The 43,828-nt window shown below is 73.7% G+C and carries 40 protein-coding genes and 1 pseudogene; 16 read left to right on the forward strand and 25 right to left on the reverse strand.

Translation table 11 applies throughout. The features are described from left to right. Positions 1 to 414: 414 nt before the first annotated feature. Together ABZ920_RS28240 and ABZ920_RS28245 are read right to left on the reverse strand one after the other, a co-directional pair. Positions 415 to 666 (reverse strand): WhiB family transcriptional regulator, encoded by a 252-nt coding sequence (locus ABZ920_RS28240; protein WP_361510861.1) that lies wholly within the window; start codon positions 664 to 666, stop codon positions 415 to 417. 131 nt (positions 667 to 797) lie between these two features. Beyond that, complete coding sequence (locus ABZ920_RS28245) at positions 798 to 2,015, reverse strand: saccharopine dehydrogenase C-terminal domain-containing protein (protein ID WP_361510864.1); 1,218 nt, start codon at positions 2,013 to 2,015, stop codon at positions 798 to 800. A gap of 172 nt (positions 2,016 to 2,187) precedes the next feature. Between ABZ920_RS28245 and ABZ920_RS28250 the strand changes: the two genes are divergently transcribed. From ABZ920_RS28250 to ABZ920_RS28260, 3 genes and pseudogenes are all read left to right on the forward strand, one after another. Continuing rightward, on the forward strand, positions 2,188 to 2,925 hold the full coding sequence (locus ABZ920_RS28250) for a TetR/AcrR family transcriptional regulator (RefSeq protein WP_361510867.1): 738 nt from the start codon (positions 2,188 to 2,190) through the stop codon (positions 2,923 to 2,925). 152 nt (positions 2,926 to 3,077) lie between these two features. After that, a pseudogene (locus tag ABZ920_RS28255) lies at positions 3,078 to 3,248 on the forward strand (amino acid transporter); the annotation flags it as partial. Between the two features lie 586 nt (positions 3,249 to 3,834). Continuing rightward, positions 3,835 to 5,166 carry an MFS transporter gene (locus ABZ920_RS28260; RefSeq protein WP_361510870.1) on the forward strand — a complete coding sequence of 444 codons (1,332 nt, stop codon included), beginning with the start codon at positions 3,835 to 3,837 and terminating at the stop codon, positions 5,164 to 5,166. Between the two features lie 46 nt (positions 5,167 to 5,212). On the opposite strand, the gene ABZ920_RS28265 is transcribed toward ABZ920_RS28260, so the two are convergent. Together ABZ920_RS28265 and ABZ920_RS28270 are read right to left on the reverse strand one after the other, a co-directional pair. Then, positions 5,213 to 5,671, reverse strand: a complete 459-nt coding sequence (locus ABZ920_RS28265) for a cyclic nucleotide-binding domain-containing protein (RefSeq protein ID WP_361510873.1) — start codon at positions 5,669 to 5,671, stop codon at positions 5,213 to 5,215. Positions 5,672 to 5,995: 324 nt separating this feature from the next. Beyond that, on the reverse strand, positions 5,996 to 6,241 hold the full coding sequence (locus ABZ920_RS28270) for a hypothetical protein (RefSeq protein WP_361510876.1): 246 nt from the start codon (positions 6,239 to 6,241) through the stop codon (positions 5,996 to 5,998). A 282-nt stretch (positions 6,242 to 6,523) separates the two neighbouring features. On the opposite strand from ABZ920_RS28270, the gene ABZ920_RS28275 reads away from it, so the two are divergent. The 5 genes from ABZ920_RS28275 (at position 6,524) to ABZ920_RS28295 (ending at position 10,355) form a co-directional block, all read left to right on the forward strand. Beyond that, the gene (locus ABZ920_RS28275; RefSeq protein ID WP_361510878.1) at positions 6,524 to 6,970 is read left to right on the forward strand and encodes an ATP-binding protein; all 447 of its coding nucleotides are present in this window, start codon (positions 6,524 to 6,526) and stop codon (positions 6,968 to 6,970) included. A gap of 229 nt (positions 6,971 to 7,199) precedes the next feature. Then, complete coding sequence (locus ABZ920_RS28280) at positions 7,200 to 8,066, forward strand: SigB/SigF/SigG family RNA polymerase sigma factor (protein ID WP_361510881.1); 867 nt, start codon at positions 7,200 to 7,202, stop codon at positions 8,064 to 8,066. Positions 8,067 to 8,116: 50 nt separating this feature from the next. Further along, positions 8,117 to 8,494, forward strand: coding sequence for a DUF5133 domain-containing protein (locus tag ABZ920_RS28285; protein ID WP_361510884.1), 378 nt, complete (start codon positions 8,117 to 8,119; stop codon positions 8,492 to 8,494). Between the two features lie 515 nt (positions 8,495 to 9,009). After that, positions 9,010 to 9,846 carry a DUF1206 domain-containing protein gene (locus tag ABZ920_RS28290; protein ID WP_361510887.1) on the forward strand — a complete coding sequence of 279 codons (837 nt, stop codon included), beginning with the start codon at positions 9,010 to 9,012 and terminating at the stop codon, positions 9,844 to 9,846. Positions 9,847 to 9,923: 77 nt separating this feature from the next. After that, a complete protein-coding gene (locus tag ABZ920_RS28295; protein WP_361510890.1) occupies positions 9,924 to 10,355 on the forward strand; it encodes a hypothetical protein in 432 nt (143 codons plus the stop codon). 46 nt (positions 10,356 to 10,401) lie between these two features. Here ABZ920_RS28295 and ABZ920_RS28300 read toward each other — a convergent pair whose 3' ends face one another. Continuing rightward, positions 10,402 to 12,567 (reverse strand): FUSC family protein, encoded by a 2,166-nt coding sequence (locus tag ABZ920_RS28300; RefSeq protein WP_361510973.1) that lies wholly within the window; start codon positions 12,565 to 12,567, stop codon positions 10,402 to 10,404. A gap of 202 nt (positions 12,568 to 12,769) precedes the next feature. Next, a complete protein-coding gene (locus tag ABZ920_RS28305; protein ID WP_361510893.1) occupies positions 12,770 to 14,143 on the reverse strand; it encodes an NAD(P)/FAD-dependent oxidoreductase in 1,374 nt (457 codons plus the stop codon). A gap of 415 nt (positions 14,144 to 14,558) precedes the next feature. Here ABZ920_RS28305 and ABZ920_RS28310 point away from each other — a divergent pair, with 415 nt between their 5' ends. Then, on the forward strand, positions 14,559 to 15,044 hold the full coding sequence (locus ABZ920_RS28310) for a MarR family transcriptional regulator (protein WP_361510896.1): 486 nt from the start codon (positions 14,559 to 14,561) through the stop codon (positions 15,042 to 15,044). A 289-nt stretch (positions 15,045 to 15,333) separates the two neighbouring features. Here ABZ920_RS28310 and ABZ920_RS28315 read toward each other — a convergent pair whose 3' ends face one another. The 6 genes from ABZ920_RS28315 to ABZ920_RS28340 all read right to left on the reverse strand — a co-directional run bounded on the left by ABZ920_RS28315 (position 15,334) and on the right by ABZ920_RS28340 (position 21,313). After that, on the reverse strand, positions 15,334 to 17,088 hold the full coding sequence (locus ABZ920_RS28315) for a SpoIIE family protein phosphatase (protein ID WP_361510899.1): 1,755 nt from the start codon (positions 17,086 to 17,088) through the stop codon (positions 15,334 to 15,336). Next, entirely contained in the window at positions 17,085 to 18,149 is a 1,065-nt protein-coding gene (locus ABZ920_RS28320) for an ATP-binding SpoIIE family protein phosphatase (protein ID WP_361510902.1), read from the reverse strand. Before ABZ920_RS28320 ends, ABZ920_RS28315 begins: the two co-directional genes overlap by 4 nt. Continuing rightward, positions 18,149 to 18,589, reverse strand: a complete 441-nt coding sequence (locus tag ABZ920_RS28325) for an anti-sigma regulatory factor (RefSeq protein ID WP_361510905.1) — start codon at positions 18,587 to 18,589, stop codon at positions 18,149 to 18,151. Before ABZ920_RS28325 ends, ABZ920_RS28320 begins: the two co-directional genes overlap by 1 nt. Next, complete coding sequence (locus ABZ920_RS28330) at positions 18,589 to 19,005, reverse strand: STAS domain-containing protein (RefSeq protein WP_361510908.1); 417 nt, start codon at positions 19,003 to 19,005, stop codon at positions 18,589 to 18,591. The genes ABZ920_RS28325 and ABZ920_RS28330 overlap by 1 nt, the downstream gene beginning before the upstream one ends. Then, positions 19,005 to 19,904, reverse strand: a complete 900-nt coding sequence (locus ABZ920_RS28335) for an STAS domain-containing protein (protein ID WP_361510911.1) — start codon at positions 19,902 to 19,904, stop codon at positions 19,005 to 19,007. Before ABZ920_RS28335 ends, ABZ920_RS28330 begins: the two co-directional genes overlap by 1 nt. A gap of 239 nt (positions 19,905 to 20,143) precedes the next feature. Further along, positions 20,144 to 21,313: a PP2C family protein-serine/threonine phosphatase gene (locus ABZ920_RS28340; protein WP_361510914.1), complete on the reverse strand. Its 1,170-nt coding sequence runs from the start codon at positions 21,311 to 21,313 to the stop codon at positions 20,144 to 20,146. Positions 21,314 to 21,456: 143 nt separating this feature from the next. On the opposite strand from ABZ920_RS28340, the gene ABZ920_RS28345 reads away from it, so the two are divergent. Then, positions 21,457 to 21,942: a MarR family transcriptional regulator gene (locus ABZ920_RS28345; RefSeq protein WP_361510917.1), complete on the forward strand. Its 486-nt coding sequence runs from the start codon at positions 21,457 to 21,459 to the stop codon at positions 21,940 to 21,942. A 227-nt stretch (positions 21,943 to 22,169) separates the two neighbouring features. On the opposite strand, the gene ABZ920_RS28350 is transcribed toward ABZ920_RS28345, so the two are convergent. Next, positions 22,170 to 22,574: an STAS domain-containing protein gene (locus ABZ920_RS28350; protein WP_361510920.1), complete on the reverse strand. Its 405-nt coding sequence runs from the start codon at positions 22,572 to 22,574 to the stop codon at positions 22,170 to 22,172. A gap of 347 nt (positions 22,575 to 22,921) precedes the next feature. On the opposite strand from ABZ920_RS28350, the gene ABZ920_RS28355 reads away from it, so the two are divergent. After that, a complete protein-coding gene (locus tag ABZ920_RS28355; RefSeq protein WP_361510923.1) occupies positions 22,922 to 23,251 on the forward strand; it encodes an STAS domain-containing protein in 330 nt (109 codons plus the stop codon). Between the two features lie 138 nt (positions 23,252 to 23,389). On the opposite strand, the gene ABZ920_RS28360 is transcribed toward ABZ920_RS28355, so the two are convergent. The 3 genes from ABZ920_RS28360 to ABZ920_RS28370 form a co-directional block, all read right to left on the reverse strand. After that, on the reverse strand, positions 23,390 to 24,274 hold the full coding sequence (locus ABZ920_RS28360) for an SDR family oxidoreductase (protein ID WP_361510925.1): 885 nt from the start codon (positions 24,272 to 24,274) through the stop codon (positions 23,390 to 23,392). A 249-nt stretch (positions 24,275 to 24,523) separates the two neighbouring features. Beyond that, positions 24,524 to 26,911, reverse strand: coding sequence for a SpoIIE family protein phosphatase (locus ABZ920_RS28365; protein ID WP_361510976.1), 2,388 nt, complete (start codon positions 26,909 to 26,911; stop codon positions 24,524 to 24,526). 214 nt (positions 26,912 to 27,125) lie between these two features. After that, entirely contained in the window at positions 27,126 to 31,397 is a 4,272-nt protein-coding gene (locus ABZ920_RS28370; protein WP_361510928.1) for a HAMP domain-containing protein, read from the reverse strand. Positions 31,398 to 31,780: 383 nt separating this feature from the next. On the opposite strand from ABZ920_RS28370, the gene ABZ920_RS28375 reads away from it, so the two are divergent. From ABZ920_RS28375 to ABZ920_RS28385, 3 genes are all read left to right on the forward strand, one after another. Next, on the forward strand, positions 31,781 to 32,149 hold the full coding sequence (locus ABZ920_RS28375; RefSeq protein ID WP_361510931.1) for an STAS domain-containing protein: 369 nt from the start codon (positions 31,781 to 31,783) through the stop codon (positions 32,147 to 32,149). Between the two features lie 133 nt (positions 32,150 to 32,282). Then, entirely contained in the window at positions 32,283 to 32,654 is a 372-nt protein-coding gene (locus ABZ920_RS28380; RefSeq protein WP_361510934.1) for a PRC-barrel domain-containing protein, read from the forward strand. 624 nt (positions 32,655 to 33,278) lie between these two features. After that, entirely contained in the window at positions 33,279 to 33,707 is a 429-nt protein-coding gene (locus ABZ920_RS28385; protein ID WP_361510979.1) for an ATP-binding protein, read from the forward strand. Positions 33,708 to 34,007: 300 nt separating this feature from the next. Here the strand turns inward: ABZ920_RS28385 and ABZ920_RS28390 are convergent, their stop codons facing one another. The 4 genes from ABZ920_RS28390 to ABZ920_RS28405 all read right to left on the reverse strand — a co-directional run bounded on the left by ABZ920_RS28390 (position 34,008) and on the right by ABZ920_RS28405 (position 35,690). Continuing rightward, positions 34,008 to 34,442: an ATP-binding protein gene (locus ABZ920_RS28390; protein ID WP_361510937.1), complete on the reverse strand. Its 435-nt coding sequence runs from the start codon at positions 34,440 to 34,442 to the stop codon at positions 34,008 to 34,010. A gap of 131 nt (positions 34,443 to 34,573) precedes the next feature. Beyond that, positions 34,574 to 35,008 (reverse strand): hypothetical protein, encoded by a 435-nt coding sequence (locus ABZ920_RS28395; protein WP_361510940.1) that lies wholly within the window; start codon positions 35,006 to 35,008, stop codon positions 34,574 to 34,576. A gap of 241 nt (positions 35,009 to 35,249) precedes the next feature. Further along, positions 35,250 to 35,522: a DUF4190 domain-containing protein gene (locus tag ABZ920_RS28400; protein ID WP_361510943.1), complete on the reverse strand. Its 273-nt coding sequence runs from the start codon at positions 35,520 to 35,522 to the stop codon at positions 35,250 to 35,252. A gap of 3 nt (positions 35,523 to 35,525) precedes the next feature. Next, a complete protein-coding gene (locus tag ABZ920_RS28405; protein WP_361510946.1) occupies positions 35,526 to 35,690 on the reverse strand; it encodes a hypothetical protein in 165 nt (54 codons plus the stop codon). A 213-nt stretch (positions 35,691 to 35,903) separates the two neighbouring features. On the opposite strand from ABZ920_RS28405, the gene ABZ920_RS28410 reads away from it, so the two are divergent. Further along, a complete protein-coding gene (locus ABZ920_RS28410; protein ID WP_361510949.1) occupies positions 35,904 to 36,191 on the forward strand; it encodes a DUF4190 domain-containing protein in 288 nt (95 codons plus the stop codon). Between the two features lie 19 nt (positions 36,192 to 36,210). Here the strand turns inward: ABZ920_RS28410 and ABZ920_RS28415 are convergent, their stop codons facing one another. Continuing rightward, positions 36,211 to 38,115, reverse strand: a complete 1,905-nt coding sequence (locus ABZ920_RS28415; RefSeq protein ID WP_361510952.1) for an AMP-dependent synthetase/ligase — start codon at positions 38,113 to 38,115, stop codon at positions 36,211 to 36,213. Positions 38,116 to 38,267: 152 nt separating this feature from the next. Between ABZ920_RS28415 and ABZ920_RS28420 the strand changes: the two genes are divergently transcribed. Then, entirely contained in the window at positions 38,268 to 38,495 is a 228-nt protein-coding gene (locus ABZ920_RS28420; RefSeq protein WP_361510955.1) for a DUF6480 family protein, read from the forward strand. A gap of 103 nt (positions 38,496 to 38,598) precedes the next feature. Here the strand turns inward: ABZ920_RS28420 and ABZ920_RS28425 are convergent, their stop codons facing one another. The 4 genes from ABZ920_RS28425 to ABZ920_RS28440 all read right to left on the reverse strand — a co-directional run. Continuing rightward, positions 38,599 to 39,687 (reverse strand): glutamate--cysteine ligase, encoded by a 1,089-nt coding sequence (locus tag ABZ920_RS28425; RefSeq protein WP_361510958.1) that lies wholly within the window; start codon positions 39,685 to 39,687, stop codon positions 38,599 to 38,601. Between the two features lie 220 nt (positions 39,688 to 39,907). Beyond that, a complete protein-coding gene (gene glgB / locus ABZ920_RS28430; RefSeq protein WP_361510961.1) occupies positions 39,908 to 42,139 on the reverse strand; it encodes a 1,4-alpha-glucan branching protein GlgB in 2,232 nt (743 codons plus the stop codon). Between the two features lie 4 nt (positions 42,140 to 42,143). Further along, positions 42,144 to 43,538, reverse strand: coding sequence for a maltokinase (locus ABZ920_RS28435; protein ID WP_361510964.1), 1,395 nt, complete (start codon positions 43,536 to 43,538; stop codon positions 42,144 to 42,146). Positions 43,539 to 43,567: 29 nt separating this feature from the next. Then, the coding region (locus ABZ920_RS28440; protein WP_361510968.1) for an alpha-glucosidase C-terminal domain-containing protein at positions 43,568 to 43,828 on the reverse strand (261 nt) is incomplete at its 5' end.

The following is a 43,828-nucleotide window of genomic DNA, read 5'->3' on the forward strand; positions in this document are numbered from 1 at the left end:
CGCATCAGCGTCCTGTTCGCCATGCTCCGCGACGGAACCTTCTACGAACCCAGAACCCCACAGCCTGCTTGACGAAAGACATAGAGGCACCCCCCGTCCGAGCCGTGCGAAGCCGGTTCGAGGATGGGGCGCGTGCCGGGCGTCGCGCGGCAGACGCGAATGGTCAGAGAGGGCCTAGTTTCCAGGCCGTGTCGTTCGGCGCCCCGGTCCTCGCCCAGGCCCCCGGCCGCTGCCCGGACGACGCCCGGCAGCGGCCGTGAGCGCCTGCCGCCGTCCGCGCCCAGGCAGGACCGGGAGTGCCACCGGTCGGTGAGCGGTCCCCTCGGTGAAGCGAAACGAAGCGCGCCGCGGACACGGGGTGTCAGGCACCCTCGTGTCCGCGGCGCGCTCCGGACAGGAACGCCGGGGCCGGCCTCACCCGGCGCGGCGACGGGCACCCGCGCGCCGCTTCAGCGCGCGCCGTTCGTTCTCGTTCGTGCCGCCCCAGACGCCGATGGTCTGGTTGGTGTCCAGCGCCCACTGCAGACACTGCTCCTCTACGGGGCAGCGCCGGCAGACCGCCTTGGCCTGCTCCGCCTGCATCAGGGCCGGACCGGTGGTGCCGATCGGGAAGAAGAGGTCGGGGTCCTCGTGGCGGCACGCCGCGTGCTCTCGCCAGTTGTCCATGAAAAGTCACCTGCGCATCGTCGAGTGTCCGTGCCTTGGAAAACGTCTGCTCGTCTTCGGGTGACCTGTCGTTTGGCGGATAAAACCACGCAGTCCCATGCAATCAGGAACTTCGCAGAATCCCCACACCGTCACTGCTCCCGCAGACCCCACGGAGTGCCGTACGCCGTCAGCAGGTCCAGGAACGGGCGGGCGGGGAACGCCTCGGGGCCGAGCACACCGGTACCGCTCCACGTTCCGCCGGCCAGGAGCTCCAGGGCGACGACGGGGTTGACCGCCGTCTGCCAGACCACGGCCTGACAGCCGTACTCCGCCATGGACCACTGGTTGTCGACCACGTGGTACAGGTACACCTCGCGCGGCGCGCCGTCCCGGGTGCCGCGCACCCACGTGCCCGCGCAGGTCTTCCCGTGCATGCGCTCGCCCAGCGTGGCCGGGTCGGGCAGGCACGCGGCGACGACGTCCCGTGGCGACACGGTGGCCGGACCCGCCGCACCGGGCACCTCGACCGGCTCGGTCCGGTCCAGGCCCAGCCGGTGCAGCGTCCGAAGCGTCTCGACGAACTCCGCGCCCAGCCCGTACTTGAAGGTCACGCGCCGCGCGTCGATCCAGCGCGGGACGAGCAGGACCTCCTCGTGCTCCACGTTCACGCACTCCACCGGGCCGATGCCCTCGGGGAAGTCGAAGACCTCCGGCTCGCTGAACGGTTCCGTGGTGAACCAGCCGCGGCCCGCCTCGTAGACGACCGGAGGATTCAGGCACTCCTCGATGGTCGTCCAGATGCTGAAGGAGGGCGCGAAGTCCAGGCCGTCGACGGTGAGGTTCGCGCCGTCGCGGACACCGATCTCCTCGATCTCGTCGAACAGCTCGTCGGCCGCGTACCGGGCGAACACGTCCGACAGCCCGGGCTCCACCCCCATGCCGACGAGCGCCAGCGCACCTGCCCGCTCCCAGTCGGCCGCCGCGGCGAACTGCTCGTCGCCGAGCCGGACCCCGCACTCCTCGTAGGGCCGCTCGGGGTGCGGCCGGGACAGGGACATCGCCATGTCGAGGTAGGTCGCGCCGGCCGCGCGGGCCGCCCGGAACAGCGGCATGACGAAGCGCGGATCGGTCGCGTTGAGGAGGACGTCGCAGCGGTGCCGGACCAGCAGGTCCCGCACCGCCGCCTCGTCCGCGGCGTCCACGCGCTCGGCGAGGAAGCGGGCGTCCTCACCGAGGGCGGCGACGGCGGCGCCGGCCCGGGCGGGATCGTGGTCGGCGACGACCATGGCGTCGAAGAACGGGCGGCGGGCGGCGATCCGGGTGATGGCGGTGCCCACACCACCGGCGCCCACGAGCAGTACACGCATGGCAGGAACTCCCTGACGGTCTCTGTGGTTCTCGGATCCCGTGCGGGCCGCCGAACGGCCGGCACGGGATCCCTCGGTTCGGGACGGGGCGCGCTCCCCGCCGCCGATCCAACGCCCGCCGGTCGCGTAAGGTCAATGGCGTTGGCATAAGCGTGCGCAGGGAGGCCCCGTCGTGCCGAAACCGGTGGTGCCCGAGGACAGGAGGCGCCGGCGCCGGCCCACCAGGAGCGGAACCGTGCTGTCCGAGCGGCTGATCGTCGACACCGCGCTGCGGCTGCTGCGGGAGCACGGCAGCGCCGGACTGACCGCCCGCCGGCTGGGCCACGCCCTCGACTGCGACCCGAGCACCCTGTACCGCTACTTCCGCGGCATGGACGACCTGGTCCTCGCCATCGGCGACGCGCTCGTCGGGCAGGCGCTGCGGGGCTGGCGGGCCACCGGGGACTGGCGGGCCGACCTGCGCGCCCTCGGGCTGCGGATCCACGCGGCGTACGTCGCCCACCCGCAGGCCGCGCAGGTGACCGCGGGCCGGGTCACCGGGCGCGCCAACGAGCTGGCCGGCGACGAGGCCGTCCTCGGCATTCTGCGCACGGCCGGCTTCCCCCTGCCCGAGACGGTGCGGATCTACCACGCCTTCGTCGACCAGACGCTGGCCTTCGCCGCGCTCGACGCCGCCTCACTGGCCCTGCCCAGCGCGGCGCTGCGGGCCGACGAGGACATGTGGCGCTCGACGTACGCCCGGCTGCCGGCCGAGACGCACCCCCGGATCGCCGAGGCGGCGCCCCTGCTGGCCGCCCGGATGGTCACCAGCGCCTATCCGACGGCCCTGGAGATGCTCCTGGACAGCGCCGAGGCACGGCTGCGGGCGGTACGGGAGCCCGCCGGGGGAGAGGGCCGGGACGGGCGGTAGGGCAACCCGCGGGGCTCCGGGTCCGCGCGGCTCCGGGTCCACGCGGCTTCGGAGCCGGGTGGGTCGACCGCCCGGCTCCAAGGTGCCGCCGGGTGGGTCACCGGCGCCGACGCCTCGGCGGCCGCCGCGCCCCCCGGCGCCTGCGGAGGAGCTGGACCTTAGGGCTCGGCGCCGCGCTCGCCGGCCTGTGCCGGTTCGCCGCCCTCGGCTCCGGCGCCCGTCTGCTCGGCCGCGTCCTCACCCGGCCGAGCGCGTGGCGGATCCTGGACGGGCTGATCGCCGGCACGATGATCACACTGATCGCCGGAGCGCGGACACCGTAAACCCCGGCGGCGCCCCGTCAGGACCGCGTCCGAGGGTCGCGCGCCCGCCGGTCCGACCGTCGGCTCCAGGGTCCGCTGGCCGCGGGCTGTGCGGTGCGCCTGCGGCGGGTTGTCCGGTCCGCGGCGGCGGCGGGCTCCCGGGTCCGATCGCCGTCGGCTCGGGTCCGCTCGCCGCGGGCTGTGCGGTGCGCCTGCGGCGGGTTGTCCGGTCCGCGCCGGCAGCGGGCTCCCGGGTCCGATCGCCGTCGGCTCCAGGGTCCGCTCGCCGCGGGCTGTGCGGTGCGCCCGCCGCGGACTCCCGGGTCCACCCACCATTGGCTCCCCGGTCCGCCCGCCGCGGGCTCTCCGGTTCGCGCCGGACGCGCCCGCCCCTGGCTGCCCAAAGCGCCCCGGTCCACCCGGCGTCCGTGCAGCGGCCTCCACCACCCGCCCCGGCCCGTACGGTCCTCCCCGGCCAGGGCCGTGAGCCCCGGTCGGCAGCCCGGGCGCGCCCCGGGCCCCGGTCGCGGTCGGCCCGCGAAGGACCCGGCCCGTGCTGCGATAGTGATGGCCGGACTGAAGGATGTAACGAGCAACCAGGATGCGCGTGGACACCAGCGAGAGCACCGACAGCGGCACCGAGGCCCGGAGCGAGGCCCGGGCCGGGGACCGGCCGGGGGAGCCGGACGCCGCCAGACCCGACCGGCGCGGCTGGCGCGGCTGGGCGATGGACACCCGCCCCCTGCGCCGGCCCGCCTACCGACGGCTGTGGTCGTCGACCATCGTCACCTCAGTCGGCAGCCAGCTCACCGCCGTCGCCGTGCCGAAGCAGATCTACGACATCACCGGCTCGTCGGCGTGGGTGGGGTACGCGAGCCTCGCCGGCCTGCTGCCGATGGTGGTCTTCGCGCTGTGGGGCGGAGCGGTCGCGGACACGATGGACCGCCGCAAGCTGCTGCTGATCACCAACATCGGCATCGCCGTCACCTCGCTGCTGTTCTGGCTGCAGGCCGTCGCCCGGCTGGACTCGGTCGTGACGCTGATGGTGCTGCTCGCGCTGCAGCAGGCCTTCTTCGGACTCAACTCACCGGCCCGCAACGCCTCCGTCGCCCGTCTGGTGCCCCCGGAGGAACTGCCCGCGGCCAACGCCCTCGGCTCCACGGTCATGCAGACGGGACTGGTGGCCGGACCGCTGCTCGCCGGTGCCCTCATACCCGTCATCGGGCTGCCCGAGCTGTACCTCATCGACGCCCTGGCGCTCTGCGTCACGGTGTGGGCCGTGGTGCGCCTGCCGTCGCTGCCGCCCCTGACCGGCACCGAGACCCGGCGCGCCGGCTGGCGCCAGGTCGCGGAGGGGTTCCACTACATCTCCCGGCACAAGGTGCTGCTGCTGTCCTTCCTCGCCGACATCATCGCCATGGTCTTCGGCATGCCCCGCGCCCTGTTCCCGCAGCTTGCCGCCCAGACCTACGCCTCCTTCGGCGAGGGGGTCGCGCTGGGCGTCCTCTTCGCGGCGATCCCCGTGGGCGCGGTGATCGGCGGACTGTTCAGCGGGACGTTCTCGCGGGCCCGCCGGCACGGCTGGATGGTCATCGGCGCCGTCGTCGCCTGGGGCGCGGCCGTCGCCGGGTGCGGGCTGAGCCGCAACCTCTGGGTCGCCGTGGTGTTCCTGGCCGCCGCCGGGATCGCCGACATGGTGTCCATGGTCTTCCGGGGCGCGATCCTGCTGTCCGCCGCCACCGACGAGATGCGCGGCCGCATGCAGGGCGTCTTCACGGTGGTCGTCGCGGGCGGTCCGCGCCTGGCCGACGTGCTGCACGGCACCGCGGGCTCCGCCTTCGGCCCCCGAGCGGCCGTCACGGCAGGCGGTCTCCTGGTCGTCGTCCTGATGCTGGGCCTGGCGGCCGCGGTGCCGGCGCTGCGCCGCTACCGCGTCTGATCCCGGCGCGGGCGGCGGACGGCCCGCCCGCCGCCGGCGAGCGGTTCTACACGGTCCTGCGGCGGGGGTGGAGCGTGTACTGCTCCATCAGCTTCACCCGGGTGGCCTCCAGGCGGTGGGCGAGGATCTCGGCGACGATCCGCATGAGCGAGAGACCGAGTGCGGGATCCTCCTCGCACAGGTCGAGCACCGACCGCGCGTCGAACTCGTAGGCGCGCACGGGACTGAAGGCCTCGGCGCCGAAGTCCCACTGGTACGGCGGGAAGAGCCACGACCAGCCGAGCAGGTCCCCGGAGCCGAGACTGGCGACGGTGACCCGGCGCAGGGGCGTCACCTGCAGGTCGAGGGAGACGGCACCGGAGCGGATGACCCAGAAGCGATCAGCTGTCCGGCCGGCCTCGAAGATCCTCGCGTCCTCGGGGAAGGACACCTCACGGGCCAGCGTCATCAGGCGCTGTCGCTGCGGCTGGGGGAGTGCGGTCAGCAGTTTCGTGGCTCTGGTCATGTCGCAGGGCTCCTCGCCGGCGATGGTTCAGCGCACTTGCCTACGCCCATTCCAGCCGCTGCGGGCGCGCCGGGCACCTCGGCGGGGGCGGCTTTGCGCGGGCGAATGTCCACGCTCCCGGGCCGGGTTGGGCGGTCGCGCGGTGGCCGGTGCGGCAAGGGGGCCTGGGCATGAAAAAGCCCTGGCTGGACGGGGGAAGCCAGCCAGGGCCGTGTGCGGCGGCGTACGGAGGACGGTTCCGGTCGACCCCGTCGCCGCTTATGGATGAACGATAAACCATCTTGGGCGGTGTTCTGTCACCGGAACCGGGTCACGTGACCCGATTCACGTCACGGCGGACGCCTCGGGGCCGGCCTCCTCGCAGTGCCGGCCCGGGGTGAGGATCTCGTCCAGCACTCTGAGGACGGTCTCGTAGGCCATCACGCGCACGGCGGCCTCCTGCCGGCCGTCGGCGTCGGCCGGGCCGGAGGAGTCCCGGCGCGAGCGCCACGCCCGCTCCTCCTCCGCGGCACAGGTCCTGGCGCGCTGCATGCGCCGCAACAACTCGTCTGAGTCCACGACATCGGTCATGACCAACGGATACCCGCAACCCGGCGTCCCGATGGCAGCCACGTGGACCGGGAGAGGTTTGCCGGGTTTGACCGGGCCCAGAAGGGTCAGCCGGACCAGTGAGACCCGCGGTGCCCGTGCGGCACACGGATCGGACGGACCGTGCCGGGCGACCACCGGCGACGGACCGTGCCGCGTGACCACCGGCATGCGCCGGCCGCCGCAGGGCTCGGCCGCGGGTCCGCGGGCCGCGGACCTTCCGGCCGGGTCCGGCTTCCTTCCATCATCAACGGGGAGCGAGGAATGTGCGAACGGCACACGACCACATCCACCCTTGACGAGACCCGGGGCGCCGGCCGCCCCGGGCCGTTCCGGCCGTGCGAACCGGCCGAGGTGCGGCGGGCGGTGGAGCAGGCGATCGCGGAGCGGTGCCGGTCGACCGGCACGCCCTGCGACCGGGACGCCCTCTCCGACGCCCAGCTCGTCGCCTCGGAGCTGACGACCAACGCGATACTCCACGGCGGCGGGGTCACCGACTTCCACGTCGACCTCGTCGGGCGCGGTGTGCGGGTCTGCGTCAGCGACCGCAGCGACCGCCCGCCGGTCACCCGCCCGCCCGTCGACCGGCACGGCAGGCGCCGGGTCGGAGGCCGTGGATGGCCGATCGTGTGCCGGCTCGCCCGGGACGTCCAGGTGTCCGGCCTGCCGTCCGGTGGCAAGTGCGTCAGCGCCGTGGTGCCCCTGCCTTGACCGCCGTTTTCGCCGTGCTTGAGGCATGATGCTGGGGAGAGTTGCCGCCTGCAAAGAAATCCCGAAGAAGCGGAGTTTGCCGCTTCGGGTCAAGGGCAGACGGAGTTTCGTGCTTCGGACCGGAGGCGCGCCAGTGGGAGCGGTATGGCTGCTCCGGCCCCCCGGGTGATCCGGACCAGCATCCCTCCCGCGGTACATCCCTGAGACCACCGTTCAGGAGCTATCCCGCATGCTCATCGATATGTCGACAAGCCGTCCCGGTACGCCCGACGACCAGGCCGCCGCCCGTGCGCGGCGGCCCCACGACGACGCCCCCGACACCGCGACCCTCTTCGATCGGCTGGCCGCACTGGAGCCCGGCCCCGAACGGGATGCCGTCCGCGACGAGCTCGTGACCGCGTGGCTGCCCATGGCCCACCGCATCGCCGGCCGCTTCCGCGACCGGGGGGAGTCGATCGAGGATCTGCGCCAGGTCGCCGCGCTGGGACTGGTGAAGGCCATCGACCGGTTCGACCCGGCGCGCGGAGCCTTCGAGAGCTACGCCGTGCCGACCATCACCGGCGAGGTCAAGCGGCACTTCCGGGACCGGATGTGGGCCCTGCGGGTGCCGCGCCGCGTCCAGGAGCTGCGCAACAAGGTGCGCGTGGCCCGCCGCGAACTGACCCAGAACCCCGGCAGCCCGGAACCCTCGGTCGCCGACATCGCCGCCCACACCGGGCTGACCGAGGACGAGGTCAGCACGGGGATGGAGGCACTCGACAGCTTCAGCACCCTGTCCCTGGACGCCGAACTGTCGGCCGCGGGCGACGGGTACAGCCTCGCCGACACGCTCGGCACGTCGGACTCCTCCTACGACGTCGTCGTCGACCGCGAGTCCGCCAAGGAAGGCCTGCGCAGGCTTCCCGAACGCGAACGGGCCATCCTCTACATGCGCTTTTTCGAGGACATGACACAAAGTCGTATCGCCGACCGGCTGGGAATCTCCCAGATGCACGTCTCCCGGCTCATCAGCCGCAGCTGCGCCCGCGTCCGCGACGAGGTGCTGACGGAACGCGGCAACCGACGCGGTCCGGGTCCGCGACCGGCGGCCATCTGATCCTTTCGAGCCGGCCCCACCGGCTCCGGCCGAACGATGCTCGACGAGCCATGGAGCGTGACCGAGTGCTGATGCCCCACCCCGACGTCCTGCGCAAGCTCGTCGCCGAGTACCACGCGGCGCTCACCGAGGAGCCCGCGAGCGCGGCCGGTGTTCCCGGCCGGCGCGCGCAGGACCTGGCGTACACCCTGTGCGTCTCCACCGGAACCCGCGAGGTCGGCGCGGCTCTGCGGGAGGCCCGGCGCATGCTGTCGGCCGCCGCCCCCGCCCGCGCTTCCGGTCCGGGGCAGAGCAAGGCGTCTGTCTCCGCCACCGTCCCCGCCCGTATGACCGCGGTGTCCCCCCTCACGCCGGCCGCCGCAGGCGCAACGGCCGCACCGCTGGCCGCCATGCCCGCGCCGGTCGCGGCACAGCCCGTCGCCGACTGAGTCACCGCACGGCCGCCGCCCGGCCGCCCACGCGGTCCGCGACGCCGTCACCGGCACGCAGCCGCCCGTATGCGACACCCGCATGCGGGCGGCTCGGCGTACCGGCCCCGCGACGCGGCCACGCCCTCGCCGGGTCTCCCGCTCCAGCGCCCGGTCCCGGGCAACGGCGACACGGCCTTGCACCCGGTTCCGGCCTGGCGGCGGCGCTCCCACCCCTGGGCGCGCCGGCGTCGCTCCGCTGCGGTTCCACTGACGCCGTGGAGCGCGCGACGGCGGGGGGCGACGCCTCGGCCACCGCGCACCGTCCCGCTTCGGCCAGGGCCGCGCGGCCGGGGCGCGCTCCGGATCCGCTCCGGCGGCCGCCGCCCGTGCGACAGACTGCCGGCCGACCCAGGCCGTCCGCGGCTGCGGGTCCTCGCGGCACAACCTGCCCGGGCTGGAGTGCTCCCGCCCGGGCGCCCGGCTCCGGCGTATGTCCGTGTCCCGCCGGGGCATCCGGAGTGCTGGAGGTGGACATGGACACGAGTGTCATGGCGGGGACGGGCCGCACACGGGCCCGGCGGGCGGCGAAGGGCTCGGTGACGCGGGGAGCGGCCAGGGCGGGACTGGCCGCCCGAGGAGTGATCTACCTGCTGGTCGGCGTCATCGCGCTGCGGATCGCGTTCGGGGACGGCAGCAGGGAGGCCGATCGCAACGGGGCCCTCGCGGCCATCGCCGGGGAGCCGTTCGGGGCGGTCCTGCTGTGGGCCCTCGGCATCGGCCTGGCCTGCATGGCCCTGTGGCGGCTGTCCGAGGTGGTCTTCGGTTCCGTCGGGCCCAAGGGCCGGTCGGCGAAGAAGCGCCTGCTGGCCCTGGGTCGGTGCGTGTTCTACGTGTTCGTCGCCTATTCCGTGCTGGCCTTCGCGGCGGGCTCCGGCGGCGGCACCGGGTCCAGCGACGAGCAGTCGCGCGACGTCACGGCCAAGGTGCTGGACATGCCCGGCGGCCAGTGGATCGTCGGCGTCGTCGGCGCCGGGATAGTGGTGGCGGGCATCTGGATCGGAGTGCAGGCGGTGCGCCGCAAGTACCACGACAAGCTCAGGCTGGGCGAGATGTCCGCGAGGACGCGCAAGCTCGTCGACGTGGCCGGAGTGGGCGGCGGCGCCGCCCGCGGGCTGGTCTTCGCCGCGGCGGGCGCCTTCGCGATCCGCGCGGCCGTCGACTACCGGCCCGAGCGGGCCAAGGGCCTGGACGACACCCTGCGCTCGTTCGCCGACACGCCCCTCGGCCCGTGGCTGCTCGTGCTGGTCGCCGCCGGTCTCGTCCTGTTCGGCCTGTTCTCCTTCGCGCTGGCCCGCTGGCGCCGGGTCTGACCCGCGCCGGCACGGCCCCCTGAGGCCCATGTCGTCCCGCCGGGTCTGAGCGGCCCGGTGCGGGGAACACGGAGCGGATGAACGATGACGAGCTTCCCCCCGACGAGCGGGCCGTGGAGGTGTACCTCGACCTGCTGCGTGTCCGGCTGCCCGAAGAGGACTACGAACTCCTGCTCGACCTGGTCGACCCGGTCCTGCGCGCGATCGACGAGCGCGGTCTGTCGACCGTCGACTTCCCGCTGAACGACGCCCGCGCGCAGGGGCTGCCGCAGGAGATACGGGACGAGGCCGCACTGGTCATCGCCACCGCGGTCACCGGCCGGATGGACAACGAGCTGGTCGTCCTGGACATCGAGGAGACCGGCCCGGTCCGCGTGGTCACCGACGCCGAGACCGCGGCCGACCCCGGCCGGCTCACCGAGATCGCCGACTTCATCCGCGAGCGGCACCGTGAGACCGAGACGCTGCGCGGCATCGCAGAGGTGAGCGACCTGCCGACGGACTTCTGACGGGCCGGTCACGACCGTGACCGGCCCGCCGACCTGAGCGGGCCGGTCACCGCTCAGGCGTCGCCACCGGCACGCCCAGGGGGCGGGCCAGCCCCAGCACGGCCTCGTCCAGCCGCTGCAGATGCCGCAGCACCCGGTCGGTGACCCGGCCGTAGCGGGGGGTGCCGGCCGTTCCCGGCTCCAGCAGCGAGGCGATGCTCGGAGCGGACTCGACCTCGGCGGCGGCGCGCTCGTCGGTCACGTGCGCGGTGATCGCCCCGATGTTCCGGCTCATCCGTCGGCAGGCCTCGCGCAGCCGCGGCTCCGCCGCGATGGAGGGATGGGTCGGCAGCAGCTCGGCGGTCGCCGCCAGGGAGCGCGCGTGGTAGGCACCGGTCTCCAGCAGCGCGACGACGTACTCGGCCGTGTTGCGCCGGGCCCGCAAGGGCGTAATGGGATGGGTCAGCGGCTGTGTGGCCGACCGCAGGTCGCCGAGCGCCCGGTCCAGCTCGCGCGCCCTGTCCAGCAGGTCCGTCGCGGAGCCGCCGCTGAGCTGTTCGACGGCGGCCTCGGTGACGTCGGTGAGCCGCTCCAGCACCGTCACGAGCAGTTCGTTGGTACGGCGGTCCGTGTGCACCGGCAGGACCAGCGCCGCCGCGATGACCCCGCAGGCCGCGCCCAGCGCCGTCTCCTCCACGCGCAGCACCAGCACCGACATGCTGTACGCGTGCAGCAGGGTGTACAGCAGCCCGAGCGCCGCGGTGACGAAGAAGGACATCACCGTGTACGACACCGGCGCCGTGTAGAACATCAGGAAGACGAACACCAACACGAGTCCGAGCGCCGTCCAGGTGTGGTGACCGACCAGACCGGCCAGCACGATACCGGCCACCACGCCCAGCACCGTGCCCACCAGACGGCGGTACCCCTTGACCACGATCTCGCCGGTGGACGAGGTGTTGAGGAACACGATCCAGCAGGTCAGCACCGCCCAGTACCACCGCTGCGCGGACAGGAACTCGCCCCCCACGATCGCCAGCGCCGAGCCCACCGCGACCTGGAGCGCGGCCCGCGTGGTCGGCCTGCGCAGCCCGCCCGGCTGCTCCTGCTGGGCGCGCTCGTTCTCCTCGGCGCCCTCGATGGCGGCGTCCTCGGCGTCCAGCTCCTCCCGGGAGCGGGCCGCCGCCGGGGTGTCGTCGGCGTCGTCCTGCGGCGCGCCCAGCGCGGTCCTGAGCCCCAGCACCGCCCGCGCGGCCTCGCCGATGCCGCGGAAGACGTCCTGCGCGGCGGCCGGCGCCGGCGGCAGGTTCTCCTCGTCGCGGTAACCGAGGAGCCGGTTGCGCACGTGCGACAACGCCGTGCCCCCGCCCTCCCCGACGGGCCGCAGCACCAGCATCCGCAGGGCGCCCAGGTCCCGGCGCATCGTGTCGGTCACGTCGTCCCGCACCGGCAGCAGGCGACCCTGGGGAACCGGCGCGCCGGGCAGGTGCAGGGTGAGCGTGTCGGCCCGCTCGGCGCTGCGCGCGTTGAGCAGCAGCAGGCCCAGCCGCTCGGCGGCGACCTCGGCGTCCGCGATGCGGCGCTGGACCAGCCGCGCCACGGTTTCGTCCGAGGAGCCCTCCTCCAGACCGCCCTGGATCATCATGGCCGTGTCGTGCAGGCGCAGGGTGTTCTCCCGGACCTCCTGCAGCGCCCGGTCCATGTCGCCGGGACCGGTGTCCAGCAGGGTGAGCTGCGCGGACACCAACTGCGCGAGGCGCACCCGGAACGCCTCGCGCAGCCGCTCCAGGATGCCCGCGGGTGTCTCGTGCACGACGACGAACCGCACGAAGGCGCTGCTGGCGAAGGCGATCACGAGCACGCCGTACAGTCCCGGCAGGGCGCTGGGGGTGGCGCCGACGAACAGGGACAGGAAGTAGATCTGGAAGCCGATCAGGCCGAGCGCGGTGCCCCGGTCGCCGAAGCGGCGTCCGTAGACGGCGCAGAAGATCAGGGCGACGAAGAAGAGGTCCCCGAGCACGACGTGGGAACTGAGCAGCGCGCCCAGCGACACGGAGGCCAGCGCCGTCGCCAGCCCGAGGACGAGCGTCACGGCCTGCTTCCCGCGCTGCTTCTCGCGGATGGCGAAGGTGGCCACCATCGAGGCGATCGCCCCGGCCACCAGATGGGTCAGGGGCGCCCGCAGCACGCCGAGGACGGCCAGGGTCAGGGCGATCGCCCCGACCGTGCGCATCCCGGTGGCCAGCCGCAGCAGGCCGGGATCGGACGCCGCCAGGTGGTCCCGCAGCCGTGCCCCGAACGACTGTCCCGCTGCCCTCACGCCGCCGTACTCTCTCCCGCTCCAGCCGATGATCGGCAACCTCAAGGATGGCACGCCGCGGCCGGACCGCTCCCGCGGCCCGGCCGCACCCCGCCGGGCCGTCCCGGCGCCGGGGTCACAACTCCACGCGCCGGGACCGGTCGACGTGCTGCCGCACCTGCTCCGGCGTGAGGTAGGAGTCGGTGTACTCGAAGTCCTTGAGCTTGGCCGGTTTGCGGGCCTGGAAGCCGGTGCGCACGAAGTCGTCGCCGGCCACCGCGTTGAGTATCCAGTTCGTCAGGACCCGGGTCCTGGCGACGTTCGTGCGCAGCGCCGCCAGGTGGTAGCCGCGGGCGACCACCTGGGCGGGCAGGCCGTGCAGTTCCACACCGAGCGGCTTGGAGACGGCGTCGCTGCCGCCGAGGTCGACGACGAGGCCGAGGTCCTTGTGCTCGTACGGGCGCATCGGCTGGTTCCGCAGCGTCGCGATGACGTTGTCGGCGACGCGAGTGCCCTGGCGCATGGCGTGCTGCGCGGTCGGCGGGCAGACCGCCCCGTCGCCCTTGGCGAGGTCGGGCACGGCGGCGGAGTCGCCGAGCGCGAACACCCCGTCGTGGCCGGGCAGGCACATCTCGGCGGTGACCGCGAGCCGGCCCTTGACCGTCTCCGCACCCAGCGTGGCGATCAGCGGGCTGGCCACCACCCCCGCCGTCCAGATCAGGGTCCGGGTCGGCACCACCCGGCCGTCGGTGAAGGTGACCTCGGTCGGCCCCGCCTTGGCGATGGAGACCCCCAGCGAGACCTCGATGCCACGCCGGCGCAGCACCTCCAGCGCGCTCCGGCCCAGCTTCTCGCCCAGCTCCGGCATCAGCTTCGGCGCGATGTCGATCAGATGCCACTTGATCAGGGACGGGTCCAGCCGGGGGTAGCGCTGGACGGCGGCGTGCGTCAGGCGCTGCAGGTACGCGGCCGTCTCGGTGCCTGCGTAGCCGCCGCCGACCACCACGAACTGCAGCCGGGACTCGCGCTCGGCCGGGTCCTGGCTGGCGTCCGCGAGGTCCAGCTGGGAGATGACGTGGTCGCGGATGTAGGCGGCTTCGGCGAGCGTCTTCATCCCGAAGGCGTGGTCCGTCAGGCCCGGGATGTCGAACGTGCGGGTGACGCTGCCCGGCGCCAGCACGATGTAGTCGTACGGCTCGTCGATGAGCTCGTCGGTGATGGTGCGGATGACGCAGACCTTCGCCTTCGGGTCCACACCGATGGCCCCGCCGGGGATGATGCGGGTGCGGTACCTGCTGCTGCGGCGCAGCGAGACCGCGATCGACTGGGGCGTCAGTACGCCCGAGGCGACCTGGGGGAGCAACGGCAGGTAGAGCTGGTAGGCGAACGGCGTCACCAGGGTGATGTCGGCCTCGCCGGGGGTGAGTTTGCGCTCCAGACGGCGCACGCACTCCACTCCCGCGAAGCCTGCGCCAACCACCAGGATCCTGGGTCGTGTCACGGTGTTCATCCCTTCTGCGGCTCCAGGCGGTCTGCCTCGACGTCCATGCGCCTGCCCCTGGATCGCTGCTTCGCACCTCATCGGTCCCACCGCGTCACCACACGCTCCGCCGGCCGGGCAGGGCGGGCGTGCGCCTCGGACGAGGTTCCCTGGGCCCACCCTGCCCGCCGGCGGCCGGACGCGCACCACCGCGGGCGCGGCGGCCGTGTCGGGCGCGGTCGGTCACGGTCCGCCTCCGCGAGTTCCCGGGACGGACGGGCCTACGTATCTCACCTCTCACCCGATGTGACGGCGGCGGCAGCGGGTCCCCGCGCCGTCGTCCGACGCCGGACGGGGGCCGATGAAATCCGATCGTGTCGTGTAGGCCCCGGTCTTCCGGGTAGCCCGACCGACATGACGAGTGCGGTCGCCGGGGGAAACTGAGGTGGGATGCGAGCAGGGCCCCGACCAGTGGGACGGAGTCGCCCGGCAGGTGGTGGACGCGGTCGAGGGCCTGGTGGCCCTCTGGATCGCCACCGCCGCGGAGATCACACCCGGGCTGCCCGCACGTCAGCTGATCGCCCTGAAGACCGTGCGGCGCCGGCCCGACCTCAACCTCACCGCGCTGGCCGAGCAGCTGGGCGTCGGCCTGCCCACCGCCAGCCGGCTGTGCGACCGGCTGGAGGCCGCCGGGCTGCTGGAGCGGACCGTGCAGCCGTGCAACCGGCGGGAGGTCCAGCTGGCCGTCACCCCTCACGGGCGGCGGCTGCTGGCGGAGGTGACGGAGGGGCGCGTGCGGCGTCTGGCCGCCGTGTTCGCGGAGATGACGCCGGCGCAGCGCGCCGCTCTGCACCAGGGCCTGCTGGCCTTCCACCAGGCCCGCACGGGCCCGCGGAGGCCGCCGCCCCCGCGCAGGGCTCCGGAGGAGTGAGGCGGGACGGGCGCGTCCCGCCGGGCGGCCCGCGGCCGGGGAGAAACCGCGGGGCCGGAGGTACTGCCCGGCGGCGGACCGACCCACAGGGCGGGCGCCGAGCCGCCCATCGGCCGGACCCGCCCGGCTGCTCAACCGGACCGGAAGGATTCGCGGCCGCCTCCGCCTGCGCGCGGTCGCGCGGGACGCCCACGGGGGACGAACCGGCGCCGTCCGCACGGTCCGGTCGACACCCAGGGCCGCGGCGGGGCGGAGCCGCCCGCAGCCGCGTGCCCGCAGCGCCCTCGGATCAGGGACGTCGCTCCGTCGCCCGCGGCCGCGGGCGGGACTGCGCCGGCACGGCGGCACCGTCGGTGTGGCACAGCAGCAGGCAGACGTCGTCGTCGCGTTCGGAGTCGCTCAGCATCGGGCCCAGGATCCGGTCCGTCGCACCGTCCAGGTCGGCGTCCAGCTCCGCCGAGTCGCATGCGCCCAGCGTCGCCGCCAGACGCTCGATGCCCGCGTCTATCCCCCGCGCGCGCCGCTCCACCAGCCCGTCGGTGTAGAGCGCCAGCGTGGAGCCGGGGGAGAGGGGGACGGTGTGGTCGGCGATCTCCTGCCGCAGCGGGATGCCCAGCATCGCGCCCGGCTTGGCGTCGAGCGTGCGCACCCGGCCGTCGGGCGTCCGCAGCACCGGCGGCGGATGGCCCGCGGCGGCCCAGGTGAGCGTCGGGTCGCCGGGACGGAAGCGCGCGATCACCGCGGTGGCGTACAGGTCGGGCTGCAGGTGGTGCAGGAACGTGTGCAGCCGGGTCAGCAGCTGCCCGGGGCTCCCGCCGTCGACGGCGTACGCGCGCAGCGCCGTGCGCAGCTGGCTCATCATCACCGCCGCGCGCAGCCCGTGACCCGTCACGTCGCCGATGACGGCGATCAGGCTGCCGTCGGGCTGCCGGAAGGCGTCGTACCAGTCGCCGCCGATGTTGAGGCCGCGGGTGGCCGGCAGGTAGCGCGCGGCCAGGCCCAGCCCCGGCGTGGTGGGCAGGTCCGTGAGCAGGGCCCGCTGGAGGGTCTCGGCGATGTCCCGGTTGTGCTCGAAGCGCCGGGCGTTGTCGATGGCGATGCTGGCCCGGCGGGCCAGCTCGATCAGCATGACGGCGTCGTCGAGGTCCCAGCGCTCGCCGGGCGGCGCCAGGGTCAGCACACCCAGGGTCGTCCGCCAGGTGAGCAGCGGGATGCACAGCAGCGGCCGCGACGGGTTCAGCGCCGAGGGCGGCTGGTCGTCGACGCCGGGCAGGCCACCGGGGTGATCGGCGGCGTACTGCGCCCGCCCGGTGCGGGCGGCGATCACGGCGGCCGCCGGATGCGGGGCCGACCGGCGCCGGTCGTTGTCGTCGTCGAACAGCCACACGTCCATGCTGTCGGCGTACTCGGGCACCAGCAGTTCCGGCAGCCGGCGGACGATCTCCTCGTGGTTCAGCGAGGCCGTCAGCACGGCGCTGGCGTCCGCCAGGAACGTGAGTCTGCGGCGGGCGCTCTCCGCCTCCGTGCGCGCCTTGCGTTCGGCCGCGAAGGCCTCCCGCTGGGCCCGTCCGGCGGCGTCCAGCTCGGCGTGCAGCGCCAGGACGCCCTGGTTGGTCTGGTGCAGCTCCTCCCGGTGGAAGGCGACCAGCTCCTCCTGCTCGGCGAGCCTGTCCAGCGCCAGCGCGGTGTCCTCGTCGGCGCCGAGCAGCGCCTCGGCCAGGACCGCCGGGTCGTCCGGCACCTCGCCGTCGGGCGCGTCCGCGGCCTCGGTGCAGGCGACGGCCGTCCGCCACGGCGGCTCGGCGGCGTCCGTGTCGTCGGCCGGGGCGACCGTGACCCGCAGTTCGCCCGCCCCGGACGGGGCCTCCAGGATGAGCCGCCAGGTGCCGCCCTTGGTGAGGCAGTGCCGCAGCCGCGCGCTGAGCGCGGTGGCCAGCCGGGTCCGTTCGAGGGTGGGCACGCCGCAGGCGGCGGCCAGGCGGGCCGTGGCGATGCGGGCCCGGGCCGCCTGGGTGACGGTGCTGATCTGCCAAGTGCGCGTCATGAGTGGTCCGGCGGGGTCGTGGTCAGGACGGCCACGGCCGTGTCGTCCCGGACGGGGCGGGCGGAGCTGACGGCGTCGCGGATCGTCACGGCCGCGACGACCGCCGGATCGGCCGCCGGCAGACCCGGCCCGCGGGGCGGGGTCCAGCGGCTCGGCAGGCCGTCGCTGTGCAGGATCAGCAGGCACCCGGCGCCCCACGGCGCCTGGTGCTCGGGCAGGGTCGTGGGGAGGTGCGCGCCGACGATGCCCGGCTTGGACAGCAGCGCCCGCCAGGTGTCGCCCGCCCGCAGCCGCGCCCCCACGTTGCCGACGCCGGCGAAGCGGAGCCGCTGCGCGCGGAGGTCGACCTGGGCCAGAGCGACGGCCGCGCCGCGGGTGCCGCGCAGCGCCGCGTCGAGCTGCCGGAGCAGGTCGGCGGGCGTGAGGTGGGCGCAGCGGTGCAGGGTCTCCACCGCCGCGGTCGACGCCCGCGCGGCCCCGGGGCCGTGGCCCAGCCCGTCGGCCAGCATCAGGGTCACCCGGTCCCCGGCGCGCGCCCAGCTCCAGGCGTCGCCGGAGTGCTCCACCCCGGCGAAGGGGATGTTGATCCCGCCCGCCCACAGGTCCGCCGGCGGCCGGTGGCGGGTGCCGGGCCGCTTCGCGGCGGCGCCCACGCGGGCCAGTGCCACCGTGCCCCGGCCGGGCGCGCTGTGCAGGGCGAAGTCGTCGGCCGCCCGACGGCACGTGCCCAGTCCGGCGCCCAGCGACCGCGTCGTCGAGAAGCCGTCCCGCAGTGCCGCGGCGACGTCGGCCATGCCCGGACCCCGGTCGATCGCCGCTATCTGGACGACCGGGGCCGGGTCGTCGCCGTCGGACACGGCGGCCGGGGGGACGACCTCGACGAGGACCTGGCCGCCCTCGGCGTGCTTGAGCAGGTTCGTGGACAGCTCGGTGGCCACCAGTGCGGCGGCCGCGGTACGCCCCTCGTCGAGCCCGGCGACCGCCGCCGCGCTCTCCGCGGCGACCCGGGCGTCCGGCACCCGCGTCGAGTCGTGCACCGGCACGTCCCACACCCGCGGCATCAGGCCTCCCCGCGCGGAAGCGGCGGACGGACCGCCCACGAGGTCACGGTGACGGTGGTGCCGGCGCCCGGGGTGCTGTCGACGGCGAACTCGTGCACCAGCCGCCGGGCGCCGCCCAGGCCCATCCCCAGGCCGTCGCCCGAGGTGCAGCCGTCGCGGAGCGCCTGCTCGAGGTCGGGGATGCCGGGGCCCTCGTCGCTGAAGGCCAGGCGCAGTCCGTGCGCGGACCCGTCGACCACGTGCGTCACCTCCATGTGTCCGCCCCCGCCGTGCACCAGGGTATTGCGGGCCAGTTCGCTGGCCGCGGTGACCAGCTTCGTCTGGTCCACCAGGCCGAAGCCGAGCCGGGCGGCCGCCTGGCGTACGTGCTGCCGGACCCGTACGAGATCGATGTCCGAGCGGATCGGCAGGGATGCCCGGACGCCCGCGGCCGTCTCCATCACCGGCTCCCCGGGCGCCGGCAGCCGGTGCCGGGGGCGGGATCCTGGGCGGACACCAGCCGGACGGCCTCCTCGGTGCTGAGCGCCGTCCGCAGACCGGGCAGCGTCAGGCCCAGCTCCACCATGGTGATCGCGACCGCGGGCCGCATGCCCGCGATGACGGTCCGCGCCGCCAGGAGCCGGGCCTGCGCGGCGATCTCGGCGAGGACGCGGCCGAGGAAGGAGTCGACGATCTCGACGCCGGAGAGGTCGATGACGAGCCCCGACGCCCGGGTGCGGGCGATGGTCTCGCCGATGTCCTGCTGGAGCTGCTCGGCCGCGCCGTCGAACAGGTCTCCCTGGATGGTCACCAGGAGCACGTCACCGAGCCGGAGCACCGGTACGTGCCCCGCGGCGGGCCGGGAGAGGTCGCCCATCACCGGTGGTCCACACCGCCGGGCGCCGAAGGGACGAGGCCGGCGCCGAGCTCGCGCAGCGCGTGGCCGAGGGCGTCCGCGAGGCTGGCGCGGGTGACGACCGTGCCCAGGTCCAGGCCGAGGTGGACGATGGTCTGCGCGATGGCCGGGCGGATGCCGGAGACCACGCACTCGGCGTCCATCAGACGGGCCGCGGCGACCGTCTTCATCAGGTGCTGGGCCACGAGCGAGTCGACGGTGGGCACCCCGGTGATGTCGAGGATCGCGAAGCGCGCCCGCTGGTCGACGACGGCCTCCAGGAGCGTCTCCATGACGACCTGGCTGCGGGCGCTGTCGAGCGTCCCGATCAGCGGCACGGCGACGATGCCGTCCCACAGCTTGATGACGGGCGTGGCGGCCTCCAGCAGCTGGAGCCGCTGCCGGTCGATCAGCGCCCGGCCCTCGCCGAGCGCCGTCTCCATCACCACCAGCCGCAGGGTGCCGAGGAGGACCGTGAGGGTGTTGGTGCACTCCCGCACCCACTCCGCCGGTGCGCCGGCAAGCTCCGCGGCCAGCAGGTCCACCACCGGCGGCCGCAGCAGGTCCACCTCGTGCGACACCTGCACCGGGCTCAGGCCCGCGCGCGTGCGGGCGGCCGCCATCCGGGACAGCTGCTCGCGCACCGCCGCGAACCCGTCGGCCTCGGGGTCGGCCACGCGCCCGGAGAGGGCGACCGCGGCCAGGGCGTCGACCAGGGCCCCGCCCGCCTCCACCGCCTCGTCGCGGGAGACGGTGGACACGGTGCGGAACAGTGCCTCGTCGGCCCAGCGCCGGGCGACCCGGTCCCGGCGGCGGTGCAGGAAGTCCCCGACCTCCCGCGCCGGCGATCCGTGCTGTCCTGCCGCTTCGTGCTCCGGCACCTGCTCCACTCCTCATCTGCGTCGGTTGCATCGCTCCGCACCCGCTGGAGGCAACGGGACGGCGATGTGACCTTTGCCGGACGACAACTGTATCCATCCGCCCACGTCGTCCGACACCCGTCCCGGCCGGCCCGTCCGGTCGGGTGGCGGGCCCGCCGGCCGCCGCCCGGCAGACGTTCGCGCCGTGGACCGCCGTTCGAATCGCCCGGCGGCGCGGGCCGGGGGAGCCGTTCGGATCCCTAGGCCGGCTGCTTGCCGAACCAGTCGAGGCACACGACCAGCGCGTCGTCGTCCGGCTCGGCGCTGCCGCGGTGGCCGTTCAGCTCGCGCAGCACCGCCGCGGGCACCTCCGCCGCCGGAAGCAGCCCCGCTGAGGCGATAGCCCTGGTCAGAGCGCGTTCCCCGTAATGCTCGCCGCCGGGCGCGGCGACCGCGTAGACGCCGTCGCTGACGAACATGAGCCGGTCGCCGGGCCGGAGCTGGAACTCCTGGGACACGTAGTCGGTCTCCTCGAACATGCCGAGCGGCAGCTGCTGCTCCAGGGAGACGGCCGTCACGGCCCGGTCGCGCACGCTCAGCATCCGCGGGGAGCCCGCGTCGACCACCTGCATACGGCCGGTGGACAGCTCCAGTTCCAGCATCAGCACCGACAGGTGGGCCCGGCCGTGGTAGTGCCCGTAGACGGCCTGGTCGGCCAGCGCCGCCTGGTCGGCGAGGGGGAGGCCCGCCCGCCGGGCGTTGCGCAGCGCGTTGATCCCGAGGCTCGTCAGCAGCGAGGCCTCGATCCCCTCGCCCATGCCGTTGGTGAGGTACAGCATCAGCCGGTCGGCGGAGACGGACCAGTCGAAGTTGTCCCCGTGGATCGCGTAGGCGGGCTGGAGCTGCGCGCCGAGCGCGTACTCGGGCGCCGAGCAGGAGCGGGCCGGCAGCAGCTGCCACTGCATCTCGGCCGCGAGGGTGAGCCGGTCCTTGCGGCGGGAGCGCATGTAGAGGTCGGTGTCGCGGTCGGCGACGACGATCTCGTGGCCCAGCGCCCGCGCCGCCTCGACGAGATCGCCCAGCTGCGCGTCCGCGTGCGCGGACGCGGTCAGGGTGACGCACAGCACGCCGAGCCGGTCGCCGCGCACGGTGACGGGCAGGAACACCCGCACCCGGCCGTCGCCGCGTTCCTCCACGAACGGCTCCTGTGCCCCGAAGGCCCGTCCGGCCGGGCTGCCGTGCACGGGCATCGGCCGGCCGGCGTGCGGGGAGTCCGCGACGGGCTGCAGCACCGTCAGTCCGTAGTCGGCCATCAGGAACTCGACGGCCTCCGCCTCGTACTGGCTGCAGAGCACCTTTCTGAGGGTGTCCACCACGCGGTGCGGAGCCGCGGAGCGCAAGGCCCGCTCGACGGCCACGAGTCTGTTCACGATGTCGGTTATGCCATTCCTGTGATGCGGCGGAGTCACGTCCGTGCCATGGTGGCCGAGACACCGCGTTCCATTCTGATCCTCCACCGCGCCGCTGTCCCACCCGACGGTGAGCTGACAGCAGCCGGGAACCCTGGGAGAGTGTGACCGTGACGTCCCCCTACTCCCGTCCGCACCCCACCGAGGTGGCGCATGTGACCTCGGAGGCGGCGGAGCTGCTGGAGGTCCTGTGGGGCCGTGCTTCCACGGGTCCGGTCTCCGCCTCCCAGCTGCGCGTGCTGTTCATCCTCGAGCACAACGAAGGCATCAACCTGCGCACCCTCGCCGACGCCCTCGGCTCCACGCCCCCGTCGACGAGCCGGCTCTGCGACCGGCTGGAGGCGGTGGGCTTCGTCCGCCGCGAGACGGCGGTCAGCAGCCGCCGTGAGGTGCAGCTGGAGCTCAGCCGCCACGGGCGGGCGTTCCTCGCCGACCTGCGCGCCCGCCGTGAGGCCGCGCTGCAGTCCGTCCTGGAGCAGATGCCCGCGGCGCACCGGGCCGCGCTGCTGACCGGGCTGGACGCGTTCTGCGCCGCGGCGTCCGCACAGATCCACGACAACGAGACGACGGACGACGCCCGTACGGCGTGACCGTCCGCCTCCCCGGCCGTGACGCCGGCGGGCCCGGACGGGTGCCCAGGCCGCGTTCCGCCGACCGACGCACGCGTCCACCGGCCATGCCCTGCCTCCCGTCCCTCCCGCCGCGCACGACTGCCCGCACACTTTGTTGCCTGACGGCTACAGTTGTCAAACGGCAACTGTAGCCCCCGCGGGAGCGACGGCGAACGGCGCTCACGCACCGGGTGCGCGGCGGACCGTCAGCCCTCCTGCTCGCCGGGCGCCTCCTCGGCCGTCTCCGGCTGCCGGTCGACCAGCGCGAGCGCCTCGTCCACGGTCTCGGACACCGGCACGGTGATGCTCACGCCCGTCAGGTCCAGGATCCGGCGCACGGCCGGCGTGGGCCCGATGATGTGCACGCTGCCGGGCCGGTCGCGGACCTCCTGGTACACCCGCAGGATGATGTTCATGCCGGAGGAGTCCATGAAGGGGACCCCGGAGAGGTCGAGCAGGAAGTGCCGCCGGCCGTGGTGGAGCTGGTTGGCCAGGTGGGCCTGCAGCTCGGTCGCGGTGTCGACGTCCAGGTAGCCCTCGACCGTGAGCAGGGCTACGTCCTCCCGGGGCAGGGTGACTTCCACGGACAGGGGGTTCTGGGCAATGGGCACGGGTACCTCCAACGAGTGCTGACGGCGAGGGCAGGTTGCCCCGGTCGGCCCCTTCGATGCGCGTCGATCCCGGCGCCGTGCCGTGATCAAGCTCTCACCGGGGCCTACGGGCGACGATCGCCGAAACCGCAGGACGGCGGGACTTGTCGCACGCACCGGCCCCATGCCGTGCCCCCTTTCACCTGCGGGTCTTCGACTCTCGCCGCGCCTCGGCACCTACCCCGGAATCAATCCGCCATGCCCACGGACAGCCGGGGTCGTTAGACGTGGGGGGCCCGACGTGACACGGTGGGAGCAGCCCCCGGGCCTGAAGGCCCACACCCCCATCAGAGAGGGGGGCGAAGCAGATGGGCGCACACGTCTCATTGAACCCCGTCGGCACCACCGCGACGCTGACGCTCGACACCGACATCGACGACCAGACCCGCCCGGCCGTGGAAGCCGTGGCCGCCGGCCTGCCCGCCACCGTCCGGGAACTCACCCTCGACTTCCGCCGCGTGAGGTTCGTGGACAGTGCGGTACTGCACCTGATCCTGACGCTGCGCCACAACCTCGACCGCACCGGCGGCCGGGTCCTGGTCGCGGGCCTGGGCGCGCAGCCCCACCGGCTCCTCGCACTGGCCACCGACCTGTGGCCCGAGAGCCGCTGGGAGACCTACCTGACCCCGGCGGCGTAGGGCCGGCGGGGCCGTTCGGGCGCCTTGGGCCATCGCCGGGAACGGTGGCGGCGACGGGACAGAACGGGACGACGACAGGAAGGGGGCCTGCCCGTGCCGGGCAGGCCCCCTTCCGGCGTGTTCCCCGCCGGACGGCGACTACGGCAGCGGCGTGCCGCCGGTGGCGTTGACGATCTCCGCCGTGATGTAGCTCGCCCGCTGCGAGGCGAGGAAGACGTAGGCCGGTGCCATCTCGGCCGGCTGGGCGGGCCGCCCGAGCGGCGCCTGCTTGCCGAACGACTGCGTGTCCGGCATGGTCGCCGGGATCAGCGGGGTCCACACGGGGCCGGGGGCGACCGCGTTGACGCGGATGCCGTCCTCCGCGACCATCTGCGCCAGCCCCTGGGTGAACGCGACGATGGCGCTCTTGGTCATGGCGTAGTCCAGCAGGTGCGGGCTCGGCTTGTAGGCCTGCACGGACGTGGTGTTGATGATCGAGGATCCGGCCCGCATGTGCGGCAGCGACATCTTCGACAGCCAGAACATGCCGTAGAGGTTCGTGCGCATCACCCGGTCGAACTGCTCGGTGGAGATGGCACCGATGCCGTCCGGCTGGGACATCTGGTAGGCCGCGTTGTTGATCAGCACGTCGATGCGGCCGAACTCGGAGACGGCGCGGTCCACCAGGTCACGGCACTGCTGCTCCTCGCGGATGTCGCACACCACCGGCACCGCCGTGCGTCCGGCCTCCTCCACCAGCCGGGCGGTCTCGCGAGCGTCCTTCTCCTCCTCGGGGAGGTAGGTGAAGACCACGTCGGCGCCCTCGCGGGCGAACGCGATCGCGACCGCCCTGCCGATGCCGGAGTCGCCGCCCGTCAGCAGGGTCTTGCGGTCGGTGAGCAGGCCGCAGCCCTGGTAGGACTCCTCCCCGTGGTCCGGCGGCGGGTCCATGGGCCCGGTCCAGCCCGGGTGCTCCTGGCCCTGCTGCGGAAACTCCGGCTGCGGGTGCTGCGTCGTCGGGTCCTGCTGGCGGTCGTCGGTCATGGTGGTGCACCTCCGTGGGGGGAACGCCCCGTGATCGCCGGGCGTACGTCGCTGCTCCAAGTGCCCACAGCCGCGCGGCGCACACCAGCGGACACGCGCACGGCCCCCGGCCCCCCGCGCCGATGGCGGGCGGCCGGGGGCCGTGTGCCGTGGACCCGTGCTCACCAGGAGTTGCTGCCCGGGCGCCGTCGCCGCGCGGCCGCCCCTCGCGTCCCGGCCCCCGCGGCCGGCGCGGCGCGCGACAGGCCGTCAGCCGACCCTGATGCCCACGATGCAGGTGTCGTCGTCCGTGTCCGACTTGCTGTACGTCAGCAGGCGGTCCAGCTGCTGGTCCAGCGTGCGCGGCGCGGCGCTGGCCGTGGTCAGCAGGTGCGTCAGCGACTCCTCGACCGAGCGGTCCCGCCGCTCGATCAGGCCGTCGGTGTACATCAGCAGCGTGTCCTGCGCCGCCAGCTGCACCTCGTCCTCCTCGTACACGGCCTCGGGCACCGCGCCCAGCAGCAGGCCCCGGACCAGCGGCAGCGGCGCCGCCTCCGCATCGCGGACCAGCACGGGCGGCAGATGGCCCGCGCGGGCCCAGCGCAGGGTGTGCCGTTCCGGGTCGTACAGCGCGCACACCGCCGTGGCCGTGACCGCGCCGGTCAGATGGTGCGCCACGATGTTCAGCCACGACAGCAGCTGGCCCGGCCCGGCGCCCGTCACGGCCAGACCGCGCAGCGCGTTGCGCAGCACGACCATGCTGGTCGCGGCCTCGATGCCGTGGCCGGCGACGTCGCCCACGCACAGCAGCACCAGCCCCGACGGCAGCACGACCGCGTCGTACCAGTCGCCGCCCACCAGCTGCTCGGTCTCGGCCGGCCGGTAGCGCACGGCGACCTGCAGGTCGGGGACCTGCAGGGGCGCCTGCGCCGGGGGCATGATCGCGTGCTGGAGCTGCAGGGTGAGCCGGTTGCGCTCACTGGCCTGCTGCTCGGTGTGGGCGAGCTGGTCGCGGGTGGCGGCGAGCGCCACCTCCGTCCAGTGCTGCGCCGAGATGTCCTGGTAGGCGCCGCGGACGACGAACAGCCGCCCGTCGGTGTCGAGGACCGGCTCGGCGACGATCCGCATGTGACGGGTGACCCCGTCCGGCCGTTGCAGCCGGAAGGCCGCGGAGGCCGGCCGCCGGTGGTGCAGCACGGTGCGCAGGAACCGGCGGATGGCGACCGCGTCGTCCGGGTGCGCGTAGGCGGGCAGCTCCTCCAGCGGCACCGGGGTGCTCGACGGCGCCCGCCCGTACAGGTCGAACAGCTGGCCGTTCCAGGTGATCTCGCCGGTCAGCAGGTTCTCCTCGAACCCGCCGATGCGGCCGAGGCGCTGGGCGTGCTGGAGCAGACTGGCCAGCCGCGCCGTCTCGTCCTCGATGCGCCAGATGAGCAGCACGCTGCTGCCGTGCCGGCTGATGCTGATGTCCGCGACCGCCGACAGCGGCACCTGCCCCACCAGCGCGGTCAGGTGCATGCGGCGCGCCCGGAACGGCTCGCCCGTCGCGTACACCCGCTCGATCCGCTGGAAGAGCTCGCTCTCCCCGGCGGTCATCGGGTAGGCCTCCAGCAGCAGCGCGCCGCTGACCACCGCCCGCGGCCGTCCCGCCGGGTCGAGGAAGCGGCTGTTGACGTGCTGGATGCGGAAGTCCACCAGCTGGCCGGAGCCGTCGACGTGCGGCACCAGCACCAGCGCGGGGTCGTGCAGCCCGTCGGCGAGGTCCATCAGCTCGGCGGCGTCCGGCATGACCCGGGGCTCGAGCCCGAGGTCGTGGCGCAGCGTGTACGTCTCCAGCGTGTGCGCGCACAGTTCCGCCAGGGCCTCCACCTGGCGGACCACCTGCGGCGGCTGCGGCTCCAGCGGCGACGGCCAGACGATCTCCAGCACGCCGTGGATGCGTCCGCCGGTCCCGGCGGGCAGGGCCACCCGGCCGCCGTCCGGATGCAGATGCCGTCCGATGGTCGGCAGGCCGGTCTCGGCGAGCGACGTCAGCCACACGCCGGTCCGCTCGCTCAGGCCGCGGCGCGCGACGGTGGCCACCTCCGGGGGCACGTACCGCCAGCGGCCGGCCTCGGCGGGCGAGAAGCCGGCACTGCCCGCCAGGCTGAGCGAGCCGTCGGCGCCCGCCGCCCAGACCGCCACGGCCACCGCGCCGAGCGGGCGCAGCGCGTGCTCCAGCAGGGAGTCGGCGACGGCCTGCGTGTCCTGCGCGGCGAGCGCGCCGCTCTCGGCGGCGCGCAGCCGCACGGCCGCGGACTCCTGCTCGGCGGCCGTGCTGCCCGCAGCGACCGCGAGGAAGGCGTCGGTGACCTCCGACATCCGGTCGCGGGCGGCCTGGTTGATGACCTCGACCGCGAACTCCAGGGGCGTCACCTTGGCCTGCTCGGTCAGCTCCGCGAGCTGCCGGGCGGCCTGCGCCGGTCCGCAGCCGAGGCGTTCGACCAGGATGCCCTTGGCGAGCTCGATCAGCGCCCGCCCCTCGGCCTCCACCTGCGCCGCCCGCACCTCGCGCCGCAGCCGCTCGACCGTGGCGGCCAGCCTGCCCACGGGGGAGGTGGAGGAGGCACCGGCGAGTTCGCGGGACGGCGGCTCGGCGGAGTCCGGCTGCCCGGGGATCGCGGGCGGCTCCGGGTGCGGCTCGGCACCTCCCGGTTCGAGGCGGTGCTCCGCGCCGGCCGGTCCGAGGCGCGACTGCGCGCCGGCCGGCTCGTGCGGCTGCTCGGGAGTGCTCACGATGCGGATGCTCCTCGGCTGCGGGGCCCTCGGGTGCGGAACGTGCGGTCTGGGGTGCCGCCCGTCCCGCCGGCGGGCGGGACGGGCCTCGGCACGCTCACGCCGACAGCCAGCGCCGGACGCAGGCGATGAGGTCGTGCGTGTCGACGGGCTTGGTGACGTAGTCGCTGGCGCCCGAGGCCAGCGACTTCTCCCGGTCGCCGGGCATCGCCTTGGCGGTGACGGCGATGATGGGCAGCTCGGCGTACTGCGGCATCTTGCGGATCTCCGCGGTGGCCGTGTAGCCGTCCATCTCCGGCATCATCACGTCCATCAGGACCAGCGCGATGTCCGGGTTGTCGACCAGCGTCTCGATGCCCTTGCGTCCGTTCTCCGCGTGCAGCACCCGGAAACCGTACAGCTCCAGGATGCCGCTGAGCGCGAACAGGTTGCGGGCGTCGTCGTCGACGACGAGGACGGTACGGCCGGCGAAGGTGCCGTCGACCGGCGGCGCGAGCTCCGACGGGTCCTCGTTGCGCACCAGCGACAGCACGTCCCCGGGCTCCTCGGCCGACAGGTGCAGGGCGATGCGCTCGCGCAGCTCGTCCAGGCTGGAGAGGAACTCCACGGCGCCGTCGTCCGCGCGTGAGCGCAGCGCCTCCGCCCGGGCCACGTCGGGCCGGTGGCCGCTGTGGATGAGCACCGGCACACCCGCCAGCGCCGAGTCGCCCTCCAGCGCCTGCAGGAAGCGCGACGCCTCCCCGTCGGGCATGTCCAGGTCGAGGACGACGCAGTGGCACGGCTCGGCCGCCAGGGCACCCGCCGCCTCCTGGGCGCCGATGGCGGTGATCACCTCGACCGCGGGCGGCGCGGCGGCGTCGTCCGGGCTGTGCCGGGCGACGTCCGCGACGACGCTCTCGGCCACGAGGGTCAGCAGTCCGCGCGGCCGCTCCTCGACGACCAGCAGCCGGCGGGCGCGCTGCCCGGCCGGGCCCGGGCGCTGGGGCGCCGGGAGCTGGGCGGCCGGCGCCGACGCCGCGAGCTGCACCGGTTCGGCCTCCGGCGCCCGGGCGCTGTCGAACTGCTCGAATTCCGGCAGGGCCACGGGCAGGAAGAGCGTGAAGGTGCTGCCCCGGCCCGGGGTGCTGTCCACGGTCACGGCCCCGCCGAGCAGGTGCGCGATCTCCCGGGTGATGGACAGGCCGAGGCCCGTGCCGCCGTACTTGCGGCTCGTGGTGCCGTCGGCCTGCTGGAAGGCTCCGAAGATCGTCTCCAGGTGCTGTTCCTGGATGCCGATGCCGGTGTCCTTCACCCGGAAGGCCACGACGGCGCTGCCCCGGACCACGCCGGCCGGCACGTCGTCGTCCGTCGCGGGCTCGATGGACAGCTCCACACCGCCCTGTTCGGTGAACTTCACCGCGTTGGACAGCAGGTTGCGCAGGACCTGGCGCAGCCGGGAGTCGTCGGTGAGCAGGTCCCCGGGCGCGCCGGCCGCGGTGGTGACCGTGAACTCCAGGCCCTTCTGCGTCGTCATCGGCCGGAAGGTGGCCTCGACGTACTCGATGAGCTGGCGCAGCGACACCCGTTCCGGGCTGACGTCCATCTTGCCCGCCTCGACCTTCGACAGGTCGAGGATGTCGTTGATCAGCTGCAGCAGGTCGGAGCCCGCGGAGTGGATGATGCCCGCGTACTCCACCTGCTTGGGCGTGAGGTTGCGCGAGGGGTTCTGCGCCAGCAGCTGGGCGAGGATGAGCAGGCTGTTGAGCGGGGTGCGCAGCTCGTGGCTCATGTTCGCCAGGAACTCCGACTTGTACTTCGAGGCGAGCGACAGCTGCTGGGCGCGCGCCTCGAGCTCCTGCCGCGCCTGCTCGATCTGCAGGTTCTTCGCCTCGATGTCACGGTTCTGGGCCGCCAGCAGCGAGGCCTTCTCCTCCAGCTCCGCGTTGGAACGCTGCAGTTCCTCCTGCTGCTCCTGCAACTCGGCAGAACGGGCCTGCAGTTCGGCGGTCAGACGCTGCGACTCGTCCAGCAGCTCGTCGGTGCGCGCGTTGGCCACGATCGTGTTGACGTTGACGCCGATGGTCTCCCGCAGCTGCTCCAGGAAGTCCCGGTGGATCGCGGTGAAGGGGGAGACGGACGCCAGCTCGATCACGCCCAGTACCTGGTCCTCGAACAGGATGGGCAGCAGCAGCAACGCGGTCGGCACGGCCTGGCCGAGCCCGGAGGAGATGGTGATGTAGCCCTGCGGCAGCTCGTCGACGCTGATCGTGCGGCGGCTGCGCGCGGCCTGGCCGACCAGGGACCGGCCGAACCGGATCCGGACGGGCCGGTCGTCGTCGGGGTGGCCGTAGCCGCCCACGAGCCGCAGCTCCGGCCCCTCCTCGCCCTCCTCGGCGAGGTAGAAGGCGCCGTACTGGGCCGCGACCAGGGGGGCCAGCTCCTCCATGATCAGCTCGGCCACCACGGGCAGGTCGCGGTGCCCCTGCATCAGGCTGGAGATCCGCGCCAGGTTGGTCTTCAGCCAGTCCTGCTCCTGGTTGGCCCGGGTCGTCTCGCGCAGGGACCCCACCATCGAGTTGATGTTGTCCTTGAGCTCGGCGACCTCGCCGGAGGCCTCCACGGTGATCGACCGGGTCAGGTCGCCCTCGGCCACGGCGCTGGCGACCTCGGCGATCGCGCGCACCTGGCGGGTCAGGTTCCCGGCCAGCTCGTTGACGTTCTCCGTCAGGCGCTTCCAGGTGCCGGAGACACCCTCCACCTCGGCCTGGCCGCCGAGGCGTCCTTCGGTGCCGACCTCGCGGGCGACGCGGGTGACCTCGTCGGCGAAGGCGGAGAGCTGGTCGACCATCGTGTTGATGGTCGTCTTGAGCTCCAGGATCTCGCCGCGCGCGTCGACGTCGATCTTCTTCGACAGGTCGCCCTTGGCCACCGCGGTCGTCACCAGCGCGATGTTGCGCACCTGGCCGGTGAGGTTGTTGGCCATGGAGTTGACGTTGTCGGTCAGGTCCTTCCACGTGCCCGCCACGTTGGGCACGTGGGCCTGGCCGCCGAGGCGTCCTTCGGTGCCGACCTCGCGGGCGACGCGGGTGACCTCGTCGGCGAAGGCGGACAGCGTGTCGACCATCGTGTTGATGACGTCGGCCAGCGCCGCGACCTCGCCCTTGGCCTCGACGGTGATCTTGCGGGAGAGGTCGCCGCGGGCCACGGCGGTGGCGACCTGGGCGATGGAGCGCACCTGCCCCGTCAGGTTCGACGCCATGACGTTGACGTTGTCGGTCAGGTCCTTCCACGTGCCCGACACGCCGCGCACGTCCGCCTGGCCGCCGAGGCGTCCTTCGGTGCCGACCTCGCGGGCGACGCGGGTGACCTCGTCGGCGAAGGCGGAGAGCTGGTCGACCATCGTGTTGATGGTGTTCTTCAGTTCCAGGATCTCGCCGCGGGCGTCGACGGTGATCTTCTGGGAGAGGTCGCCCTGCGCCACGGCCGTGGCCACCTGGGCGACGTTGCGGACCTGGGCGGTCAGGTTGCCCGCCATGAAGTTCACGGAGTCCGTGAGGTCCCGCCAGGTGCCCTTGACGCCCTTGACGTCCGCCTGGCCGCCGAGGCGTCCTTCGGTGCCGACCTCGCGGGCGACGCGGGTGACCTCGTCGGCGAAGGCGGACAGCTGGTCGACCATCGTGTTGATGGTGCTCTTCAGTTCCAGGATCTCGCCGCGGGCGTCGACAGTGATCTTCTGGGACAGGTCGCCCTTGGCCACCGACGTCGTCACCTGGGCGATGTTGCGCACCTGCGAGGTGAGGTTGCCCGCCATGAAGTTCACCGAGTCGGTCAGGTCACGCCAGACGCCGGCGACGCCCGGCACCTTGGCCTGGCCGCCGAGGCGTCCTTCGGTGCCGACCTCGCGGGCGACGCGGGTGACCTCGTCGGCGAAGGCGGACAGCTGGTCGACCATCGTGTTGACGGTCTCCTTCAGCTGCAGGATCTCGCCACGGGCCGGCACGTCGATCTTCTGCGACAGGTCGCCCTTGGCCACCGCCGTCGCCACCTGGGCGATGTCGCGGACCTGGGTGGTGAGGTTGCCCGCCATGGCGTTCACCGAGTCGGTCAGATCGGCCCAGGTGCCCGAGACGCCCGGCACCTCCGCCTGACCGCCGAGGGTGCCCTCGGTGCCGACCTCGCGGGCGACGCGGGTGACCTCGCGGGTGAAGACGGACAGCTGGTCGACCATGCCGTTGAACACGGTGGCGATGTCGCCCATCAGGCCGTCGGCGTCCTCGGGCAGTCGCGTGCCGAAGTCGCCGTCGCGCACGGCCGTCAGACCCGCCAGGAGCTGTCTCAGCTCCTGGTCTCCCGGCACAGCGTCGACCACCTCGGTCCTGTCGCTGGTCATCCGCATCCTCGTCCCGCTCCCCAGGAGTCCCCCCAGCGGAGACTCGGAACCTGGCCGGCCGCCGTCGCGGGCCCGCCCGTTGTGTTCGCATTTCCGCAGTTCACGGATCTGCATGATGAGAAAATACGCCGCAGGCTAACCCAGATGGACCGTCCCGAACAAAACCCCGCGCGGGCGTGCCGGACGCTTCCGGATCACCCGGAAGACTTCCTGTGTGAATCCGCGAACAAGGGGTAGACGGGTGAGTTTGCCGGGCGCGCCCCCGCGGGCGGCGCCGCCCCGCGGTGGCCGGCCCGGGGCACCCCTGCCGTACGCTCACCCCGGCGCGCCAGCGCCCCACCGGCAGACCGCCGCACGTGGAAACCCCCGGCCCCGGAATTCGTATGACCACACCACAGCCACAGCCGTTCAGCCTCTCCGTGGACGCCGGACCGCCCTCGGCCGTCCTGCGCGTCGCCGGCGGCCTCGACTACGAGACGCACGGCGAACTGGTGAAGAGCGTCACGTCCCTGCTCACTTGGCACCCGCTGCGCGAGCTGACGCTCGATCTCTCCCGGCTGGACGCCGTCGACTCCTCCGGACTGTCCGCGTTGCTGCTGATCCGGCGCCGGACCGACGAGGCGGGCGTCGTCCTGCGCCTGGACCGGCGCCCGGCCGTCCTGGAGCGCCTGCTGGACAGGACGGGCACCCTGGAACTGCTCACCGGCCCCGCACCGGTCTCCGGCCGGCAGCACCGCCCCGGCGCGGGGTAAGAAGCGCCGCACCTGGCCGAAGGCCCCGAATGCGGCCGCCTGAGCAGGGTAGTTGCTGCTGTGTGGAGCCGGGCGGGTGATGACCGTCCCGTCCGAGGGCTCACACTCGTCTCGCTCGGGGAGGAAGGACAGCGTGGCCATCGACACCATCTGGTCGTACCCGCCGCAGGCGGCTCACGTCCACGGACTGGACCTGACCGGCTTCACCGTCGTCGCCACCGACGGCACGATCGGCCATGTGGACCGCGAGGCGGACCACTTCGGCATGCGGCACCTGATCGTCGACACCGGTGTGTGGGTGTTCGGCAAGAGCGTCCTCGTACCGGCCGGCGTCGTCACGGGCATCGACCCCGAAGGCCGGCGGGTCACGGTGGCCTGCAGCAGGGGAGAGGTCAAGGCGGCACCGCGCTTCCGGATCGACAGCGAGACCATGGATCCGGACTACCTGACCAGCGTGGGCGACTACTACCACCGGCTTCCGCCCCGCGAGGCGACCACCGCCTGACGGAGCAAGCACACGGCAAGGGCGGCGGCGGGCCTCCGTCGCCCCCGGCGTCGGCGTCGGCGGACGCGTGACCGGAACAGACCGGCCGCTCCTATGCTGGAGCGGCCCACGGGATGCGCGTGGCGGCCCGGCGAGCCGTGGAGGAAGAGTCTGCCGATGCCCGACGAACGTCGGCCCGCCCTGATGTCGTCCGTCCCCCGGATCCGCTGTGCCGCGCAGGCGACCGGTGGCGTCGACGGCACGGACACGCCATGGCGCACTGGGACGCCCCTGGCGGGGGTCCGCCGGTTTGGACCGTCCGGACCGTCGCCGGCCTCCGGCACCGCGTTCGTGGCCCCGGCCGTCCGGAAGCGTCCCCGTCGGCGCCCGGCCGGGCAGCGCCGGAGCACGCGGGGGAGGCCTCTCGCCGCGGCGGGCCGTTCGGCGGGAGCGTGAAAGGCTGTGTGACGTGACAGGAACCGCGGGGTGCTTCCTCCTCGCCGATACTGTCGGGGTGGCGATGGAGGTGCCCGGGGAAGTGACCGAACGGTGAGAGACGACGAGCACCCGCGCGCGCCCCGCGCCGAGCGGGCGGATCACGGGGACCCGGCGCGCGCGGACCGCGCCGACGGGGCGGTCCCCGCGCTGTGCGACCCCGCGCCGGACCGGCCACCGGCACCGCGGATCCAGGTCACCAGCGCCGCGACGGCCCGCGCGTACGCGCGGTCGGTGGTACAGGAACAGTGGAACTCCGCCACGCGCACGGCGCGGGAGGAGGACGTCATCGATCTGCTGCTGGTCGTCTCCGAACTGGTCACCAACGCCATCCGGCACGGCGACGGCCTCGCCGGCTTCGAGGTGGTGCCGACCGACGCGGGCGTGCGCCTGGCCGTTCACGACAACAGCGACGTCGTCCCGGAGGTCGCCTACGGGCCCGGCGACCTCCCCACCGCTCACCGGGGCAGCGGATACGGCTGGCCGCTCATCATCCGGCTGGCCCGTGAGATCGTCATCGACCGGCGCGCCGGGGGCGGCAAGACCGTCAGCGTCCTGGTGCCCCTGCACGTGGGTTAGGCCGGGTCCGCGAAGTCCCGTCGTCCGGAGGCGGGCGGGACTTCGCGGACCCGGCCCGGAACCTGCCGCCGGCGGTGTGCCGGACCGGCCGAGCCGACCGGGACCGACCGGAGAGAAGTTCACGGGAGTGGTGCCCGCCCGGCGCGTCCGACGCACGAGCCCGTACGCACGAGCGGCCATGCACGGTTGCTGGGGGGCGGGATCGACCGCGTCACAGGCGGACGCGTGCGGCCTTTGGGCTTGCGCTTCTCCGCGCGGCGGACGCAGCCCGGGCCGGCCCCGCGGCCGGCCGCTCCTCGCTCACCAGGGGAGGAAGACGTGCACGTCCTTGCCGTGCTCGTTCGTCACGACGCTGACCTGGTCGCAGAGGGTGTGCACGAGGTGCCAGCCGATACCGCCGCTGCCCCGGCTCGGATGGAACGGGCGCGGAGCCGGCGGCGTCGTGCTGGTGTCGCTCAGGGTGACGTGCACTCCGTCGAACGTACGGCGCAACCGCAGCTCGAAGGGGCCCGGCGCGTACTGCACCGCGTTCGCGGCGAGCTCCGTGACGACCAGCAGGATGTCGTCCCAGTGCTCGGGCGCCGCCGGCGGCGTGACGCGCGCGAGGTCGCCGAGGAACTCCTCGGCGGCCAGACGCGCCCCCGTCACGTGGTGCAGGTCACCTGTGAAGCGGGCGGTGCGGCTCGAAATGCCCTCGGTAGCCAGTGTGTCGTCCCAACGCGGCTCGGTTGCCATATGCCTTCCCGGCCCGGCGTGCTCAGCTGGGCTGTCGTCCTTTCTTTCCCTCGGGTCCAGTGTCTTGTTCCCAAGGGCGCGGACCCTACGCGTGGGTATGCCGTGGCCCCGCTCTCAGTGCCCGCCGACTCCTAGGCGGCCGCCCGGCGCAGGCACGTTCCCGTCTCGTGCACGGCCCCGCGGGACTCCCAGCCCCGCAGGCAGCACGCCTCGTACAGTTCCCGCCATGCGGACGCCGTCCCGGCCCCCGCCCCGGAACGACGGGCGCGTGCGCAGTCCGGTGTGTGGTCGGCGCCCTCGGCGGCGCGCCAGAAGGAGCAGCACGGGCGGGCGGGCGTGAACCGCGGCGCCTCGCCGAGAGCCGCCCGTCTGGCCCGGCGGTGCGCGTCGAGCACCAGTCGGTCGCGCCGGCCCGCTTGCACGGCCGCCGCGGCCAGCACGGGCACGGCGAGCGACAGGGCGACGGCGGCGGATGCGATCCCCCGGCCGGTGCACCACAGATCCGCGGCACCGGCGAGTACGGACGCTGCGGCGCAGAGGACCTGGCGGCGGCGGTGGTACGTCATGGACGGACTCCTCCCAGGGTGAAGACGGCCTTCTCCCTGCGGTTACGACGCACCGGCCGAACTAAACCCGCCCGTCGTGCTCCGTCCGCCGTCCGCCGTACCCGTCAAGCGGGCCTTTCGGTGCCTTTCGCTCGCACCGGACGCCGCGCGGATGCGGGGTCACCTGCTGTCCGGGCTGTCCGGGCTGTCCGGGCTGTCCGGGCTGTCCGGGCTGTCCGGGCTGTCCGGGCTGTCCGGGCCCTCAGCCGAAGGCGGTCCACGCGGTGCCGCCGTTGACCATCAGGAGGACGGCCAGGACCAGCAGGTCCGCGACGCCGAGCCAGAACCCGAGCCAGGCGCGGAAGCGGCGCGGCGTGTTCCGGCGCAGCGCGATCAGCGCCAGGGCGATCGCGACGGGGCCCAGGACCAGGTTCAGGACGACCAGGCCGATCAGCCCGAGGACGAAGGACGCGACGGCCATGCCTTCGGTGTCCCGCCTGCCGGTGTTCCGCCGGGGAGGTGCTGTCAGCCGCATCGCTCACGCCCTCCCCGCTCGGCTGCGCCGGCGCCGCTCACGCACGGTGAAGACCGCCAGCCACACGACGATCACCGCGCTGAGGGCCAGCGTGACGGGCCAGGGCAGGTAGGCCACCGCCCCGAGGAGGACGGCGAGCAGGAGCAGTGCCGCGACAAGGAAGATCACGGCTCACCTCCCGGCCCGGACGGGGGCGTGCACGAACGGATCCCGGTATTCAGCAAGCATGCGATGACAGGTTTCCCCCCAGTCCGATGTCACGCCTGGGGCGCCGGGCCGGCCGGCACCTCGACCGGAATCCGACGGTCCGTCAACTTTCCCGCATGCGCGGTCGGTCGAGGGGCATGCGGAAGGTCCAACCGTCCCCGAAGGGAGAAGTTCATGAGCAGTTACGGCAGTTCGTCCACCGCGTCGTCCCGTTCGCGCACCAACGGCCTGGCGGTGGCGAGCCTCGTCTGCGGCATCATCGGCCTGTTCCTCTTCAACGTCATCCTCGGCCCCATAGCGATCGTGCTCGGCTTCGTCGGGATGCGGCAGGCGTCCGTCAAGGGCGGTGGCGGCATGGCGAAGGCCGGCATCGTGCTCGGCATCGTGGACCTGGTCCTCTTCTTCGTGCTGATGGCCGTGTCCGCGGCCAACGGCGGCTTCAGCTGGTACGTGGGCGGCTGACCCGCCCCCTGCTGCCCGGTCAGCGGAAGACGTTGTCGGAGTCCTCCCAGTCGGCCGCCGCGTCGTGCCGCACGGCGCGGCGGGGGGAGCGGCTCCGCGCCTCGTACATCGCGTCGATCTCCACCGCGTAGTGCCGCACTATGGCGTCCCTGCGCAGCTTCATCGACGGGGTAAGCAGCCCGCTGGCCACGTCGAAGGGCTCCGGGAGCACCCGGAAGACCCGGATCGACTCCGCCGGGGAGACGGCGCTGTTGGCGGCCGCGACCGCCCGCCAGATCTCCTCCCGCAGCGCGTTCTCCTCCCGCGCATCCCGGCCCGGTGTGTCGGCCTGGAGGGCCAGCGCGGCACGCCAGTGCGCCAGGTAGTCCGGATCCAGCGTGATCAGCGCCCCGACACAGGGCCGGTTGTCGCCGACGACGACCGCCTGGTGGACGAGCGGGTGCATCCGCAGCCGCTGCTCCAGCAGGGCCGGGGCCACGCTCTTGCCGCTGCTGGTGATGATGACGTCCTTCTTGCGCCCGGTGATCGTCAGGTACCCGTCGGGGTCCAGGTGCCCGAGGTCCCCGGTCGCCAGCCAGCCGCCGCGCAGCACCGCCCGGGTGGCGGCCTCGTCGTTGACGTAGCCCTGGAACACCGACGGCCCGCGCACCAGGATCTCCCCGTCCCCGGCCACCTGGATCTCGGTGCCCGGCAGGGCCTTGCCGACGGTCCCGGACCGCTCCCGCCCCAGCGGCTGCATCGTGACGCCGCCCGCGGTCTCCGTGAGCCCGTACCCGTCGTGCACGTAGATGCCGATGCCCTCGTAGAACAGGGAGAGTTCGCGGCTGAGCGGTGAACCGCCGGAGGTTGCGCGGACGATCCTGCCGCCCAGCGCGGCCCGCAGCCTGCGGTACACCGTGCGCTCGAACAGGGCGTGCCGGAGCCGCAGTTCGACCCCCGGTCCGGAGCCGCGGCCCAGGCGCCGGCGCTCCATCGCCGCGGCGAACGAGCGCGCCGTGCCGGCCGCCTGCTCGAACAGGGCACCGCGGCCGGACTGCTGGGCGGTGCGCAGGAAGTTCTTGTAGATCTTCTCGAAGACGGACGGCACCCCGTAGAAGTACGTCGGCCGGAACGTGCGCAGCGCCGACGTCAGGGCCGCCTCGCTCATGTCGGGCTCGTGGCCCATCAGGATGCCGCCGCGGACGCACAGGCCCTGGATCATCAGCCCGTACACGTGCGAGAAGGGCAGGAAGGCGAGGACGGACGCCTGCTCGCCCGGCGGCGCGGCGGTGTGGCCCCAGCCCGCCAGCAGCGTGTCGCAGGGGCTGGCCAGCGCGCGGTGGCTCAGTGCGCATCCCATGGCGTGGCCGCTGGTGCCGGAGGTGTACGCGATCACGGCCGTCGCGTCCGGCAGCACGATCCGGCGCAGGGAGTCGACCGTGGTGAGCGGGACGGCGGCGCCCCGCTCCGCCAGCTGCGCGGCCGCCCCGGCGTCCAGCTGCCACACGTGCCGCAGCAGCGGGAGGTCGGCGCACACGGAGCCGACCGTCATGACGCCCTGCTCGTCCTCGACGACCACCGCCACGCACCCGGCGTCCCGGAGGATCCACTCGACCTGGTCGCGGGAGGACGTGGGGTAGAGGGGGACCACTTCCGCCCCGACGGCCCACAGCGCGTAGGCGAACACCGTCCACTCGTAGCGGGTGCGCGCCATGAGCGCCACGCGGTGGCCCGGCGATACGCCGGACGCCACCAGCCCCCGGGCCAGGTCGGCGACCTCGTCCCGCAGCTCGGCCGCGGTCACCTCCTGCCAGTCGGCGGCGGAGCCGGCGCGGCGGGCGAGCACCGGACGGGCCGGGTCGAGCGCCGCCCTCTCGAAGACGGTGTCGGCGAGGCCGCCGGCCGGCGCCGGAACGGCGGACGGAGCGAGAGCGAAGTCACGCATGCACTGCTCCTGAGGTGTACGGAGGGTGACGCCGCCGACGAGCACCGTTGTCGACGGGGGTCGAATGTAGCCCAGGTGAGCGCGGCAGGGGACCCCGAAGCGGGAAGTGGCCCCGTTTCGTTGACCCCGCCGGATGTGGGGACTCGTAGGCCATGAGTTACGTCAATCCGGACCCGGACCCCGAACGGACCCCCGGTCTCGAGCCGGGAGGCGGCGTTCCGCCGGGCGAGACCCCGCCCGCGGAGAGCAGCATGCCCGAGGCGGGACCCTCGGAGAAGCCGACCAAGGGATGGGCGAAGGCCCCACTCGCCCTCATCCTCTGTCTCGTCGTGCTGGTCGCCGCCTTCTTCCTGGCGTACGCCCTGGTCCTGCTGCTGTGAGCAGGGCAGGCGGGCAGGCGGCGCGAGCCGGGGAAGCGGCGGGGTGGAGCGCCGGCGGAACCGGGGGGGCGGAACGCCGACGCCCTCGGGGCGGGCCGGCCGGTCACCCCTGGGTGTGGCGTACGCACTCCGTGACGACCTCCCGCAGGCTGCCGCTGCGCTCCAGCAGTTCGCGCTGCACCCGCGCGCCGTTTCCGTGCCGCAGCAACGACTCGACGGCCTCCCGCGCCCGGTCCAGGTCACCGGCGTCGGCGAGGGCGTCGCCGACGTGGTCGAGCAGGTCCCGCACCACCGACTCCGCCGGCAGCCGGCGCATGGTCGCCGGGTGCAGCAGCTCGCGCGCCAGACCGGCCCGCGAGGCCTGCCACATGGCCAGCCGGAGCAGGTTCACGCTGTGGTCCACCGGCTCCTCGCCCGCCCGCCAGGCACGGGCCGCCGTCTCGACGAGCCCGCGGGCCAGCGTGGCGATCAGCTGGGCGGTGCCGGCGTGCAGGCAGACGTCCGAGACCCGGATCTCCACCGTCGGGTAGCGCTGCGACAGCCGCGCGTCGAAGTAGACCATCGCCTCGTCGAGGATGACCCCGGTGGCGACCATGTCCGCCACCCGCCGGTGGTAGCGCTCGGGCGTCTCGAACAGCTCGGTCGGGCCGGCCGACGGCCAGCGGCCCCACACCTGGGTCCGGTAGCTGTCGTACCGGCTGTCCTTGCCCTGCCAGAACGGGGAGTTGGCACTGATCGCCATCAGGACGGGCAGCCAGGGCCGGATGCGGTCGACGACGGCGACGGCCTCCTCGTCCGACTCCACGGAGACGTGCACGTGCATGCCGCAGACGAGTTGCTCCTGCGTGGCGATGCCGTACTGCTCGGCCATCCACTGGTAGCGGCGGTTCATGCCGATGGAGGGGCTGACCGGCAGCGGGGAGGTGGCCAGCGCCGCCACGGCGCAGCCGATCTCCCCGGCGTGCCGGGCCGCCTCCTTGCGGCAGCGGACGATCTCCTCACCCAGCTGGTCCATGTCCGCCTGCGGATGCGTGGCGAACTCCAGCATCTGTCCGTACAGCTCCTTCTCGAAGACGTCCTCGCCCTGGTCGTCCAGTGCCACGCGGGCGAGTACCGCCGAGGACAGCGCCTTCGGCTCACCGGTCTCAGGGTCGACCAGGAGGAGTTCCTCCTCCACTCCGACGGTCCGCACTCCATGCCGCCTTTCTGTCCGTCTGCCGCGACGCCGGGGCGTCGCCGGATCGTACGACCCCGGCCGGGTCGTACGACCCCGACTGCCCCGCGACGACGGCCGGACACCTGGACGCGGCCGCGGACCCGGCGGCCCGCAGGCCGGCCGGGCGCGGAGTGACAGCTGTGCCTGGAGTGGCAGCCGTGCGCGGAGCGGCCCCGCCGAAGGGGGAGCGGCGAGCTCAGACGGGGTACGGCGTGAGCCAGACCGTGGCGAGCGGCGGCAGCGTCAGGCGGATGTGCCCGTCCTCCGGCTTGACCGGATCGGGGTGGGTGACACCGCTGCCGCCGTAGCGGGTGTCGTCGGTGTTGAGCCGCTCGCACCAGGCCAGGGCGTCGCCGGGCACGGCGAGGCGGTAGCCCTCCCGGACGACGGGGGAGAAGTGGGACACCGCGAGCAGCGGGCGCCCCTGCGCGTCGTGGCGCAGGAACGCGTAGACGTTGTCGTCCGCGGCGTCCACGGCCACCCAGCGAAAACCCTCCGGGCTGGTGTCCCGCTGCCACAGCGCGGGCGTGGCCCGGTACAGCCGGTTGAGGTCGCGCACCAGGTCCTGCACCCCCCGGTGGTCGCCCGCGGCGCAGTGTCCGTCGTCGAGCAGCCACCACTCGGGGCCGTGGGCCTCGGACCACTCGCCGCCCTGGGCGAACTCCTGGCCCATGAACAGCAGCTGCTTGCCGGGGTGGGACCACATGAAGGCCAGGTAGGCCCGCAGGCTGGCGCGCTGCTGCCACCAGTCGCCGGGCATCTTCGACACCAGCGAGCCCTTGCCGTGCACCACCTCGTCGTGGGAGATCGGGAGTACGTAGTTCTCGCTGTAGGCGTACACCATCGAGAAGGTCATCTCGTGGTGGTGGTACGTGCGGTGGACCGGTTCGTGGCTCATGTACTGCAGCGAGTCGTGCATCCAGCCCATGTTCCACTTCAGCCCGAACCCCAGACCGCCGCCGTCGGTCGGCGCGGTCACCCCGCCCCAGGCGGTCGACTCCTCGGCGATGGTCACCACGCCCGGCGCGCGCCGGTAGACGGTGGCGTTCATCTCCTGCAGGAACGCCACCGCGTCCAGATCCTCCCGGCCGCCGTACACGTTCGGCGTCCACTGGCCGGGATCCCGCGAGTAGTCGAGGTAGAGCATGGAGGCGACGGCGTCCACCCGCAGCCCGTCGATGTGGAACTCCTCGCACCAGTACACGGCGTTGGCGACCAGGAAGTTGCGCACCTCGGTCCGGCCGAAGTCGAACTCGTACGTCCCCCAGTCCGGGTGCTCCGCCCGCCGCGCGTCGCCGGGTTCGTACAGCGGGTCGCCGTCGAAGCGGGCCAGCGCCCAGTCGTCCTTCGGGAAGTGCGCCGGCACCCAGTCCATGATCACGCCGATGCCGGCCCGGTGGCAGGCGTCGACGAAGTACCGGAAGTCGTCCGGGGAGCCCAGCCGGGCGGTCGGGGCGTAGTAGGAGGTGACCTGGTAGCCCCAGGAGGGGCCGAAGGGGTGCTCGGCGACCGGCATCAGCTCCACGTGGGTGAAGCCCATGTCCCTGACGTACGCGGGAAGCCGCTCGGCCAGTTCCCGGTAGGTCAGCCCAGGCCGCCAGGACGGCAGGTGCACCTCGTACACCGAGAACGGGGCCTCGTGCACCGGGGTGTCCGCGCGGTGGGCCATCCACTCCTGGTCGCGCCACCGGTGGTGCGGGGCCGTCACGACGGACGCCGTCGCGGGGGGCTGCTCCGTGCGGCGCGCCATCGGGTCGGCCTTGAGGAAGCGGCCGCCGTACTGCGAGGTGATCTCGAACTTGTAGCGGGCGCCCTCGCCGATGTCCGGCAGGAACAGTTCCCACACGCCCGAGGCGCCCAGGGACCGCATCGGGAACGCCGTCCCGTCCCAGAAGGTGAAGTCGCCCGCGACCCGGACTCCCCGCGCATTCGGCGCCCACACGGTGAACCGGGTGCCGGCGACGCCCTCATGGGTCATCGGCTCGGCGCCGAGCGCCTTCCACAGCTGCTCGTGCCGGCCCTCCCGGATGAGATGCAGGTCCAGCTCGCCGAGGGCCGGCAGGAAGCGGTAGGGGTCGTGGACCTCACGGCCGTCGCCCGCGTCCCCCTCGTAGGCCACCGTGAGGGTGTAGGCGGGGACGGCGTCGAGGGGCAGCACGGCCGAGAACAGGCCGTCGCCCTCGGAGACGAGCGGGGTCCGCACCCCGCCGGTCACGACGCCGACCGCGCGGGCGTGCGGCCGCAGCGCCCGGACGGCGATGCCGCCGGGGACCGGGTGCGCGCCGAGCAGCGCGTGCGGGTCGTGGTGGGCGCCGGACAGCAGGCGCTCCCGGTCGGCCGGGTCCAGGGGCGGAGCCGTCCCGGCCCCGCCCGGGGCGGGCGGGAGCGGTCCGGACGGCTCGGGACGTGCGGTGTCGCGCAGTGCCACCGGTTCAGCCTCCTCTCACGGCGAGACGTTCGATCGCCGCCATCGGTACGGCGAGCCAGCCGGGGCGGTGCCGGGCCTCGTACAGCACTTCGTACACGGCTCGGTCCGTCTCGTAGGCCCGCAGCAGGGCGTGTTTCTTGCGGGGGTCCCAGCCGGCCCGGGACGCGTAGCCGGCGCAGTAGGCCTCCCGGCAGCGGCGCGCCCACTCCGGGCGCCAGGGGCGGCGCTGCCGGGCGGCGTAGTCGAAGGAGCGCAGCATGCCGGCGACGTCCCTGACCGGGGACTCGGCGGTGCGCCGTTCGGCGAGGGGACGGGACGGCTCGCCCTCGAAGTCGATCACGAACCACTCGCGTCCGGCCCGCAGCACCTGGCCCAGGTGCAGGTCGCCGTGGATGCGCTGGGCGGGGGGACCGGCGTCGCAGGTGGCGAGGGCGGCGAACGCGGTGCGCAGCCGGGCCGCGTACGGCCCGAGGGCGGGCACGCAGTGCGCGGCGGCCTCCAGCCGCTCGGTCATCGCCGCCGCCGTGCGTGCGATGTCGTCGTGCCCACCGGTCGGGAAGGCCTCGGCCAGTGCCAGGTGCACCTCCGCCGTCGCCTGCCCGAGCTGGTGCGCCTGGGGGGTGAAGTCGTCACCGGTGGCCAGTGCCCGCAGGGCCAGCGTCCAGCCGTCGGCGGCGTCGCGCAGGAACGGCTGGAGCACACCGAGCGTCGCCGCCTCCGGCTGGGTGGTGCCGAACCAGGCCACCGGGGCGGGCACCCGGGAGCAGCCCTGCCGGGCCAGCGCCCACGGCACCTCCAGGTCCGGGTTGACGCCGGGCTGGATGCGCCGGAACAGCTTCAGGATGAACTCGTCGCCGTACACGATCGAGGAGTTGGACTGCTCGGCCTCCAGCACCCGCGGCACCAGCCCGCCCGGGACGACCGCCGGCTGGTCCGTCTCGAAGCGGAGCGTGCCGACGGTGCCGGGGTGGCGCAGCCGCTCCAGCAGCAGCTGCGCCGACCGCGGGTCGCACAGCGCGTCGTAGATCGCGAGACCGGCCAGGGGTCCCTGCGCGGCGCGGCCGATGAAGGCGCGGTGCAGGCGCGGTGCCGGCTGCTGCCGCACACCCAGCAGCAGCTGGTAGCAGTCGGCGGGCTGGGCAGGCGGCGGCGAGCCGGCGGGTGCGGGAAGAGCGCCGTGACCGCCGGAGTGGGCGCCCGCGTGCTCGGCGTGGACCAGCAGGTGCAGACAGCCCGGGAACAGCTCCGTCATGGACAGCAGGCGCAGGTCGGTGACGGGCCGGTCCTTGCCCGCGAACCAGCGCCGGCCGGGCAGCCACTCGCGCAGCAGCCCGCCGAGCGAGGCCATGGGCCCGATGAGGTGCGGACTGTCCGGCTGGAGCATCGCGGTCTTCGGCATGGTCACGCCTCCTTCCGTCGGCCACGCGCTCAAGCCCGTCGGCCGATCCGGGATGCGACTTTGGTGAGCCGGAACCAGTAGAAGCCGTGTCCCGCGAGGGTGAGCAGGTAGGGCAGCTCGCCGATGGCGGGGAAGCGCACCCCGCCGATGAGCTCGACGGGATGGCGTCCGTCGAAGGCCTTCAGGTCGAGCTCCGTGGGCTGTGCGAAGCGGGAGAAGTTGTGGACGCACAGCACCAGGTCGTCCTCGTACTCGCGGAGGAAGGCGAGGACGGCGGGGTTGGAGGAGGG

It is taken from the genome of Streptomyces sp. NPDC046831, assembly GCF_040645305.1.
Lineage (GTDB): Bacteria > Actinomycetota > Actinomycetes > Streptomycetales > Streptomycetaceae > Streptomyces.

What these genes read in the sequence shown, in the direction of transcription:
- ABZ920_RS28240 (WP_361510861.1), bottom strand. Translation starts at nt 666, where the DNA reads ATGGACAACTGGCGAGAGCACGCGGCGTGCCGCCACGAGGACCCCGAC.
- ABZ920_RS28245 (WP_361510864.1), bottom strand. Translation starts at nt 2,015, where the DNA reads ATGCGTGTACTGCTCGTGGGCGCCGGTGGTGTGGGCACCGCCATCACC.
- ABZ920_RS28265 (WP_361510873.1), bottom strand. Translation starts at nt 5,671, where the DNA reads ATGACCAGAGCCACGAAACTGCTGACCGCACTCCCCCAGCCGCAGCGA.
- ABZ920_RS28270 (WP_361510876.1), bottom strand. Translation starts at nt 6,241, where the DNA reads ATGACCGATGTCGTGGACTCAGACGAGTTGTTGCGGCGCATGCAGCGC.
- ABZ920_RS28275 (WP_361510878.1), top strand. Translation starts at nt 6,524, where the DNA reads ATGTGCGAACGGCACACGACCACATCCACCCTTGACGAGACCCGGGGC.
- ABZ920_RS28280 (WP_361510881.1), top strand. Translation starts at nt 7,200, where the DNA reads ATGCTCATCGATATGTCGACAAGCCGTCCCGGTACGCCCGACGACCAG.
- ABZ920_RS28285 (WP_361510884.1), top strand. Translation starts at nt 8,117, where the DNA reads ATGGAGCGTGACCGAGTGCTGATGCCCCACCCCGACGTCCTGCGCAAG.
- ABZ920_RS28290 (WP_361510887.1), top strand. Translation starts at nt 9,010, where the DNA reads ATGGACACGAGTGTCATGGCGGGGACGGGCCGCACACGGGCCCGGCGG.
- ABZ920_RS28295 (WP_361510890.1), top strand. Translation starts at nt 9,924, where the DNA reads ATGAACGATGACGAGCTTCCCCCCGACGAGCGGGCCGTGGAGGTGTAC.
- ABZ920_RS28300 (WP_361510973.1), bottom strand. Translation starts at nt 12,567, where the DNA reads ATGCGCACGGTCGGGGCGATCGCCCTGACCCTGGCCGTCCTCGGCGTG.
- ABZ920_RS28305 (WP_361510893.1), bottom strand. Translation starts at nt 14,143, where the DNA reads ATGAACACCGTGACACGACCCAGGATCCTGGTGGTTGGCGCAGGCTTC.
- ABZ920_RS28315 (WP_361510899.1), bottom strand. Translation starts at nt 17,088, where the DNA reads ATGACGCGCACTTGGCAGATCAGCACCGTCACCCAGGCGGCCCGGGCC.
- ABZ920_RS28320 (WP_361510902.1), bottom strand. Translation starts at nt 18,149, where the DNA reads ATGCCGCGGGTGTGGGACGTGCCGGTGCACGACTCGACGCGGGTGCCG.
- ABZ920_RS28325 (WP_361510905.1), bottom strand. Translation starts at nt 18,589, where the DNA reads ATGGAGACGGCCGCGGGCGTCCGGGCATCCCTGCCGATCCGCTCGGAC.
- ABZ920_RS28330 (WP_361510908.1), bottom strand. Translation starts at nt 19,005, where the DNA reads ATGGGCGACCTCTCCCGGCCCGCCGCGGGGCACGTACCGGTGCTCCGG.
- ABZ920_RS28355 (WP_361510923.1), top strand. Translation starts at nt 22,922, where the DNA reads ATGGGCGCACACGTCTCATTGAACCCCGTCGGCACCACCGCGACGCTG.
- ABZ920_RS28360 (WP_361510925.1), bottom strand. Translation starts at nt 24,274, where the DNA reads ATGACCGACGACCGCCAGCAGGACCCGACGACGCAGCACCCGCAGCCG.
- ABZ920_RS28370 (WP_361510928.1), bottom strand. Translation starts at nt 31,397, where the DNA reads ATGACCAGCGACAGGACCGAGGTGGTCGACGCTGTGCCGGGAGACCAG.
- ABZ920_RS28375 (WP_361510931.1), top strand. Translation starts at nt 31,781, where the DNA reads ATGACCACACCACAGCCACAGCCGTTCAGCCTCTCCGTGGACGCCGGA.
- ABZ920_RS28390 (WP_361510937.1), bottom strand. Translation starts at nt 34,442, where the DNA reads ATGGCAACCGAGCCGCGTTGGGACGACACACTGGCTACCGAGGGCATT.
- ABZ920_RS28395 (WP_361510940.1), bottom strand. Translation starts at nt 35,008, where the DNA reads ATGACGTACCACCGCCGCCGCCAGGTCCTCTGCGCCGCAGCGTCCGTA.
- ABZ920_RS28400 (WP_361510943.1), bottom strand. Translation starts at nt 35,522, where the DNA reads ATGCGGCTGACAGCACCTCCCCGGCGGAACACCGGCAGGCGGGACACC.
- ABZ920_RS28410 (WP_361510949.1), top strand. Translation starts at nt 35,904, where the DNA reads ATGAGCAGTTACGGCAGTTCGTCCACCGCGTCGTCCCGTTCGCGCACC.
- ABZ920_RS28415 (WP_361510952.1), bottom strand. Translation starts at nt 38,115, where the DNA reads ATGCGTGACTTCGCTCTCGCTCCGTCCGCCGTTCCGGCGCCGGCCGGC.
- ABZ920_RS28420 (WP_361510955.1), top strand. Translation starts at nt 38,268, where the DNA reads ATGAGTTACGTCAATCCGGACCCGGACCCCGAACGGACCCCCGGTCTC.
- ABZ920_RS28435 (WP_361510964.1), bottom strand. Translation starts at nt 43,538, where the DNA reads ATGCCGAAGACCGCGATGCTCCAGCCGGACAGTCCGCACCTCATCGGG.